Below are 55,308 nucleotides of genomic sequence, written 5' to 3' on the forward strand. Positions count from 1 at the left end.
AATGCCTAGAGAATATAATATTTAACAATATATATACTTAATCAGCGCTAAATATGTGGCTTCACTTGGGGCGAATTATCAAGTTGTCTAATCGCTGGAGTGAAACTGGCTGCAACCGTTGCTATAACGACAGCAATAGCTGACACAAACAAAACAGTAGAAGTACCATAATGCATCGCCAGGGGACCTGCGGCAATTTCCCCAAGAGGAATAGCGACGAATGACCCCATAGCATCATAAGCATAAACTCGCGCCAATCTCTCTGGCGGAATATGAGTTTGTAGAGAATGGGCCCAAACCACGCCAAACTGCCCAAAACCAACCCCAGCAATGAAAAATGCCCCCATCAGAATGGGAGTTGAAGAAATCATGCTGAGAAGCGCAATCGGGATAGCACAAAGGGCAATCAGCATGACACCAATAAATAGGTCACGTCGCGGACGCCATCGAAGCGCAATAAAAGAACCGGCAATCAAACCAAGACTTTGCGTAGCAACAATCATCCCCCACCCCGTTCGCCCAAATGAAGCATCAGCAACGATAGGTCCAAGCACCATCACCACCCCGCTAAAAGCGGCATTCACAATGGTGAACTGAGCGACAATAGCCCACACCCAAGCACGAGAAATGAACTCCTGCCAGCCATCTCGTAAGTCTTGCAAGATATTCGTGTGTGATTCACTCGGTTTCGTTGAGTCAATACGGATCAACATATAAAGTGGTGCAGCCGCAGCAAATCCCAGTGCGTCAATAGCCAATCCCCAGCCTGGCCCAACCGCACTTGTTAAAATGCCACCAAGAGAAGCACCAATTACCGTTCCCGCATAAATACCCAATTGGATAAAAGCGTTGGCTTGTCGAAGGTGACGTGTGGGCACGGTTTGTGGAACCATCGCAGAGGAGGCCGGTAGCGCAATACCCGCAGCCGCACCATTGACAGTCCCCAGCAGCGCCAACCACATCACCGTTGCAGCACCATCAAGCACAAGCCAAGCAACAACACCTTGGGATAATGCAGCAATGATGGAGGATGACAATAGAACAACACTTCGAGAATAGCGATCCGCAAGCACGCCGCCGATCAATAGAAAGGCAACGTTAAAAATAGACCGTGCGGCAACAACCAGCCCTAAATCGGTTGCACTTCCCCCGATATCCAGCACCGCAAAAGCTAGCGCAATAGGGGCGATGCCATTACCTAAAACGGTCAGTAAGCGGGCAAAAAATAAATTCCGAAAAGGGGCATAACTGAACGTATGTCGGGAAGATAAAACCGTAGAATTCACACTCACGTACTTTGCCCCAAACTAATTTCGAGAAGTGATTAAAACAATAACTTCAAACTGTTACTAAAAATATCTCGTCAGTATATCAGACTCCCCCACCCATCTGAGTGAGGAAATCATGAAATTATGTCACGACAGGCTGGAGCTTATTCGACTCAGTAAGATTTAAACAAACATTCGTATCGCACAATAAATTAATGCCGCGGCAAGGATCAGGTTGACTGTTTTACCGTGTTGCTGGAACAGTGTCTGAAAGAGATGCCCTGCTAAGGCCCAACATAAATTACCTATAATGCCGATAATGGCCAGCAGGAGACTAACAATGAGAACCCAAATAACATTGTGCGTATGGGGCAATACGAAAGTAGATAACGCTGTAATGCCGTACAAAATAATTTTTACATTGGCAAATTGAAACCAGAAGCTCACCCAAAAACTCAAAGGCTTTGCTTCCGTATTTGATGACGAGGGTTCACTAATAACAATATGCCAGGCCAACCAAAGCACATATGCCGCCCCGGCCCAACTGAGCCACAGACTGATTGAGGGCAGAATGCTAATCAGTGTGAAAGTAAAAGCAGCACACAACAGCATGATAATTAAAAAACCGGCACTCATTCCTGCCAAAACCCGAGTGCTTTTTCTCAACCCATACTGATTAACCGAACTCAGTGCGAGAATATTATTAGGTCCAGGAGTCATGGCTGTAATAAGCGTATAAGTCAAAAACGCACTAACAATGGCTGATGTCACTTGTCTTCTCCAAAATTTTTTTTAGACTTTATCTCATTCGAAAGAATCAAAAAAACGAATGTTTTGATATCATCAATTCGATAATTTCGATTGATTAAGGTGACAGCCCATGGATTTACGCCGTTTCATTACGCTAAAAACAGTCGTGGAAGAAGGTTCTTTTATGCGTGCTTCAAGGAAGCTGTGCTGTACACAATCAACGGTAACCTTTCATATTCAACAGCTAGAACAAGAGCTTTCAATGCAATTGTTTGAAAAAATTGGCCGCCGCATGCTGCTCACTGAGGCGGGAAAAAACCTGATGCCTCATGTATATGAACTCACCCGCGTTATGGCAGGTATACGTCAAGCCGCGCAGCAGGACGCAGAGCCAACAGGAGAACTGCGGGTTGCTACAGGGGAAACATTGCTGGCATATAAAATGCCGCAAGTATTACAGCGCTTTAAAATGAAAGCACCGAAAGTTCGTTTATCTCTGCAATCACTAAACTGCTATGTCATACGTGATGCATTACTGGAGGATGAGGCAGATTTAGGTGTTTTTTATCGTGTAGGTAATGACGACGCACTGCATATGACGAGTTTTGGAAAGCAAGATTTGGTTCTTGTCGCATCACCATTACTTAATGGTATGGATTTTACCCAGCCAAATCAGCATTTACCGGTGAGCTTCATTATTAATGAAACTCAGTGCATTTTTCGCCAAATTTTTGAAAGCACATTACGTCAGCGTGGTATTACACTCGAAAACACTATAGAGCTATGGAGTATCGAAAGTATTAAACGATGTGTCGCTAGCAACTTGGGCGTCACTTTCTTACCTCGTTTTACGGTTGAAAAAGAACTTCAGTCTGGCGAACTACAAGAACTTCATTTTTCAGAGAGTCCGCTAACCATCACCGCATTGTGCGCCCATCATGCGGGTAAATTTGTCAGCCCGGCAATGAGAGTCTTTATGGAATGCATACAAGAATGTTTATTGCCAGAAAGGGTTGCTGACACCACGGGTATATGACCTGCCAAGGTATCACCGACAAGACAAATGCAGATGGTCTTATATGCCAAAATGGAGAAGGAGGAAGAGTACTTTTCTTATTTGACAATAAAGGTGTACTTGAGAAACACAGAATTATTCACTCTTAGTCCCCTGTCATCTCAGGATTCTATCGCCTCACCACATATAGAATCCTATTAAGCTATTACTGCGGGCAACATCTTGTAATAGCGATTAAATATCCTAATGACACCTTTAGACACATTGAAGTCAGGCCCAAATTACAGCGCCAAAGGCCTATTATGGATAATATCTCTCATCACAAGCGTCGATTTGAGTTTGAGAACGCTTGGCAATGCTGACAAGGTGCTGTCATACAGCTTTTGAAACGTCGTAATATCTTGTGTGACGATATGAAGCATGTAATCGGGTTCACCGAAAAGACGCTGCGCCTGAACTATCTCTGGAATATCCACTAAAGCATCTTCGAAAGCCCGCACGTTGTCACGGCTACTTTCCCGAAGAGAGGCAAATACAATAGCAGAGAAGTTCAACCCCACAGCCTCTGGTGCAATACTTGCCCGATATCCAGTAATAACACCCGCATCCTCAAGCGCCCTGACTCGGCGGTGGCAGGGTGATAAGCTCAAACCAACACGTTTGCCTAGATCGGTGACAGAAAGTCGCCCATCTTTTTGTAGTTCAGCAAGAATTTTTCGATCTAGTTTATCCATGAGGTATATTCTCCCTTGATTTGGCTATTTTAGGCAAGATATTAAAAGCACCTTTCAGTAACCCACTGATATTATTCATCTCATTATTCTTATGAGTTTTGGTGGTGATTAATTGGAAACTAATATGTTAGTGGCATTCTGGATTGTGTCGTTTTCTCTGGTCATTACGCCTGGCGCAGACTGGGCTTTTGCCATCTCTTCGGGGCTGAGAAACAGAGCACTGTTTCCTGCTGTGACTGGCATGCTAATCGGTTATCTTGCAATTACTGTCGTCGTAGCTGCAGGTGTCGGTGTACTTGTTACCAGTGCTCCCGTCGTCCTTGTCGTGCTGACATATCTCGGTGCCGCCTATCTTTTGTGGCTTGGTATTCATGTTCTACGGGATCCTCCCGTTCCAGCCACTGACAATGAACGGTCATCGGGAAGTTACTCGACTACACTGCTTCGGGGCTTCGGTATCAGTGGAATGAACCCAAAGGCACTGCTCCTTTTTCTGGCACTTGTTCCGCAATTCACAAATCAAAGTGCGACATGGCCAATCGCTATCCAGATAGGAGTGATGGGAATTGCGCATATTATCAATTGTGGTGTGGTTTATTCTCTCGTAGGGATCGGTTCAAAAATAGTTCTGCGAACACGCCCAAGCGCTGCCCGGCGAGTGAGCCAATTTTCAGGGATTATTATGATTGTCATCGCCCTCTTACTCATCGGCGAACAGAGTTTTGCCCACTTTCAGTAGTTAGTCAGAGTAAAGTTATGTACTAATGTTAACTATATTATCCGGCAGATAAATTTAAAAAGGCCGCCTCAGCGGCCCCCACTATTTCTATCGTTTATTTATTCTTCAAGATAATGACTGCCCATCTCATCCAGAGCATTTGATATCATCATGATGGTGATACATTGCTTTTCTTTAGAGGGTTGATCATTAAATTTAGACTGACAGAAAACATTCATTTTCCCTGCCCAATACGCTTTAAGCAGAGATGAATCTACTAACTTTATGCACGCAATATACTCTTTGTTAACATAATTACGATTACATACCGCTTCAGAAACTCTTGTTATTGCAGGTACAGCAATAGGTTCATTTATCTGCATTGATAATGAAAACACGGGTGCTGAAATAATCAATATTGCTGTAATAAATTTCATATTAATAACCTAATTAACCATAAGGATAATAAAGTTCACATTGAGTAACTCAACGAATATTAAATGAATAGATATTATCGATGCGCCATATCTCAAAAAATAATGTAATAGGTGGAAATATAAAAAATATATTAAATTAATTTTAGTGCGTATTTTATTACGCTATCTCAAGGTTTGCCCCCCCTCTTTTTATCCTCCCATCTCTGTCAGAAACCACGGGAGCGCGCAAGCACGATAGCCATATGAAAACCAATTTTTCTGACTCACTTGCTCACTTTTTTATCGAAAGAGGGTAAATAGGTATGAACATAACCATTATTCGCATTTAACCCTTTACATAGGTTTTACGGCCCGCTTAAATAGCTGTAACATTTAGACTGTTTCACCCTTATACAGCCACATGATTTTGCTTACCTTGAGAAAATACAAATTCTTTGGAAGATGATAAACAAATAACGTGGACAAAAGGAAAATTGCCCCATGAGTACCGGAGTCGTCCTTCTTTACATTTACGCGATTGGAGCTATTGCCGCAACTTGCATCATCTTCCCTCTCACCCGTGATCAGAGTTTGGCTATCAGGCTGATATCATCACTTCTTATCGGTATAACTTGGCCTTTGAGCTTGCCGGTTGCCTTACTACTCTCTCTGTTCTGATTAAAACCATATTAAAAACACTACAATGACGTTGAGATTAATGGTTATAATTACAGCGGGACATAAAACAAATAGGAGGATGTATGTATCACTCTATTTTGGTACCTGTGGACATCTCAGATCCTGAGTTCACTTCACAAGTTATTGCACATGTTGAAGCACAAGCAAATATTACTGATGTCGCTCATGTTCATTTCCTGACAGTCATTCCAACGTTTCCCTATTATGCCTCTTTGGGTCTCGCCTATTCAGGAGAAGCCCCAGATCAAGAGCAGATCAAAAATGAGGCATTATTAAAACTTTCCGAACTCATTGCTAAGTTTGATATCCCTGAAGATCGAGTCAAAAAACACATTACCTCAGGTTCCCCCAAAGACGAAATACTGAGAGTTGCCGATGTCGTCAAAGCTGACTTAATTGTTATTGCTTCCCACCGCCCCGGCATCATGACTTATTTACTGGGCTCAAATGCAGCAGCGGTAGTTCGTCATGCCAAATGCTCCGTTCTGGTTGTGCGTTAATAGCGCCTATAACCCAAAGTGAGCGATTCACCTTAACAAAGAAATCTCGTCGAAATGGCAAGGTTTCTTTGCAATGGTGCATCCTGCATGGAATATTCTTCTTATTTGATCATATTTATATATCAGCACTATGACTCGATATAAAATTCGTTAATCGCCACCAACAGCCCCATTAAGCCAATAGCTAAATTCGCCAGTCGGCTTAAAATTCGTTATCATCCGCTCCCGCTCTCCATCTGGGTCGCCTGATGTCTAAGATTATCGATACCTTTATTGCTCCACCGTGTCATGACAAGATCGAGACTCTCTATCAGGACGATCACCTCGTGCTTATCAATAAACCCACAGGGCTGCTCAGTCTCTCGGGGAAAAACCCGCAAAATCTCGACTCGGTGCATCATCGGCTGGTAAAGGTTTTTCCCGATTGTACCCTAGTCCACCGCCTTGATTTCGGTACTTCGGGGCTAATGGTGATTGCCCGCAATAAGACTATAAATGCCGCCCTCTGCCAGCAGTTCAGCCAACGCACAGTGACTAAAGTGTACAGGGCACTGCTCTGCGGGCATCTGGCTAACAACGAAGGGATGATAGATGCAGCGATTAGCAAAGATCCGGCGCTGTTTCCGCTGATGTCGATTTGTGCAACCCATGGGAAACCGGCGCGCTCCAGCTACCGAGTCATTGAGCGCTTTTATCATGAATTAGACGAAGGGACGTTACTACCATTGACGCGGGTAGAACTCACTCCAGAGACCGGGCGTACGCACCAACTTCGTATCCACTGCCAGCAGTTGGGCCATCCTATTTTGGGCTGCGACCTGTATGGTGGTCTCCTACTGCCAGGCACCGAACAAGCTCCGCGCCTGATGTTGCACGCCAGTGAGCTACATTTTGTTCATCCCGTGAGTAAAGAGTGGATCAGAACCCATAATGCCAGTCCGTTCTGAATACCAAAGTATCTACTCAGAATAACCCTGTGTTATCCACAAACTGGCTGAACATAAAATCTGAATGAAAAACCCCGAGGGGCCTTTCATTTATCAATATTGGCAAAACGTTAATTACCACATCAGATCATCGGGTACTTTAAAATCAGCATACGGATCTTCTTCATCTTGCTCTTCCTGACTCAGCGCACTATTTAATACAATACTGTTCGCATCTCGCTGCGCAATTTTATCGGCTACGCTTGCGGGAATAATAGCGTATTCACTCTCACCGCTGTTACCAACCACCAAACGAGCAATAGCAAGACGACCGCTAATTAACTGATCTTGAGTCACCTTATCCACAACTATTTTTTTAATTAAATTATTATCAGTGAAGTTAAAACCTATATCGCCTTTTGAAATGTCGATTTTGTTCATTTCAATGAGTTGCTTCACCTGCGCTTTATATTCTTTAGATAAAGCAGCTTGTTTTTGTTGTTCGCTTAGCTGTCTATCACGCTCAAGTTGTGCCTTTTTATTTTCTTCCACTGCTTCTCTCGCCTCACGAGCCTGAACTCGTGATTTTTTAGCCGTTCGTTGGACTTTGGCCATTTTTTTGCTGGTCACTAATCCAGCTTTGAGCATCTGCTCTTGTAGCGTGAGTTTTGTCATCTTCGTTTCTAAACCAGTTGAATAATTTGTGGGATTATACCTGTAATCTTTAAGGCTGTACCAGATTGCAGGATCTGAACGCTGTGTGGCTTAAGTGTGAAAACACCGCTCAGCTAATAATGCCCGCGTCGAGTGCTGCGCTATTTTCTTTCGCCGGTTCCCACACACATGGAACACCACACACCTTTTCAATGAACGCACAAAGCGCTACCGCGCCATCTTCAATCGTATTGTAAGGTTCCGAACCGTAAATTTCGTTTTTCCCTTTGAACCAACCACGATGTTCTGGACGCACATCCACGGAAGTGAAGCGTTTTAAACTATCTGGACTAGTACGGATCCGGAAACCTCCATTCTTGTCGCGCTGAAGCATATGCACACCAGTAGTGTTGTTACCTTTCGTGTTAGCAAGATTGACCATTTTTGATTCCTATTTGTATTAGTCACAATAACGACCTTCGGTATATCTATCAAAGTGTGGCACGCCAAACAACACAACCATCACATCTTCACATGATCAATAAACGCTCTGAGTTTTGGTGCCAGATTTTTCCGACTGGAGAAATAGAGATAAAAACCGGGGAATGTCGGTAACCACTCATCTAATAACGTCATCAGTTCACCGCGCTCAATGTAAGGTTGAAAAGTCTCTGCCATACCAAAGCTAATCCCCCCTCCAGCGCACACGGTACGGATCATCACGCCCATATCGTTAGTGGTGAGCTGGGGATTGACGTTCACATTAAAATCACGGCCCTTATCGTCAAACTCCCAGCGATAGGGCGAAACTCCTGGGCATTTTCGCCAACCAATACAGCGATGATGGATAAGCTCGTTTGGGTGCTGCGGAATGCCATGTTGCGCAATATAGGCTGGGGATGCCACGGCAACCTGCCGCTGCATGGTTGAAACAGGCACCGCAATCATGTCCTGTCCGATGACCTCCCCAAGCCGCACACCAGCATCATAACCCTGCTCAACGATATCGAACTCTTCATCAGTGATAGTAATGTCCAGTTCGACATGCGGATAAGCGGAGATAAAGTCCGCCAGTAGCTTTCCGCCAATTATTCTCTCCGCAATCGAGGAGATTGCCAGCCGTAACTGACCACGCGGCTCCGCCATCTGGTCCGCGATATCTGTCGCTGCACAATTCAATTGTTCAATGGCGGGAGCGGCGTTAGCATAGAGTCGTTTCCCTGCTTCGGTCAGGTTGATACTGCGTGTTGTTCGCTGCATCAGTGAAATGTTCAGTCGATCTTCCAATCGACGTAACGTTTGGCTGATTGCTGAGCGAGTCACCCCTAACCGCTCTGCCGCTATCCGAAAATTACGTGTCTGCGCCACGATAACAAATACCTCAAGCGCGTTCTTATCAACTGTCATTGGTTAGCCACCGTTACCAGCCTATTAAGTAATGAGCGGATTATCTTTATAGTCCTGCCGGCGTAAGATCACCAGCACAATGTAAACAGGAGAGATGTATGACTCATAAAGTGATCTTAATTACCGGAGCATCTAGCGGCATTGGTGCCGGAATCGCGCGCGAGCTGGCAAAAACTAATGCTGTACTGCTATTGGGCGCCCGTCGCGAAGAACGTTTAGCCGCGCTGGCTGAGGAGCTACGTTTTAACGGAGCAATAGTCGAGATACATGCATTAGACGTGACTCGCCGTAGCTCAGTGGAGCAGTTTGCTACCTTCGCACTGGAAAAATGGGGCCGCATAGATGTCATAATCAATAATGCTGGCATCATGCCGCTATCGCTCATGGCCTCGCTTAAAGTGGATGAGTGGGATCAAATGGTCGATGTGAATATTAAAGGGGTGCTTTATGGTATTGCTGCAGTATTACCGTCGATGCTGGAGCGTTCCTCAGGGCATATCATTAATATTGCCTCAGTCGGGGCTTTGACGGTGTCACCAACTGCAGCGGTCTACTGTGCCACGAAGTTTGCGGTACGAGCAATTTCCGATGGCTTACGTCAGGAAAATAGCCAGCTACGGGTAACCTGTGTACATCCTGGGGTCGTCGAAAGTGAACTGGCCGACAGCATCACTGATCCGACAGCCGCTGAAGCGATGAAAAGCTACCGTGCCATTGCACTACAACCAGATGCTATTGGCCGCGCGGTACGCTATGTTATTGAGCAGCCGGATAATGTGGATGTAAACGAGATAGTCGTCAGACCGACGCAGACCATGCATTAATATTCCCCAACGGCTTACCGCTGTTACAAATAGGGCATTAGCTTAACTGTTGATGATGCAGCGATAACCTCGCTGCAGCTTTGCCATTGCCAGTATCCCGCAGAATCGAGCCATTCATATTTAGAGATCTTCCGGCATACTTATTCTGCCAACAAAGGGGAACGCTACGCATAAAGCCCGTTTGACAATTCAGCGCCTCGGTAAACACCTCTATAAAACTCCCGGTGAATCGCCCTTCTTAGCGCAAATGCAACGTGATGCCAACGATAAACAGCCCTAACATACGGTGCATAAGTCTGCTCTATCAAAACTTGTATCAAATTTTCGTCTTAAATTACTCAGCGCGGATAGTTACCCACTGAGCGGTTAACCGCAGCCCACGCCGTTTTTAAATCACGCTGGCTCATTGCCAGTGATTGTCGGGCCTGAATGTAGCTTCGCTGGCTGTCGAGTACATTGATAAAGCTTGTCAGCCCGCCGTCGTAACGCGCCTGAATCAGAGACATTGCCTCTCTGGCGCTTTTCTCACGTTGTTCCTGTTCAGTCAGCTTTTGCTGCGCGGCTGCGTATCGACTGAGCGCATCATCAATTTCTTGCCATGCTTTCAGTACAGTTTTATGAAAATCGACAGCAGCCTGCTGCTGATCAGTCTCACGCAAAACAACGGTAGCTTTGCGGCGACCTTGGTCAAACAACGGCAGATTTAGACTCGGGCCTACCGACCAGGAACGGCTCCCCCATTCGGCAAAGTTGTTTTCACTATAAGAATCAAAACCGAGATGGGCACCCAACGTAATGCTCGGGTACAACTCCGCCTCCGCGACCCCAATTCTGGCGGTAGCAGCATGTAGACGAGCTTCGGCAGCACGAATATCCGGGCGATTCAGGGCGACTTCGGATGGAATACCTAAATTTAGTGGCGGTAGAGTACGCGGGGTCAATAAATTGGGTTTGAATGCTAACTCCTGCTGCAATGCTCCGGGATGCTCCCCCAACAGCAGTAATAGCTGGTTCATCGCGACGCCCTCCTGCTGTTGGAGTTCAATCAAGTTGGCTCGGGTGGCTGCCAGTTCACTTTGTTGCCTTTCGAAATCGGTATAATCCAGCTCACCACCGTCTGTTCTGGCTCGGATAAGAGACAGACGTTCTTCCATCGCCTGCACATCCTCTTTAGCCAGCGCTATTTGCTGCTGGATACCCCTGAGGTTGTAGTAATTATTCACCACGTCGCCGATGATACTGAGCCGAGCAAGCTCCAACATCGCCTGTTGTGAGGACATGTCGGCATCGGAGGCTTCTATAGCTCTGCGAACATGACCCCAAAGATCGATTTCCCATGAGAAATCCAGACCCGCCTGATACCAAGTATAAGGCTCAGTCATTAAGTCAATCAGCTCATCGGGCTGTGGTAACACCTCCTTAAGTGCCCGTGTAGAAGGGCTATTTTCACTCAGTTGCTCGCGGCTGACTTTGCCAGTGGCGTTAATATCAGGTGTCTGAGATGACGCAGTGATGCGGTACTGAGCGCGAGCGCTGGAGAAGCGCAGCGCTGCAGTTTTGATATCAGGGCTGGCCGACAGTGCCCGATTGACCAGACTGTCGAGTACCGGATCGTTGTAACGCTTCCACCACTGGTGGTCGACCATCACTTCCACCCCGTTCACCGCATGAAGTGAAGCATCGCCACTGCGCCAAGTTGTCCAGTCAGCAGGCGCATCTGTTTTTGGCTTTTGATAGTCAGGCCCCACGGTGCATCCATTCAGCACAGCGATAGCCATTAATGTCACTAGGACTGGTAATTTATTACCAAAAACACAAGAAAAACGGCGTTTCATCAGGATACCTGTATCAGTAAAGTCGGTTACGAAAAAGCCATGCGGCCAATGGCAGTGTGATGGCAGACATCACCAGCATCGGAATAAAATTAAACGCGATATCCATAAATCCGGCACCTTCCAGATAGACTCTTCTAACCAGATCGATGGCGAATCGCAGCGGATTGGCGTAGGTCAGGGTGTCGAGAATAGCGGGCATAGTCTGCACTGGTGTCAGCATGCCGGATAACAACATTAGCGGCATCATCAGCAGGAAGGTGTAAAGCATCGCTTGCTGCATATTGATTGAAACAGCAGATATCGACAGGCCGATCCCAACGGCAGCAATGTTGAAACTGACCAAGCCGAGATACAGCAGTGTTATCGAACCATTCATGGGAATACGGAACCAGAACAGAATAATCAGCAAAATAATGGTCGACTGGACCAGCCCCACCATAATCGAAGGCAATGCCTTACCAATCAGTAACTGCATCGGCGTGAAAGGCGTGACCAGCAACTGATCAAATGTTCCCTGCTCACGCTCGCGGGCAACGGACAGAGCGGAAAGCAATAAAGTTTGCATCATACTTAATGCCGCAATTAACGTCGGCATCAGCCCCCAGCGCGATTCCAGATTGGGGTTATACCACGCGCGGGTTTCCACCGAGATTGCGGGTTTGTTGCCCGTTTTACGTTGATTAAAATCGGCGACTACCGCACTGACATAACTGGCTGCAGCACCTGCGGTTGAGGAATTGCGCCCATCCAGAATCATCTGTAATGGAGAGGACTCTCCTCGGTTGAGTTTATCCTCAAAATCAGCCGGGAAGGTCAGGACTAACAAAGCATCACCTGCCAGCACAACATCCTGTATCTGTGAAGCCGACGTCAGAGTTGCCGTACGGTTAAAAACTCCGGTGCCATCTAGATGAGCCAGCAGCTCCGTGGATGCCTGCCCCCGGCTTTGGTCAAGCACGGCATAATCCACGTGGTTGACATCATAAGTCGCAGCATAGCCAAACAACAGCGCCTGCAAGAATGCGGGCGCAAAAAGAATCACCCGATTTGCCGGCTCTTTCAGGATCGCCAAAATCTCCTTATGAATAAGAAAACTGATATGGCGTAGCCAGAGGGTCATGGTATTCATCAGCGGTTATCTCAGTCGTTTGCGCAGAGAAATACGCGAGGCGTTTATCAGCACCAGAGCGTAAAACAATAAAATCCCGCACTCTTTAAAAAACATCGTCCAGTTATCGCCCCCGAGAAACAGTGTTTTGATAAGCGACATAAAATGCGTGGCGGGTAGGATTTGGCTTATCACCTGAATAACAACCGGTAAGTTGCGGATATCGAAAACAAATCCGGAAAGCATCATGGCAGGCATAAAACTGGCGATAAGTGCAACTTGGCTGGCCAAAAACTGCCCGGGGGCAAAACCAGAGATAGTCAGCCCCAACCCCAGAGAAACCAGAAGATAAAGCAGAGAAGAAACTGCAATGGCCCAAAGGGAGCCGCGGACCGGAACCTCAAACAAATAATGTGCAGCCAGTAGGCAAATAACCAAGTCTATTGCACCGAGGACCATATAGGGCGCGAGTTTCGCCAACACCATTTCAAGCGGGCGTACGGGTGTCACAAAGAGCGCTTCGAGCGTGCCGCGTTCGCGTTCGCGTGCGATCAGCAACCCGGTCAGAAATGCACCAATCAGCGTCAGAATCAGCACCACCAAGCCCGGAACGATAAACCAGGTACTATTACCGGATTCGTTAAACCACATACGTTGCTCAACAATGACGCTGCCGGTGTTGAGGGCGTTCCCGCCACGGTCAGCAACAATGGCCGCCTGAGTTGCCAGCGCCCCGGTAACATAAGCCTGCGCCGCACTGGCGACGCTGGTCGATGCGCCATTCAATAAAAGCTGGATCTGCGCATTTCCTGCTGTCATGCGCTGAGCAAAATCTGAGGGAATACGCACAATTGCATCAGTTTCTCCTTTGCGCAGCGCATTCTGAGCAGCATTTAAGCTGGCATATTCTTCAACAGTAAGATAACGGCTGCCTTGTAATGCGGTGACAATCTGCCAAGACTGTGGCGTACGCTGTTCCTGTACCACTGCAATTCTGGCGTTCGACAAATCAAACGACAGCCCGTAGCCAAATAACAGAATCAAAACAACAGGCAGAAGAAGCCCCACAGCAAGGTTACTTTTATCCCGTAGCAACTGGCGTGTTTCTTTACGGGTCAACGAGACCAATCGGCTCATGAAGGTGGAGCGTTTCATCGTTGTGCCTCCGCTTTATGATTCTGGGCGCGGGCATTCTCGACAATCGCAATAAAGGCCGTATTCATATCTGCCGCATGTTCCAGTCCAGCCTGCTGACGTACTTCACGAGGGGTGCCGAGCGCCAACATCTTTCCCGCATCCTGAATCGCGATGCGGTCACAGTATTCAGCCTCTTCCATAAAATGTGTGGTCACGATAACCGTGATGCCCTTGTTGGCCAGCTCACCAATCGTGTACCAGAAAGCGCGCCTTGCTAGTGGGTCAATCCCACTGGTGGGTTCATCCAGAAAGACGATTTCGGGTTCATGTAGTAAAGCCGCCGCCATCGATAAACGCTGCTTAAACCCACCGGGGAGTTCGCCGCTAATAGCATTAGGATCAAGGTCAAACTGGTCAAGAGATGTCTCTATTTGCTGCGTCAAATGTTTACCAGACAGACCGTAGGCCCCGCCGAAAAACGTTAAATTCTCGCGCACAGACAGGTTGCCGTATAAGGCGAACTTTTGCGAAACGTAGCCGATACGCGCTCGCGCTTTGGCCCTTGCCGTTCGCAGATTCATTCCAGCAACTTCAAGATGACCACTGGTTGCAGGCAATAGCCCACAAAGCATTCTGAAGGTAGTGGTTTTTCCTGCCCCATTTGGCCCGAGCAGACCAAAGATCTCCCCCCGATTGACATCAAAAGAAGTGCTGGCTACAGCAGTAAAATCGCCAAACTGACGGACCAGATCACGGACAACAATGACCGGTTTTCCCTCGTCACCAGAGTTATCCTGGCGGGAAACCATATCGGCTTTGACGGGCTGAGAAACTGTCTTTTTATCCTGATGTTGAGCTTGATGAAGCAAAACCATGAAGCCATCTTCTAGCTCGGCCTCACGGCGCGTGGCATGTATCTTGCGGGCAAGAGTATCATCGCTGCCCGATTGGCAGATAAAACGAACTGCATCCCCTTTAGGCACGGCATCAATGATTTGCTGTCGATTTTCCAGCAGACTTGCCTGCAAACTCCGGGCTCTCATCCCTATTGTTGGTATCGCTTGCCATGTCAGACCTTCAGCTTTGCTACGCAATGCGTCAGGAGTGCCCTGAGCGAGAATTTTGCCCTGATACATGACATACACTTGAGCGCAGCGCTCCGCTTCATCCATGTATGCTGTGCTTATAATCACGCTCAGTTTTTCATCTTGGACCAGTTGCTCAATGATTTTCCACAGATCCCTGCGTGACAAAGGATCAACCCCCACACTGGGCTCATCAAGCAGCAGCAAGTCTGGCGAGCGCACCAGCGTGCAGGCCAAGCCCAACTTCTGCTTCATACCTCCAGAGAGTTTGCCTGCTGGCCGGGCGGTAAAACGGATAAGGTCAGTGATAGACAAAAGTTTATCGAATCGTTCTTTGCGAGTTTGCTGGTCGACACCATGTAGATCGGCGTACAGATCGAGATTCTCTTGAACACTCAAATCTTCATATAACCCGAAACGTTGAGGCATGTAACTGATGCGGTTTTGTACTGCCTGCGGATCGATGCTGACATCGGTACCCAATACAGTAAGACTGCCGGAAGAAGGCGCATACAGCCCGGCAATGAGCCGCTGAAAGGTGGTTTTTCCTGCGCCATCTGGACCGACGAGCGCCGTCAGTTCTCCAGCGCGAATATTCATCGTCAGATTATCGACTGCCCGGACTTCTGCCGCGGTTTTTGTTGCCCCGGGGAAGAGCCGCACAAGATCCTGAGCGATAACGACATAATGATTACTCACCCTGTTAGTTTCCACTGTTGACGGAAGCCGTATTGATGTTGACAGTGGCGGGTTGCCCCATCCTCAAGACGTTATCAGGGTCACTGACAACAATACGCACCTCATAGACCAGATTAGTTCTGAGTTCTTCAGTTTGAACAGATTTCGGCGTAAATTCAGCAACCGATGAGATATAACCTACTTTGCCGGATACCGGTTTGTCAGGGAAAGAGTCAGTGACAACCTGCGCTGCCATACCAGATTTAACTCGGCCTAAGTCGCTTTCGCTAACCCAGACTCGTACCCATTTCGGCTCTGTCAGCGCCAAGGTATAAACCGCCTTTTGGGGGCTAGTCATATCTCCGGGTTCCTGAAGTCTAGCCCTGACAATGGCATCTACCGGAGAACGTAACTCAGCCTGTGAAATCCGGTAGCGAAGTAACTCAAGGTCGGCCTCCAACGCTTTTACCTGTGCAATGGCCGCTTCTCGTTGCTCAGTACGGACACCTTTTACCATCAGTTCAAGGCTAGCCTGACGTTCTTTAACGTTAGCTTGGGCAACACTTTGGTTATTTTTGGCAGTATCCAGCTCTTGTTTACTGATGCCCCTTCCCCCTGTACTGGAGGCGATGCGCTGGATGCGTGAGAGATCTTCATTGGCCTTGATCAGTTGAGCCTGAGCTGAAGCCAGTTGCGCCTTTACCTGAGCGATTTCCTCTGGCCGTGCGCCAGATTGCTGTTCCCGTACAGTTTGCTTTTCTGCATCCAACCGCGCCTGAGCCTGCTTCTCCTGAATCTTCAGGGCATGAGTATCGAGCATAGCCACCACTTGGCCCGCCGACACCCTATCCCCTTCGTCAACCATTAACGCGCTGATCCTGCCACTTTCTTCGAAAGCCAGAGAGACCTGCCGAATATCCACATTTCCATGCAAAGTCAGTTGATTTTTATCATCATTGTTACGTCCATTCAGCCAGACCGCTATGCCCACAACCACCAAGGCGGCCACCACCACGCCGGCTATTATCTTCTTGTTCATCACGACGAATTCCTTCCATTGCAGCTCACGACACACCCTTAGTTTAAATTTAATTTAAACTTAATTTATGAGAGTATAAAGTCAATCGCAAAAAAATTCTCAACGCTGGATTGATTTATGAACCGAGCACGTCGTAGTGATGGTGAACTCACCCGGGAAAGAATTCTGGAAGCCGCGGGCGAACTCATCGCCGAACAAGGGCTTGCCAAAACCACGAATAAGGCGATTGCCAGCTCAGCACAGGTTGATTTAGCGACTATCAACTATCACTTTGGTGGTCGGGATGGTATGTATCTGGCCGTTCTATCGCGGGCGCACAGACACTATCTGGACGGTGAAAAGCTTGCGACGCTGGCTGCGAGCAATCTGCAGGCAGAAGAAAAGCTGGGAATGTTCCTAGAAATGTTTATCTCAAAGTTAAATGAAGGAAATAGCTGGCATGGGCGGGTATTTGCACGGGAATTACTCGCCCCCTCAGTACAGCTGTCAGACTTTGTGAACAACGAAGGTATGGGAAAAATTCAGTCGGTGAAAAAAATTGTCAGTGAAGCTGCGGGTATAAGTGAAAATGACCCAGCGTTGTTACCCTGCATGATAAGTGTTGTCGCCCCCTGCATGATGCTAATAGTGGCAGGTAATAGAATCCCCGGTCCGGTCCGAGAAATTGCCGCTATGCAAACCACGGTACTGACCGAGCATTTTAAGCGTTTTTCACTGGCGGGATTGCACGCGGTACGAGAGTTTCAGAAGAAATAAAGTGTATGACCTCTGACAGGCCTGACGGCGTTTTTATTAAGGCATTAGAAATATGGCCGTCAGCTAATAGTGCAAAATCGACTATTAGGTGATTACGTTCACCCTTTCGCTACGGGTTTGCCATCAACTCGCGTGGCACCACCGCAAATAGTCCAAATATTCTTCCCATCGGGATAAGCCACCAGCCTGTTACCCTCTTTTTTATCAAGAAACTGACTGATGCTGGCGCGCGAGCTATAACTAAACCCAAAACTGCGCCGTTGAGTTTGGTTTTTATCGGCGCCATCACTCACCATCCGGTTTATAGCCATGGCGCCTATCTTAAATTTTCACACCAGCATTGAGTAAAAAAGTGAAAGCCATAAAAAACAGCGAACCAAGTACACCAAAGCAGCCACTCATAAGCATGAGTGTGTAGTCATTAATTGGTGGGATAAAACACAAAACCCTGCGAATACAGGGCTTAAAATACGACAATGATGTGAGATTACTTATTACTGAATATATTTTTCTGCCCAAGACTTATGCACTGGAGTCATACCTGAAAAATTCTGAACTTGCTTGGTTCTGGAAGACGTAACGTGAAAAAAACGCCAACATGCGGAGATCATTTCTCCCCACGATAAATTTGTATAAGGATAACGTGAATCACCAACATCAGCTTCCAAGCACCAAACATGGAAACCGTCGGATGGGGCACAATCTGTAATGTTTATTATTAATGCATTAAGAAGTGGATAATTATTATCCATGCAGAACTTCCCAACAGCCCCGGCATACTCTCCGACCATGTTATGGCTTAGTCCAAAAGCATTTTCCAACTCATTGTATGGAACAACTTTTTTATCTTGTGCAACTTGTGATAGATGGCGTAAAAAATAGTCGAACGTAGTAGGGTTTATGACCGACATAATCAATCTCCGAAAGAAGGTATGTATTTGAATGAAGGCATTTAGCAACTTCAATAAACAACATAACACTTCATTCAGGGAACCGAATGATTAGGATCATGTAAGCACTGTAAACAGTACATTTTTAATCTAATACTCTGGCTAGGAAGTATAACTATCCAAATCTATGATTTGAATTCAGTTTTTTACTCCTGCCACATCATATTAAAACTAACGTTTTTGATTGTGTAAGCTACGTGACTAAGTCACCATCCTTATCAAGCAATCATTTATGCTTACGCGTTAATAGTTTATTCACTATTAAACCAATAAAATTGACTTATCTTTTACTAAAGAGCAATACAATCATCTAAATGTTTCACATCACACCAGCCTGAACAAAAAACAACCATCTATCCTTGTGATTTTATTATGAAAAATATCCTTGAATTCGGATATTTCACCTCCATATAAGTAAAGCTGACCTACCCGCAGCAACAGACGGTTAATGTGGCTTCCTTCATATCCCATTCAGGAAAAAGGATAAAGGATATGAAAAAGCCGCTAAAAAATTCTGGCTCACTCAAAGGAAAACGTGCAAGACGGCCAAGTAATGACAAGAAAATAACTAAAGAGACAGTTGATAAACAAGAGTCGCACTTCTTCAAGAAAGCTGGCGATTTTTTTAGATTTACATACTGGCTTCTGCGTTTGTATCGACTCGTTACTGGACATAGTTGGTGGTGACACGGCACCCATCATCAGCCTGCATGTATGGAGGTATTTGACGGAAAAATAAAAACAACATACTGATATTATTATTTATTTTTTTATAGTTAGGAGTAAAAAATGAATTCAACTACTAAGAAAAGACACGACTTAATCTCTCATTAATCGCTGTGAAATTGGAGGAAGCGCCACATCCTCCCAATTAGACTCATTTCGCTGAAGCAGCCGCTAAATGAGTTAGGGTAGTATTTTAGGCTAGGAACCTATGAACAATTCACTACTGGTAACCAAAAGAGACGGAACAAGGGAGCGCATCAATCTCGATAAAATTCATCGAGTTATTGAATGGGCTGCCGAAGGTTTACACAACGTCTCTGTATCCAAAAAGGAATTGCACTCCCATAGTCAGTTTTATGACGACATCGCAATTTCAGGTGAGTCTTTTAGTGAGGCCATAATTTCCTCAGTATTTAGACTCATTGGCAGCCAGCAGCGAATCAAAACAACGCCTTTTATTGGCAATGTTCGTAAATTAGTGGATTCAAAATCACTAAATTTAGGCAAACAATCCACAACTGTTCAGCCTGAAGGTCTTGTCCTATTCACACAACTGCTAAGAGTGTTGTGTAAGCTGGCTCGATCTCCTCCATGTGGAGTTAAACCAATAACCCCAGCAATAAGGGCCATTAGTTGCCAAAAATGAAATTCCAGTGATGATATTTCGACCATGCCATAGCCCCTCTCAGCCAACTGCTTCAGAAAAAAATAATTCTTAATTACTCCTTACACTGAGTAGCAGAATACTAATACATCGCTGAAATTATTAATTATATAAAACTTACTTATAACTAATTGAACATCATAGTTTCAGATTTTTATTCGTTACAAATACCTTGATTCACGTAAAAATGAGTGGGTAGAAATTTAGGCCGGATATCAAGATTTCGGACAAATTTCGGACATTTTCGGACGAAGAGAGAAAAAACCATATAAATCAACACATTAAAAAAAGACCGAATACGATTCCTATATTCGGTCTAGGGAAATGGCTCTTGGGAGAGAGCCGTGCGCTAAAAGTTGGCATTAACGTAGGCTTATTCAGCCGTACTCCTTAAGCGTAGTCGAGTACATGTGTTTCGCCAACTTAGCAGCAGAAGTAATTAATAACGGTTGCAAACTAATTGAGATGATAGAAAATCAATCTTCACATTAGGCGTATTTAATTATCTGTTAAATATAAGCTAATGTTCACAGCACCCATGTTCTCAGCCTATTTTTGGCATAACGTCATGGCGCGTTGCTGGAAGGGTTCTAGGCTCATCTTTTGGCCTGGCTTCTCACTGTCATCCAATAATAAAACATCGAGTGGCTTCGCCAAAACATGACCGGACTTCATCTGCTCTGTTGCAATATCATTTAGCGGGTATTGCGCCAATGTACTGGGGTTTATCACAAATAAGGCACCACCGGCGCGGCATTCCAACATCACTTCTTCCCGAGTAAATGCCCATTGTTTGCCAAATTCAAACTTACTGACCGTAATAATCTTCCCGGCAGCCATAGCGTTAACCGATAACATGAGTAGCGATAGTGTCAGCACAAAACTCTTCATCATAAATACCCTTAATTAACTGATTGTTCTGATTTTCTCTCATACTAAGGAGTCGATGCAAGCTCAGTGGATGCACTGCTGAATCTATAGCTGCACTATACCGGTGCCATTGTTGCGAAAATACTCACCAGCAGCAACACTCCTGCTCCAAGGATGATTTCAGCACAACTGTTAACAACCAGCCAGCTATGAGCTTTCACCGGCAATTGTCGCAGCATAGGAACAATGAGATAGCGGTTAATCAGTGCAACAACAATCATCAATAAGACTAATAACACTTTGCTTAGTAAGAGCATCTGATAAACAGACGTCAGCGCTAATGCCGTCTCTCGCAGCATAATAATGCTGTTAATTATCCCCGTTGCTAAGACCAAAATCACCGCTAAATGTCCCCAGCTTGAAAAACGAATCAACGTAGTGATAGCTTCACGTTTAACATCACTATGCTGTGTATAAGCAAGACAAATTAAAAGTGGCGGTAGACACCCCAGCCAGTAACCCGCACTCAACAAATGTATGATTTGATTGATTTGATGAATCCCCCCCAAAGCACCATCATGCATTGCCGCGTGTCCGGTGAACGCCAAACTGGCCAGTAATACCGTTGAACAACCGACCATTAGCCGAGAGTAAATACGAGTAGAACCAAGTAATACGAGCCACATGCTCAAGATAGATAAACCGAGGTGCCACTGCCATATCTGGCCAAAGCGGGTATTAAATACCGCCCACCAGACACTCAACTTGTAGGTATCAGACCAGCCATCACCCATCATCCCCGCCTGAATAGCAAGAAGCCCAATAGCAGAAATTAGCCCCAAAAAGGTGCTGAAGATAAGCAAGGGGGATAAACGATTTTTTAGTGTCGAAGAGAAACTATCTGGCGCTAATAAGGCGGTGAAGATGCTGATGCCAAACATCAACATCACCGCCAAAAAATGCAGGAAGCGACACAGAACGAATAGAGTCGCCAGAGACATGTTATTTCACTGTGAAGCTGTATGTGCCTTTGGTTTTATGACCATCAACAGACACGACATGCCATGAAACATTATATTTTCCTGCTTTTAATGCATGATCAATAGGCAGAATCAATTGCGTATTATTGACAGGATCCAATTTTAGCTCACCGGTTTTTACCACATTATTATCTGGGCCGGTCACTTTCACACCACTGAAATTCAATTCAATACCTTCCGAGAACCCGAGTGTCAGGGATTCCGGCGCTGAACCAATTGTGGTATCGGCAGCTGGTGACTCGATTTTCAGATGCGCATGGGCTAGCGCTTGCTGGCTTGATAACCCCACAAACAACACAATAAGTGCCGAAAGCATACGGCAAGAAGAACGTACTTTGCGAATAAACATAATGTCCCTTAATCGATGGGGAGAAGAATCAGTCTGCTACCAACCATATCCTATATTGGCAGCACGAACCCCTATCACTTCCAGTCAATTGCACTACCTGTGAGGTAGGGCACAAAATAAAACGCCAAATTCTGAACGGTGATTGAAATATCACCAATAGTTGAGCGGTGATTAAGCTCACGTACTTTTATTATGAATGCAAATGATAACGATTTGAGTATGGCAAGTCGAGAAACCATAACTAAACAAGAGAGTATTAGCGCGAAACAATAAGATAAAAAGGCGTGAACACCGGATTAAAATGAAAAACCGCAGCGTCGGGTTCCACTGGTAAGGAATCAGAAACTGCGGCAAATATTCGGCCTGTGTCTATTAAATCAAGAATTAAGCCTGAACGTGGCTCTGAGCAGCCATTGTCTTCAAATCTTTATCGACGAAGAACAGTGAATTGCCGCTATTACCCACCAACGCTAATTTATCCAGAATAGATTTGAACAGTTTTTCTTCTTCATGCTGTTCAGCAACATACCATTGTAGGAAATTGAATGTGGAGTAATCGTGAGTTGTCATCGCAACATGAGCAAGCTCATTAATTTGAGTGGTAATCAGTTGCTCATGTTCATATGTCAGTTTGAATACATCGGCCAGTGACGCAAAATCAATAGGTGGTGCGCTGATGGTTCCCAAAACCGGCATAGAGCCAGTTCCACTGAGGTATTCAAAAAGGCGCTGCATATGCTGCATCTCTTCTTGAGAATGCTCTTTTAAAAAGGCGGCTGCACCTTCAAACCCTTTATCGCTGCACCAAGCACTCATCTGCAGATAAAGATTAGCTGAGTAAAATTCTAGATTCAGCTGCTCATTGAGCTTTTGCGCCATTTCTTTTTTCAACATAATAATTTCCTAATTTTTATAATGCAGGTAAGTCACTATTCACTCGGCGCATTATGCCAAGATAAAAACAAAATAAGAACACCCTATTCACATTAATAAATGATAAATATTTAACCCATTGTTTTTAAATTGAAATTATTGAAAATTAAATATTTGGTAATTCTTATGATAGTCATTAAAATTACAGACTGTAATACTAAAAAGAATGATTCTTATTTGAAATAAAGTTCAAATAAACACTAACCTCTTTATCTGAAAATTAATATTATCTCTATAAAATGGCCATCAGCAAAAATTGTTTAGTCATGCCTGACACTTGCCAATCGATGCGCTCTGCATTACCTTTTGCGCCATAGGCATCCCACAGCCCGATATGGAGAAAACAATGGGGTATAATCTGGCAGAGCTTTCTGATGAAGAAACGGCGAAAATGAATGTTGATCTGGCGGCTTCAGGCGTCGCATTTAAAGAGCGCTACAACATGCCAGTGATTCCGGAAATGGTTGCAAGGGAACAGCCAGATGAGCTGCGCGACTATTTTTTACAGCGGTTAACGCATTATCGCAGTGAATCAATTAAATTCTCACGTTTGCCGTATGAACCCAAAATGAAGTCATGAGCAAAAGACTCCCGCAAACTGTATGCGGGAGTTAATCAGAGAAAACATTAAGACTTACGGGCAAATTTATCTGTTGCTAAAATCAACTGATGCAAGATCCCCGGTTCATCAAATGAGTGCCCAGCACCTTCAACGATATGCAATTCAGCTTCCGGCCAAGCTTGCGCTAAATCCCACGCATTTTGTGGCTGGCATGCCATATCATATCGGCCATGGATAATAACCGCGGGAATATGGCGAATGCGTGTCACATTATCCAAGAGCTGATTATCACTGTCCAAAAAGCCCAAATGAGTGAAATAGTGATTTTCAATGCGGGCAAAAGCTAAGGCAAAATCATCTTCACCAAACGAAGCTGAACTTCTGGTTGGTAATAACGTGACGGTCTCACCCTCCCACAGACTCCAAATCTTAGCCGCTTCCAGTTGCACCGCTTTATCAGGAGAGGTCAATCGCTTACGATAAGCAGCCGTTACATCCCCCTGCTCTTCTGGCGATAGAATAGAAAGCACACGTTGCCATTTGTCTGGGAAGAAACGTGAAGCACCGTCCTGATAATACCAATACAGCTCTTTTTTACGCAGAGTGAATATTCCGCGCAATACCATCTCACTGACCCGGTTCGGATGTGTTTCGCCATAAGCTAATGCTAAGGTCGATCCCCAAGACCCTCCAAAGATTAGCCATTTATCTACACCAGCCATTTTACGCAGCCGTTCAATATCATCGACCAAATGCCAGGTCGTATTATTATCTAGGCTGGCATGGGGTTTTGAACGCCCGCATCCGCGTTGATCAAACAGCAATACTTTGTACTTTTTGGGGTCGAAAAGTTGCCGATGGTAAGGTGCTATTCCTCCACCAGGCCCACCATGAATAAATACCGCAGGTTTACCCTCAGGGTTGCCACAGAGTTCCCAGTAAATCTGATGACCATCACCCGTGTCTAGTAACCCACTGTCGTAAGGTTCATACGCTGGATAAAGCCCACGTAACTGTTCCATTATGTTTCCATGTTTGTTAAGACATTAAAGTTATCAAAGCCTATACAGCACGCAGGGTCAACGATAAAACATGACATTTACGCCAATCAGTCCATTAATTCCACCAACTGGTGATAATTACGCCATATCTCAATGCCTTTTCAGGATCCACGTCGCAAAAATAATGAAGAGTAAACAGTAACAAGGAATATTAAGACTTAATAATACTCTTGCTAAACAATACATTAAGCATATTGATGTTTTCTTCCCTTGCAACTCCCCCTCAGAAGGTGGTTAATAGATGGGCGTACCAACCTAACCTAAGGTAAAGAGAGGCAAGCCATGAGTAAGGGAATGGACAGCAAAAAGAACGCGAAGAAAAAACCACTAAAAACACCGGCTGAGAAAAAAGCTGAGAAACGCGCTAAGAAGTCATCTTCCACCAGCGCAGAATAACGGACTTTTCATCTCGTCAGTCAACCCGCCACGAACGGCGGGTTTTTTATTGCTAATCTTTAAGAATTACGGGGGAAATATGTATTTTCGTGTTATCGATACTGAAACTTGCGGCTTAGAGGGCGGTATTGTCGAAATCGCCTCTATTGATGTGGTTGATGGTGTATTGCGCAATCCGATGAGTGATTTGGTTAGCCCAGATAGACCAATCAGTATTGATGCCATGGTCATTCACCATATCACTGAAGATATGGTCGAAGGCAAACCTCGAATTGCCGTGGCTGTGAGAAAATATCAAGACAGCCCCTATTATGTTGCTCACAATGCCCCTTTCGACCGAGGTGTGTTACCTGAGATGGGGGGACAATGGATTTGTACGCTTAAGCTAGCTCGTATGCTTTACCCTGATATAAAGCACAGTAATCAATATCTGCGTTATGCTTTGCGCCTGAATGTTTCTGTGCCCGATAATTTGTATCCGCACCGGGCTCTATATGACTGTTATGTCACTGCCGCGTTATTGCAACGGATTATGCAAGACTCTAGTTGGAGTGCCGAGCAGATGGTGGAACTAACACAGCAACCATTATTGTTGCAGACATTTAAGTTCGGAAAATATCGGGGGAAAAGTATTGAGCAGATAGCCCGGCAAGACCCGGACTATCTACGCTGGATACTAGCATCAATCTCTGACCTTACTCCTGATATGCGCCACACACTGACGCATTATCTGGCGTAATATCCTGTATGCAATTATGCCAAGGAAAGAATGAATGCATATTCCAAAGCGATATCTTCATAGGCTTTAAAGCGCCCAGATTTACCACCATGCCCTGAATCCATATCGGTGTGAAGCAACAACAAATGGTCATCAGTCTTCATTTCACGGAGCTTGGCAACCCATTTGGCAGGCTCCCAATATTGAACTTGGGAATCATGCAAACCTGTGGTGACCAGCATGTGCGGATAGTCTTGGGCCTTAACCTGATCGTATGGGCTATATTGCTTAATGTAATCATAATAAGCCTGATCATTCGGGTTGCCCCATTCATCATATTCCCCCGTCGTCAAAGGGATAGATTCATCCAGCATAGTCGTGACCACATCAACAAATGGCACCTGCGCGACAATACCTTTATATAATTCTGGGGCCTGATTAATAATCGCCCCCATCAATAGGCCCCCCGCGCTCCCCCCCATCGCGAAGACACGCTTAGCATCACCATAACCTTTCGCGACCAAGGTTTTAGTCACATCAATAAAATCATTAAATGTATTCAACTTATTGAGCAGTTTTCCATCTTCATACCATTGTTGCCCCAGTTCACCGCCCCCTCGAATGTGGGCCAGTGCAAAGACAAAACCACGATCCAATAGGCTCAAACGACTGCCACTGAATGCGGGATCCATACTGCTACCATATGAACCATAGCCGTAGACCAACAGCGGATTACGCCCAGAAATAAAGTGATCGCGGTGATAAACTAAAGAGACTGGGACTTTTACACCATCCGATGCGGTGACCCAAATTCGCTCACTGCGATATTTTTCCGGTGTGAAATTCTTCACTTCTTGCTGCTTAAGTAACTGACGGGCACCCGTGTCCATATTCAGCTCATACATTGAGCTTGGTGTGGTCATGGATGAATAGCCATAGCGTAGCAATTCCGTTTCGGGTTCCGGGTTATACGCCAGCCAAGTCACATAAGTTGGATCATCAAAAGTAATGGACTTCTCTTCATTCGTGACCCAATGAATTTGTCGCAAATGCGTTAGCCCTTCGCTACGTTCTTCCACCACCAACCAGTCGCGGAATAAGCTAAACCCCTCCAACATAACATCCGTTCTTGGTGCAATAAGGGATTCCCACCGTGATTCATCAGCAAAATCAGATTGTACCGGCCCCTCTTCGGCCATTTTGTATAACCCAAAATTCTTGCCATCTTTATTTGAGCGGATGTAAAAATGCTGCTTATAGTGGTCTAAACCGTATTCATGATCTTTACGCCGAGGCGCGAACATTTGAGGTAGCGCTTCAGGCTGATCAGCATCCAGCAATAAGATTTCAGATGTGGTGGTGCTGCTCAGATGAATAACGATAAAGCGCTCAGAGGTGGTTTTTTCTAAACCAACATAGAATGTGTCATCAGCTTCCTGATAAACCAATTGATCCGACTTAGGATCCGTTCCCACCACATGGCGATAAACCTGGTAGGGCAATAATGTTTTTTCATGTTTACGCACGTAGTACAGCGTTTTTGAGTCATTCGCCCACTCAAAACTGCCTGACGTATTGCTGATCACCTCTTCGTGCCAAGTATCACTTTGTAGCTGCTTGACTCGAATGTCATATTGGCGTCGTGATAAGAAATCCTCAGCAACAGCCAGTAATTGATTATCCGGGCTAACATCCAAGCCACCCAAAGTGTAAAACTCACTGTCTGCGGCACGCTGGTTTCCGTCTAGCAATGTTTCCCAACTGCTGTCAGCCCAAACGGGTTGGCGTACATAGATAGCGTATTCATTACCCGGCTCGAAACGAGTTTGGTAACGGTAGCCATTGCGAATATAGGGAACGGACTCTTCCTGTGGCGGAATACGAGAAACCATCTCCTGATACAAGGTTTCACGTAATGGCTGCTGTGGTTGTAAAACCGTCTCAGTAAAATCGTTTTCCGCTTGTAAATAGCTCAGAACATCAGCATCGGTACGCTCATCATCACGTAGCCAATAATAGTTATCTGTACGGGTGTCACCGTGTATTGTCATTGGATAAGGACGTTTTTCTGCCTTTGGGGGTTTGGTCATTTTCGTTGAGTTGTCCATCTGTGTTCGTTATCGCGAGAGTGACATGATTACTTGCTAATGCCAAGCATTCGCCTATGCCGATAAATTAGTTAAATTAAATCAAATAAATGATAAATAAGATATTTAAAAGGTGTGAAAGCATTTTTAATGAAGGGGATATCAACAGGCGCAGGAAAATTACCACCCGCGCCTGTTGCAAAGCGTCATTTTATTTAATAACAGTTATTGAGGCCCATTGTAGGTAATAGAGCCGGCCTTGCAATCGAGCACCACTTGATACGTTTTATCGCCTTTATTGCCACGGGCGGTCAATGGAACCTGCCAGACATCATCTTTACCTGTAATGTCGACTGCACTAATCCAAACCACCGGGCTATCAGTGCCCAATTGCTTTTTATCGGCTTCCCAACGCGTTATCCGGTTTTGCAAAAAGTCCCGTTTAACCTGTGTTGCGACCTGAGATTGGTTTAAACCCGGACAAGCAGGTACTTTTGCTACCCGTGGCTCTTGGGCTTGTACACTGTGGGTAATCCCTGCCAATGCCGTGGCCAATATCAAAGCGAGTCCTGTCTTTCTCATCATTCCTCCACATATTATTATCTCCATCCTATGGCAGGAACGATGACTGAAAGGTAGGTTACAGAGTTAATATTACTGAATTAACACCGTGTAAATTCAATCACGTAAAACTGTTCCAAACCGGGATAGATATCCTTAATCACTTTTTTCAGTTCATCCAACGACATATTTTCTTGTTCAGCATGGCGTTCAGACAGTGCATCCAATGTGATTGGCGTGACGGACTTGACCACGATATGACAGAAAAATACGCCATCTTCATTACGACATACACGCAGGATTTCACCTGGGCGGAAATCGGACTCACTGCTATCCCGGATAGTGATCGTTTTACGATCAGCCAGAATATCCGCCTCAAACCGGCGAAAGAAGGTGATTTCACGATTCATTTTAGATCCCTTTTCCACTTTCTGCTGAAAGTTGGCAGATTAAGCAGCTTGATTTTCTTCAGGTTTGGATTTTTTATCAGCGGCATTCTTTTCAGCTTTGATTTTCGCTTGCCCGTCTGTAGACACGACCGGATTGGCACCGCGTAAAATTTGCCCCAATGCGTCTTTGTTTTCTGCAAGGAAGAAACCTAATGCTTCACGTTGCTCTTCTTCGAGCGTTAAAGGAGCCTGCGACAACCATTCAGACAAATTATCAGCCAAATCCAGCATTTTATCGTAGGCATCGGCTTCTTTTTTGGTTGTGAAAGTCATTTTTTCCTCACCCTGTCTTACCACGACGAATTTTATTTCAACGGCCATTGATACGGGTCCTTTTTTCTTACAGATGACTGTATATAAACACAGTATAATGTAATTATTTGGAGCGATGCAACCACCATCGCCCCACTGTGATTATTTTAATAACCGGGCTTTGCAGTTTTTGCCTTTGATTTTACCTTGCTGTAACTGCGCCAATGCGCGTTTGGCGCATGCTTTACGAATGGCCACATAAGCATGAACAGGGAACATGTCGATTTTACCGACATCCGCCGCAGTCAGACCGGCATCTCCGGTTAATGCCCCGAGAATATCTCCTGGGCGAATTTTAGCTTTACGCCCGCCATCGATGCACAGCGTGACCATTTCAGGTTCAAGCAAAGTATTGGCACTGCGACTCACCTGCTCCGCTGGCGTCCATTTCAGTTTGATTTGCAGATAATCTTCAATCGCATGGGCTCGAGCCATTTCTTGTGGTGTGCACAGGCTCACTGCCAGACCGCTCATTCCTGCTCGCCCGGTACGACCAATGCGATGTACGTGAACTTCGGGATCAAATGCCAACTCGAAGTTAACCACCAGAGCCAAATCTTTAATGTCCAAGCCGCGGGCCGCAACATCCGTAGCGACTAAAACCCGGCAACTACGATTAGAGAAGCGCACCAATACTTGATCACGGTCACGTTGCTCTAAATCGCCATGCAAGGCCAACACACTGATACCACGTGATTCCAAAGCCTCATACACACTTTGGCAATCTTTCTTCGTGTTACAAAACACCACGCAAGACTCGGGTTGGTAGTGACTAAGGACTGAAATCAACAGTGGTAAGCGTTTTTCGCGGGTGGTTTCGAAAAAGACCTGCTCAATGGCTGGTGCTTCATCGCCATCATCAACTTCAACATTCAATGGCTGGCGCTGAACCCGTGCGCTGATTTGTTCAATACCGGCCGGATAAGTGGCAGAGAACAATAAAGTTTGGCGCTGTGGCGGGGTGTAGGCAATGACATCGTCAATGGCATCGGTAAAGCCCATATCCAGCATGCGGTCGGCTTCATCCAAGACCAAAATCTTAAGCTCATCAAGTACCAGTGTTTTCTTTCGTAAATGTTCCTGAATACGCCCCGGTGTTCCTACCACAATATGCGGAGCATGAACCAGAGAATCGAGTTGATGACCCATAGGCTGGCCACCACACAACGTCAGGATTTTAATATTCTGGGTAAAACGAGCTAAACGGCGTAATTCTTTGCTGACTTGGTCGGCTAATTCGCGGGTAGGACACAAAACTAGCGCCTGAGTCACGAACTCACCCACCGCAATTTTGTCGAGTAAACCAATGCCGAATGCCGCAGTTTTACCACTGCCGGTTTTGGCTTTTGCCCGAACATCCTGCCCACTGAGGATTGCCGGTAGTGCTGCGGCTTGTACCGGTGTCATCTCGGTATAGCCAAGTTCATTAAGATTGGACAACTGCTCAGTTGGCAGCGTCAAGGAAGAAAAGGAAGTTGTGCTCACGGCAGTAACTCTTATAACTGGATGGAATGGCAGCGATGGCCTGAAGGCAAGCGCAAGATTTTGGCGCGATAATACCAGAGATGGAGCCATTGCCGGAACTATACTGTGACACACTGAATACGCAATCGTTTTCGTCGCGGTTTTACCCTATACTACGCCGGTAAAATTTTCCCACTGATGTAGGTATCTAACTATGCTGACTATTGGAACCGCTCTGCGTCCAAACGCCACCCGTGTCATGTTGCTAGGCTCTGGTGAGCTGGGTAAAGAAGTGGCGATTGAATGCCAGAGATTGGGGCTGGAAGTAATTGCCGTTGATCGCTATGCCGATGCGCCCGCGATGCATGTCGCCCATCGCAGCCATGTGATTAATATGTTGGATGGTACAGCGCTAAAACAGTTGGTCGAACAGGAAAAACCACACTATATCGTGCCCGAAATTGAAGCTATCGCCACCGATATGCTGGTTGAATTAGAGAGTTTGGGGCAGCACGTCGTGCCTTGTGCGCAAGCCACTCGCCTGACCATGAACCGCGAAGGTATTCGCCGCCTGGCGGCAGAAACGCTGCAATTACCCACCTCAAGTTACCAATTTGCCGATACTGAAAGTGCATTCCGCCAAGCAGTTAATGACATTGGCTACCCGTGCATTGTTAAGCCAGTCATGAGTTCTTCAGGCAAAGGCCAGAGTCTGATCCGCCGTGAGGAGCAACTTCAATCTGCGTGGGATTATGCGCAACAAGGTGGCCGGGCCGGTGGAGGCAGAGTCATTGTTGAAGGTTTGGTCCGCTTTGATTTCGAAATTACCCTGCTGACCATCAGTGCCGTTGATGGTATTCATTTCTGTGCGCCAATTGGCCACCGCCAAGAAGATGGCGATTATCGTGAATCCTGGCAACCACAGATGATGAGCGAAACCGCGCTGGCGCAAGCAAAAGATATCGCTTCACGCGTGGTGAAGGCACTGGGCGGTTACGGACTATTTGGCGTAGAACTGTTTGTGTGTGGCGATGAGGTGATTTTCAGCGAAGTTTCACCGCGACCACATGATACCGGAATGGTGACATTAATTTCGCAAAACATGTCTGAATTTGCTTTGCATGTCCGCGCATTTCTCGGTCTGCCGATCGGCACTATCCGCCAGTATGGCGCGGCGGCATCAGCCGTCATTTTACCTGAACTAACCAGCCAGAATATTGCTTACCATGGGCTGGAAACTGCCTTGGTAGGTGATACGCAAATTCGCCTATTTGGTAAACCAGAGATTGCGGGTAAGCGGCGTTTAGGTGTGGCATTGGCGGTAGCTGATGACATTGATACCGCGATTGAAGTGGCGAAGCAGAGTGCAGCCGCTGTCATTGTGAGTGGGAAATAATTATTAACTCCATAAATAAACCCGCCAGTACGGCGGGTTTAAAGGCATCCTGCAAGGGGCTACCCCTCGTAGTGGTCTTCTATTTCGTCAGCATCCGGTTCATCATCACGGCGATAATCTGACTCACCATGGTCATCAAAGTCAGTGTCTTCAAAGATAGGCATGGCTTGTGGATCGTTCTGATGCCGTTCACGGATTTCGGCGGCCACCAAGGCAATCGCCTCACCACTGCTCATCCCTTCCGACATGAATTGGTGAATACGTTCGACAGCTTCTTGCTGTTCCTCATGAGAAAGTGAAGGCATACCCGCTAACATTGATTTATCTCCTACATATAATTGATTAAGTATACCTGTTTATTCTTAGTTCAGGTGAATTGCCTGCCCCAAGTAAACTGACACCAAATATTGTGATAATTTATGTTAATCTTCCGCACCGCGTGTTGCGAACATGCAATTTCGCCACCGTCTAACCGCGACCCGAAAGAAAAGAATAGTGACTCATGAGTGTGAAATCCCTGACCTGCAAAATCTTACCCTATCAGCCTGATGCCCTACTCCAGCAATTTGCGCCGCTCGCCCATCAAGCTTGGGCCATGCTATTGCATTCTGGATTTGCTGAACACACCCATAATCGTTTTGATATTTTGGTTGCCGACCCACGGGTAACCCTGACGACTCGCGGCCAGCAAACAGAAATTGTTAGTGCGCAAGGGTCGGAATTCTCTCTTGACGATCCATTTTCTTTACTACAGCAACAACTGGATAAATTCTCTCCCTCAATACCTCCTCACCCTGACTTGCCTTTTTTGGGGGGGGCATTGGGGCTATTTGGTTACGACCTCGGGCGCCGGGTCGAGAAATTACCTCAATTGGCAGAGCAAGATATCGCGTTGCCCGATATGGCTGTCGGCTTGTATGACTGGGCAATAATTGCCGACCATCATTTGCAGAAACTGACTTTGGTCTGCCACGGTGATGCTGAACAGCGCCTTCAGTGGTTACAGCAGCAGAAAGCTCCTATCGCCTCCACGCCTTTCAAATTGACCAGTCAGTGGCAAGCCAACATGTCGCGCGAGCAATATGGTGATAGATTCCGTCAAATTCAAGAATACCTGCACAGTGGCGACTGCTATCAAATCAATTTGGCTCAAAGATTCAGTGCAAAATATCGGGGTGATGAATGGCAAGCTTTCCTATCATTAAGTCGCAGTAATAGAGCCCCTTTTTCGGCTTTTCTTCGCCTGCCACACAACGCTATATTGAGTGTCTCGCCAGAGCGCTTTTTATGGCTGGAGAACCGTCAGATTCAGACCCGCCCGATTAAAGGTACGCTGCCACGCTTGAATGACCCTGAGCAGGACCGTTTACAAGCGGAGCGATTAGCAAATTCGACAAAAGATCGCGCGGAAAATCTGATGATAGTTGACCTCTTGCGCAATGATATTGGCCGCGTCGCCCAACCCGGCACGGTGCGTGTTCCAGAGCTATTCGTGGTCGAGCCTTTCCCGGCGGTGCATCACTTGGTCAGCACTATTACCGCGACACTGCCCGCCGCATCGACAGCAACAGATTTGCTTCGGGCCTGTTTCCCGGGCGGGTCGATAACCGGAGCGCCTAAAATCCGCGCGATGGAGATCATCGAACAATTAGAACCGCAGCGTCGTAATGCCTATTGCGGTAACATTGGCTATATTAGTTGCTGCGGCACAATGGATACCAATATTACTATCCGCACCCTGCTAACAGAAAACGGCAAAATATATTGCTCTGCTGGCGGGGGCATTGTGGCTGATAGTCAGGAACAGGCTGAATATCAGGAAACATTTGATAAAATCGCTCGCATATTACCTCAACTGGAAAATATATAATTAATGAGTGAGCTATTCCGTGAGTGACTTGTTTGTGAATCAATCTGCTATGAATAAATTACTTATAAATAAATCAATTGTTGGTAAACCACTGGCTGAGTTTATTAGTCGATTCCAACTGCAACAGCCGCAACCGGGTATCTTTTCCGCCCATAGCCGCCATGCGGCAGTATTAATTCCGATTATTTGCCGACCTGAACCCACCTTATTGCTGACAAAACGTTCAGACCACTTGCGCAAGCATGCGGGGCAAGTCGCTTTCCCCGGTGGTAAAGCAGACCCACAAGATAGCTCGTTAATTGCCACTGCGCTGCGTGAAGCACAAGAGGAAGTTGCCATTCCCTCTGCGGCTGTACATGTGTTGGGTCAATTGGCACCACTGGATAGCTCCAGTGGCTATCAGGTCACACCTATCGTCGGTTTAGTTCCTGATAATATTGCCTTTCATGGCAATGAAGATGAAGTCGCCGGGCTGTTTGAGATTCCCTTGCATGAGGCCCTAAGTTTATCTCGCTACTATTCGCTGGATATCCATAGAGGAGGAATCAATCATCGGATCTACCTTTCATGGTATGAAAGCCAATTCATCTGGGGTTTGACTGCCGCGATTATTCGTCGCTTGGCACAGCAGGTCAGTATTTGACATTAAAGCCAGATACTTAGTATGGGTAATGAGTGACAAACTTCACAGCCTCTGCGCTAAAAAGTCTGAATTGCAGCATAAAGCGATCCCTATCACCCCATCATATCGATTTTTACTCTACTTTCTCTGCACAACCATTTTAAAAAAACTGTAAACTGGCCTGTCAGCGTTATGAAATATCTGTAAAATATCTTTCATCACTATAAACCACTAAAAATGTAAGGTTAAAGCCTGATAGTGATAACAATAAATTGGTAGCGATATATCACTGTTGCGGCATCAATTAGGTGCGGCTAACACCAGTAGGACCCAAATTAACAGGGCCTGTGGTAGCAATACTTAACCGAAGTAACCTGCTGCTTTCCACAGAGCTCTTATACTTAATACAAATATTCTCAGCCATAAACATGTGTACTGGGAATAACAAAAAGCTTTGTTAAGGAGTTTTAGCGTGATTAGCGTTTTTGACATGTTCAAGATTGGTATTGGCCCGTCCAGCTCACACACTGTGGGTCCAATGAAAGCCGGTAAAGAGTTTGCCGATTTGCTGGTGACTCAAGGGTTGATGCCATCGGTCACGCGTGTCGCCGTCGATGTTTACGGCTCACTGTCACTGACCGGGAAAGGTCACCACACTGATATCGCCATTATTATGGGTCTGGCTGGCAACATGCCAGACACCGTTGATATCGACAGCATTCCTGCTTTTATTCGTGATGTAGAGTTACGCCAGAAACTGATGCTAGCCAATGGCTTGCATGAAGTTGATTTCCCTCGTGAGGGCGGGATGGTCTTTCGCAGTGATAATCTGCCGCTGCATGAGAATGGCATGCAAATCCACGCCTTTGCTGGGGATGAGAAAGTCCTGAGCAAAACCTATTACTCAATCGGCGGTGGTTTTATTGTCGATGAAGAGCATTTTGGTAAAGCGGCAGTCAATGCCGTTAGCGTCCCCTATCCATTTAATTCTGCGGCAGAAATTCTGGCAAACTGCGAGCAAACCGGTATGTCTATCTCCGGTATGGTGATGCAGAATGAGCTGGCAATGCACAGCAAAGAAGAGATTGAATCCTACTTCACTGCGATTTGGCAGACTATGCGTGCTTGTATTGATCGCGGCCTGAATACCGAAGGCGTGTTACCTGGACCGCTGCGGGTTCCCCGCCGTGCTTCCGCATTGCGACGTCTATTGGTCTCTTCGGATAAACTGTCCAGCGATCCAATGAATGTTATTGATTGGGTCAATATGTTCGCGCTGGCGGTCAACGAAGAAAATGCAGCCGGGGGGCGTGTGGTAACCGCACCTACGAACGGAGCCTGCGGTATCGTCCCTGCGGTATTAGCCTATTATGATCATTTTATTGAACCAGTGACCCCGGAAATCTTTATTCGTTACTTCCTGTCATCAGGGGCGATTGGCATTTTGTATAAGATGAATGCGTCAATTTCCGGTGCAGAAGTGGGTTGTCAGGGGGAAGTCGGTGTGGCTTGTTCTATGGCGGCGGCGGGTTTGGCCGAGTTACTGGGTGCAAGTCCGGTGCAGGTATGTATCGCTGCTGAAATTGGCATGGAGCACAATTTGGGACTGACGTGCGACCCAGTAGCGGGTCAGGTGCAAGTTCCTTGTATTGAACGCAATGCCATTGCCTCGGTTAAAGCGATTAACTCTGCACGTATGGCGATGCGCCGCACCAGCGAGCCGCGGGTTTCGCTGGACAAAGTTATCGAAACGATGTTTGAGACAGGTAAAGATATGAATGCCAAATATCGCGAGACTTCTCGCGGCGGTTTGGCTATTAAAGTGCAATGTAATTAATTTCTTTTAGTGGCAAAATTCGCCATCAAAAAAGGGGAGCCGAAGCTCCCCTTTTCATTTGACGCTGTTAGCGGTTTACTCTTCCAGCTCATTATGCAGTTTGGTGATACGTACCAGCTCAATGCGGTAGTCTGACACTTCCATAATCTCGAAGCGCAAGTTATGCAATTCAATCACATCGCCTACCGTCGGCATATGACCTGAATGAGACAGCAGCATCCCAGCAAGTGAAGCATAGTCAGCCGTTGGGCTTACCAACTCCTGACAATCCAGCGCTTGTTCCAGCGAGTGCAAATCTGCCCCCCCTTTCACCAACCAACCATCACCATCAACAATAATGTCCGGTGTTTCATCTTCGTCAGGGAATTCACCGGCGATCGCTTCTAGTACGTCCAACGGTGTCACCAGCCCCTGTACCACACCGAATTCGTCATTAACCACCACTAAGCGGCCTTTTGCTTTTCGCAATACATCCAGTAGATTAATTACGTCCATGGTATCTGGCACCACTATTGGCGGTGTCGCCGCGGCGAACTCACAAATAGACTCACCACGTTCAATTGCCACCAACAGATCTTTGGCACGAACCACACCGATGATTTGATCCAGTGAGTCACGGCATACCGGGAACAAACTGTGTGGTGTATCCAATAACTGTTCGCGGATCTCTTCTTGTGAACGATGGCAGTCTACCCACGAAATTTCAGTACGTGGCGTCATTACACTGCGCAGTGAACGTGATGCTAACGTCAGCACACCACTGATCATATAGCGTTCTTCTTCAGCAAAAGCCTCTGTCGGTAATGCCAACTGCGGGTCACCATTTTGTGGTTCCTGCTGTGCACGCCCCCCCATAAGACGAATAATCGCCTCTGCCGTACGCTGACGTCTTGGCAAACGAGATTCATGCTTAATAAAGTTGCGCCGTGCGATTTGGTTAAACAGCTCAATCAGAATAGAGAATCCGATTGCAGCGTACAGATAGCCTTTTGGAATGTGGAAACCAAAACCTTCGGCAATCAGGCTCAAGCCAATCATTAGCAAGAAGCTCAGGCACAGCACGACAACGGTCGGATGCGCATTCACAAAGTTAGTCAGTGATTTGGATGCCAATAGCATCACGCCCATGGCAATCACAACCGCAGTCATCATGATGGCTAAGTCATTGACCATCCCCACCGCAGTAATCACCGCATCGAGGGAGAAGACGGCATCAAGTACGACTATCTGCGCAACGACAGCCCAGAAACTGGCATAGCCGCGATTCGTACTGTCATCGTGCTGGTTACCCTCCAGCCGTTCATGTAGCTCTGTGGTGGCTTTGAATAGCAAAAATAGCCCCCCCACCAGCAAAATCAGATCACGCCCGGAGAAACTGAAACTGCCGAGGCTAAAGAGCGGCGTCGTCAGTGTGACCATCCAGGAAATGACCGACAGCAAGCCTAAACGCATGATCAGTGCCAGAGACAGGCCGATAATTCGAGCTTTATCTCTTTGTTTAGGCGGCAGTTTATCGGCTAGTATCGCAATGAACACCAGGTTATCGATACCCAGAACAATTTCCAGTACCACCAACGTAAGTAACCCTGCCCAGATTGAGGGGTCCATTAGAAATTCCATGTCAGACTCCGATAATAAGAACACGATTCAGATGATGTGCGACCTGCAACAGACGCAGCAAAACGCCGCTGCACGGTTGTCAGTATAGATACGCAGAAAGATCGGGTGAGATTAAACGCAGCAACAGTGCGTGATTGGATAACCAGATTTAAACCCACTGGCTGGGTATTAACACTAGAGAAACAGTAACTTCGGTGACAGTCCATAGGGAGAGCTGAGGCCCTTAACTCCTGACAATTAATCGAGCCGCTAACTTTATCAGGAATTTTTTTGTCAGCATAGTCTGATTTGTTATCTGGTCGACGATAACCTTCTATGGCATGAAATGACGATTCACTATCAACTATGCTGCTATTTTTTTATCACTAAAAATTTTCCTCACCCCAAATAGCCCACCTGTCAAAATTTATGCAAATTGCACAAATTTCAAGCACAACAATCATACTGTGATGAGTGAGTTAGAGGCAAACACATCAATCTTGTTCATCTATGTGTCTAAATATTATCCAAATGAGCAAAATGATTCATAACATGTCCCAATAAATGAGCATCGTCACATAATTTATTTTTTCACTGACTAAAATAAATCACATCCAACACATTGCGGTATGTACCTGAATCGATTCATTGCTGTTGTGAATAAAACGTCAGCAGTACGCTGACATTGTGACTATCATAATAGATTCAATGTGTACTGAAATTACGTACTGAAATGTTGTTGGGGAAAACTGGTTTTACTGTTACGTGCGAGAACTCAATTCTGAGTTAACAGAGGGGGTAGCGAGTGAGTATAGCTATTATCATCGGCACACATGGGGCTGCGGCAGAACAACTGCTGAAAACAGCTGAAATGATTTTAGGCGAACAAGATAACGTCGCTTATATCGATTTCGTCCCAGGTGAGAATGCCGAAACGTTGATTGAGAAATACAACGGTAAATTGACCGGACTAGATACCAGTAAAGGTGTGCTATTCCTGGTTGATACCTGGGGTGGTAGTCCGTTTAACGCTGCCAGTCGAATTGCTATCGATAAAGAGAACTATGAGGTCGTCACCGGGGTTAACATTCCGATGCTGGCTGAAACCTTTATGGCCCGTGATGATAACCCATCATTTGCCGAATTGGTTGCAGTCGCAGTAGAAACCGGTCGTGAAGGCGTGAAAGCACTGAAAGCGCCTGAAGTGAAGAGTGATAAGCCCGAGACGCAACAAACTGCTCCTGCGCCAAAAGCCAAGGCTCCTGCCGTTGCTTTAGGCCCGAATGATCATATGAAGATCGGGCTGGCGCGTATTGATGATCGCTTAATCCATGGTCAGGTCGCTACTCGTTGGACCAAAGAAACTAACGTAAAACGCATTATTGTCGTCAGTGATGAAGTTGCCGCCGATAAAATGCGTAAAACACTGCTGACACAAGTTGCTCCTCCGGGCGTGACTGCGCACGTAGTTGATGTTGAAAAAGCTATCCGCGTTTATAACAACCCGAAATATGCCAATGATCGGGTGATGTTGCTCTTTACCAACCCAACAGACGTTGTGCGTTTGGTTGAGGGTGGCGTGGATATTAAGTCAGTCAATATCGGTGGTATGGCATTCCGTCAGGGTAAAACCCAGGTGAACAATGCGGTCTCCGTTGATGAAAAAGATATTGAAGCTTTTAATAAATTAAATGCTCGTGGTATTGAGCTGGAAGTTCGAAAAGTGTCTTCGGACAGCCGGCTCAAAATGATGGACTTAATTAGCAAACTTAATAAATAGCTTTAGTAAAACTACGTAGCAAAGTTATGCCCTGTTCTGTTTTGGAACACGGTTATTTTTACTCAGCTTTTTTGGTCATAGGAGAAGTACAATGGAGATCACAACTCTTCAGATTGTGCTGATATTTATTGTTGCCTGTATCGCCGGGATGGGATCCATCCTGGATGAGTTCCAATTTCACCGCCCTCTCGTCGCCTGTACCTTAATCGGTCTGGTTCTGGGTGATATGAAAACCGGTATCATCATCGGTGGTACTTTGGAAATGATCGCACTTGGTTGGATGAACATCGGGGCCGCAGTGGCACCAGATGCGGCTCTGGCATCGATTATTTCTACCATTCTGGTCATTGCTGGCGGTCAAGACATTGGTGCGGGTATCGCACTGGCGATTCCATTGGCAGCCGCTGGTCAGGTATTAACCATTATCGTACGTACCATTACCGTTGCTTTCCAGCATGCCGCTGATGGCGCAGCCGAACGAGGCAGCCTACGCGCAATCACCTGGATTCACATCTCTGCGCTGTTCTTGCAAGCAATGCGTATTGCGATTCCTGCATTGATCGTTGCTCTGTCTGTAGGCACATCTGAAGTTCAGATGATGCTCAGCTCGATTCCTGAAGTGGTTACCAGTGGCCTGAATATCGCCGGTGGTATGATCGTCGTAGTAGGTTACGCCATGGTTATCAACATGATGCGTGCTGGCTACCTGATGCCATTCTTCTATTTAGGTTTCGTTACTGCCGCATTTACTAACTTCAACCTGGTGGCACTGGGTGTTATTGGTGTGGTTATGGCCGTTCTTTATATCCAGCTCAGCCCGAAATACAACAAGTCTCAGGTTGTCGTGCAGTCTGGCCCGGCCAATAACGATCTTGATAACGAATTAGACTAGGAAAAGGTGAGAGAAATGGTTGATACAACAACTGTTACTACGGCAACAACAGGTGAAAAGAAACTCACGCCCGCAGATATTCGCGGTGTGTTTCTCCGCTCTAACCTCTTCCAAGGGTCGTGGAACTTCGAACGTATGCAGGCGCTAGGTTTCTGTTTCTCTATGGTGCCAGCGATCCGTCGTTTGTACCCAGAGAACTCGGAAGAGCGTAAGCAGGCAATTAAACGCCATTTGGAATTCTTCAATACCCAACCTTTCGTTGCAGCCCCGATTTTGGGTGTAACACTGGCGATGGAAGAGCAGAAAGCCAATGGTGCAGAAATTGATGATGCGGCAATTAACGGTATCAAAGTTGGTCTGATGGGGCCTTTGGCCGGCGTTGGTGACCCTATTTTCTGGGGGACTGTACGTCCGGTATTTGCCGCCCTCGGTGCGGGTATCGCAATGAGCGGTAGCTTACTGGGTCCATTGCTGTTCTTTGTACTGTTTAACGTTGTACGCTTGCTGACCCGTTACTACGGTGTGGCCTACGGCTATTCAAAAGGTGTCAATATCGTTAGCGATATGGACGGTGGTCTCCTGCAAAAACTGACGGAAGGGGCGTCTATCCTCGGCCTGTTTGTCATGGGGGCCTTGGTTAACAAGTGGACACACGTCAACATACCGGTCGTGGTGTCCAGGATAACCAACCAAAATGGCGAAACGACCGTCACAACGGTACAAACCATCTTGGATCAGTTGATGCCTGGCTTGGTACCATTGCTGTTAACCTTCGGCTGTATGTGGCTACTACGTCGTAAAGTTAACGCACTGTGGATCATTATGGGCTTCTTCGCCATCGGTATCTTCGGCTACTGGATTGGCTTCCTGGGGCTGTAAACCGGGATTGGTCGTAGATTCAACTCAAACCGGGAGCTTGCTCCCGGTTATTTATTTTTGATAAAACCTCATCCTATACTCTATAAATTTCAACGTGCAGGAAGACGGTAAAATCGTTCAACCCGATAACCGATACTCTGGACGAACGAGCACGGCCAACACACCTGAAATGTGAACGATGACGGGTATACAGGAGTTATTGCATGTCGGTTACTGATCTTGTCTTAATTGTTTTTATTGCCCTGCTGCTGGCTTATGCCATCTACGATGAATTCATCATGAATATGATGAAAGGCAAAACCCGGCTACAAATTCATCTGAAACGTAAAAACAAAATCGACTGCGCAATTTTTGTCGGGTTAATTGCAATCCTTATTTACAATAATGTCATGGCGAATGGCGCACCTTTAACCACCTATTTATTAGTGGGTTTAGCGTTAGTGGCGGTTTATATCTCTTATATCCGTTGGCCTAAATTGTTGTTTAAAAATACAGGGTTCTTCTACGCTAATGCTTTTATTGAATATAATCGAATAAAAAGCATGAATTTATCTGAAGATGGAATTTTAGTGATTGAGTTAGAGCAGCGCAGATTACTTATTCAGGTCAAGCAATTAGATGATTTAGAAAAGATTTATAATTTTTTCATTGAAAATCAAGCATAAACCCAGTTCCGCGGGAAGTTAATCTTTTAATTAATTGATTAATTTCCCGACATCATCCCCTTCCCCTTTACCGCTTATTTCCACACCATTCTTGATGCTTATATGTGCTATTTTCCACTATAATCTCGATAATGAAAATCATTATCAATATGACTAAGTTGGCATATTATCTTTGGGGTTGTCCATACTGGAATTTATATGTTAAGGTTGCGCCGTTCATGGGGAGTAGCCGGTTTCTATACGATATATTTAATTAATATATTCATATTATAGAAACGCCCGTATCAACATACTCGTTCTGTTTCTGGAACGTGGTGCGGGCAGCCAGGTAAGGTTGGCGAGACCATAGACACGTAGCTCCGTCGTTAGGTTGGGGGTGGGTTACGTGTATATGGAGCCGCCCGGCCGAGACTATTTCTATGAATCTATCTGCAACTCTTGTTCTTGCTTTTGCGATGTCTATGGATGCTTTTGCGGCATCTATTGGTAAAGGCGCCAGTCTACATAAACCCCGTTTTAGAGAAGCACTACGCACCGGTCTTATCTTTGGTGTGATAGAAGCGATTACCCCACTTATTGGTTGGGGTATAGGTCTATTTGCCAGTCAATACATTTTGGAATGGGATCACTGGATCGCTTTTAGCCTGCTGTTCATTCTTGGGTGCCGCATGATTTTTGAAGGCGCAAAACAGCAAGTCGAAGAAACCGAAAAAATGCGTAGCCACAGTTTCTGGGTCTTAGTGATGACGGCCATTGCCACCAGCCTTGATGCTATGGCCATTGGTGTTGGTCTGGCGTTCTTGCAAGTGAACATCGTTCATACCGCGATGGCTATTGGTTTAGCCACAATGATTATGGCGACACTCGGTATGCTAATTGGTCGTTATATTGGCCCACTACTGGGTAAACGCGCTGAAATTGCTGGTGGCATCGTACTCATCGCCATCGGCTTTAATATTCTTTACGAACATATTTACCGCATCGCAGCCTGATAGTGGCTATTTTATTCTCATCATAAAATAAAGCGAACGGCAGCGGTCAGTCGCAAAAGCTAAAAATAAACCCCGCACTCATCAAGAATGGCGGGGTTTTTTATTGTTGAAATACCCATCAGCTGGGTGGTTATCTGTTGCTGATTAGAAGTCCATCGAGACTGACAACTTCAGCGCGCGTGGATCGCCCTGATAGATATATGTCCCAGTATCTTCCACAGATTCCCAATAGCGCTCATTGGTGACGTTCTCAACATTCGCACGCCATGTCAGAGTGGTGTCTTTCATCGGCATGGTGTAACGCACGCCCAGATCCAAACGGGTCCACGGCTTCAATTTCAGCGTATTGGCTTCGTTAGCATACTGAGAACCTGAACGCACCACAGTGCCGGCCGCGGTTAAGCCTTCAACAGCAGGGATATCATATTCGCCGCCAAACACTAACTGATAACGGGCCACACCCACTGCATCATTACCGTTGTTGGCACCACTTTGGGTTTTGGTCAGTTTAGGATCCAACCACGTTGCACTCCCTAGCAGACGAGTACCAAAGACCGGTTCACCAAACACATTCAGTTCAATACCCCGGTTGCGTTGTTCGCCGTAGAAGCCATAGATGCTAGTCTCTGGATCAACTGTCCCCGTTGGGCGAGTGATTTCGAACAGCGCCAATGTACCGCCGTAACGCTGGTTATCAAACTTCACACCAATCTCATTTTGTTTTGAATGAACAATCCCTGGGATTTGACCGGCGTTAGCTACGGTTGTCGTTACACCACTCGCATTGCTATAAGTAAAGGGGGCTGACTTACCCGGACCGAGGGCTTCAATATGGTTAGCGTACAGAGACACTTTCTCCCACGGCTTCACCATAATGCCGTAGATAGGCGTGACCTTCATTGCATCCAATGACCCAGCGCTGTTTGGCACTCCACTGTCAAAGTTACGAATAGTGACTTCCTGACGACGAACCCCCAACATCACGATCAACTTATCATCCATCATGGATAAGGTATCAGACAATGAAAAACCTGAAGCTCGCACCTGACTATTCAGTTGTGGGTCTTGGCTGGTGCTGCTATACGCAGTCGGTGGGAAATCAATGACGCCCGGATTATAAATATTGGTATTAACAGGGTTCGACATATTCCAAGCTGACTTGGCTGTACGATAGTTAGCAGCATAGCCCAAGTTCACTTTATGAGTAATAAAGCCGGTATCAAAGTGACCACGAATCCCACCCAGACCTGCAATAGAATCGGATGCATAAGGAACATACAGTCGAGAAATAGTGGCATCGCCGTTATTGGCACTTGTCAGTGTCGGTGAACCATATTGGCCAGTTTCTTCATTGTGGCTGGCCCCAATGGAACCATATACCGTCCAATCTTGGCTGACATCATATTCACTACGCAACATACCGAAGGTGGTCTCCAGATCGGTATACACCCACGACTGACCATAGTTCAAGGTCGAGGATGGCGGTTCAGGAATAACGGTTGCGCCACCAATAGCAACATCGGTACGCATATGATGGATTGTTTGCTTCTGATAACCGACATCCAGTGACGTACGAGCCCGATCACCACGATAATCCAAGCCAGTCGATACAGCCGTAGTACGCTCTTTCTGGTCGTGAATGGCGCTCTCACCTTCACGATGTAATACGTTCACCCGCACACCGAATTGATCGTCATCACCATAGCGACGCCCAACATCCAGCGCACCGCCCACTTGTGAAGATGAACCATAATCCACGCTAACACGAGTCAGCGGCGTATCACCCGCACGTTTAGGTTCTAGGTTAATCATCCCGCCTACACCACTACCACTTGGCGAGATGCCGTTAATAAAGGCGTTAGCACCTTTAAACACTTCTACCCGCTCAACCATGCTAGTTGAAACGATCTGACGAGGTAAAACACCGAACAAACCACCAAATGAGATATCATCGCCATCGAGGTTATAGCCACGAATACGGTAGTTTTGTGATGGGTTGCCATAGCCACGAACGTTCTGGACTGAAGCATCATTTTTGACAACATCAGCAATGGAATTTGCTTGCTGATCTTCGATCATTTTGGAGGTATAGCTGATAACGTTAAATGGTACGTTACGGGCATCTTGCTGCCCGAGGAAGCCAATACGGCCACCATTCGCTACCTGACCATCCAGATAAGTTGGAATTAAGTCATTACCACCCGCGCGGAAAGTATCTTGCGTCCCGACAACTGTGATGGTGTCGGTTTTTTGGCTTTCATCAACCTTCGCCGTGTCTGCCACTGTGCTGGTTTTTTTTACGTTTTCAGCTGCATCAGCTGTTGTCGTTGCAGCCCATGAAGATGCAGATAAAGTGCCGAGTGCAGCACCAATCATAACGCACAACAGACGCGGTGCATGCCGTTTCTGATTCACGCGGATAGAAATTGTATTATTCATCGTATTGATGCCCCTGAATTTTGCAAAACAGCCACTAATGAGAATGCTTATTATAAAGATTCGGAATTATCCTGATAACATCAGTTGATGCAAGCATTTCTGCATTTCAAGGGGATTATTTTTTGATGAGTAAAAAAATAGGATCAGTTGTGTAATAAACCTGATCTCAGCAAAGCCTATGATTCTTTATCGTAACCAAGAAATTTCTCACCGCCGAGTTGTATTAGTTACGCAATAAAACATTTGGGCCTCACCGTATGCCCACTAACTTATCAAGGTGATTCTCACCTCATTTCTCGCAATTAGACACCGGTCAAAATATCGTGAACAGCGATATGATATATAAATATCATCACATGACTGATTGGAAAAATAGATATGCCGTACTTTACGGTCAGTGTCGTTTTGCATAATGCAGTGGAAGGCGATTACGAGACTCTGAATAAAAAAATGATTGATGCAGGATTTACCCGTCTTATCGGCAGAGAAAAAGTTTATAAATTACCGGAGGGAGAGTTCAATTACGGCAGTGGCATACTTAACAAACAGGAAGTCGCTGATTTAGCGCTAAAAGTTGCAGAACAGATACGCTTTATCCCCTCGATTCTAGTGACTGAATCCGGCGGAAGAACTTGGCGAAATCTGGACCTAAAATAAATTAATATCGCTATAAAAATAACACACTACAAATTTGACTTAAGTTAATAAGTAATCCTACACCAGGGAATAATCACATACTATTATCACCATAATAATATTTCCCTTAGGGGCGTTTCATTGTGGTATTCCAAAATAATTAAATAGCGAATATCAATTGATATATACCTGTGGCCCAAAATCTATCGGGCCAAGCAGGCACAGATAAGTCTAACTTTCCGCTACCGAATTGCTCTCGATAGCAGGTTCTTCTTTACGACGATGCAGAGCGATAACAAAGTCTGTTTCACAGATAAAAGATTGTCGCGCCGCCAGATCTTGCCCCGTTTCAATGGAGGCACGCCAGGCAAAAGGCGTCATCTGTAATAAATTAAAACCCTGTTTACCCGTTAACTTCATCTCATAGCCCAATTCTTCACGGCTGACTAACTCAAATCCATCTAGATACTCTTGGTTATCGTCATGGAGTTGTACTTGGGCATAGATCAGTGCTTTTAACTGGTACAGATGGCGTGGGCCAGGGGCTACTGTCACCACAATACCACCGGGCTTGACAGTACGTGCCAGCTCGGCGGCCTTGCAAGGTGCATAAATACGTAATACGGCGTCAAGCGCCTGATTAGCAAAGGGCAACCGGTGACTAGAGGCCACACAAAAATTCACCTGTGGATAACGTTTTGCTCCATATCTTACGGCCACTTTAGCGACATCTAATCCAAATACGGATACTTGGCGCTGCCGATTGAGTCGGTTTGCAACCTCAGCAGTGTAATACCCCTCGCCACAACCGATATCAAGTAACATGGCAGCATCCAGAGGGAGTGCCGTATCTAGAATCTCACAGATACGCTGCTGCAAAGGCTGATAATAACCTGCATCAAGAAATGCCCGACGCGCTTGCATCATCTCTGGGCTGTCCCCGGGCTGTTTTGATCCCTTATGCTGTACCGGCATTAAATTGACGTAGCCCTCTTTGGCACAATCAAACTGATGATTATTGCTGCAACGCCACTGTTGCGGACTTTGCTGCATGGCCTGATGACAAAGGGGACACAGATAAGACATGGTTGAGTTCCAGATAACAGATAAATAACCGCCAGAGTCACCGGCAGACGCGGAGTTAGTCTAAAGAAGCCCCGGTACTGATGCAAGCCGCGGTTTAACATGGTGAATTCACGGAAGATTAGCTGTGTCGAACTCCCCCAACAGGAATGGCATCAGGCTCAACATTCATGGTTCGTAAAATTTGCCCCATAATGTCACTAAATACCGGAGCTGAAACCGCACCACCGTAGTATTTTCCACCTTGGGGATTATTAATCATCACCACCAATGCGAAGCGAGGCTGACTGGCTGGAGCCACCCCCACAGTGTACGCCACATATTTATCGATATATTGGCCATTGGGCCCAATCTTCTTGGCAGTCCCGGTTTTGACCGCCACTCGATATCCACGCACCGCCGCTTTCACCCCCCCACCACCGGGCAATGCCACACTCTCCATCATATGTTCAACCTGTTGCACCAACACCTCGGGGAATACCCGCTGCCCCAACACTGGCGGGTCAACTTTAGTAATCGACAAGGGCCGATAAATACCGAAGCTGCCAATAGTGGCGTAGACTCGCGCCAATTGCAGTGGTGTCACCATCAAACCATAGCCAAAAGAGAACGTTGCACGGTCTAAATCACTCCAGCGCTGGCGATGCGGCATCAATCCACGGCTCTCTCCCGTCAGCCCCAACTGAGTGGGTTCCCCCAAGCCAAATGAGGTATAAGTTTCCATAAGTGCCGAAGCCGGCATAGCCAGCGCCAGACGAGAGACACCCACATCACTCGATTTTTGTAAAACGCCCGTGAGCGACAGCGCAGGGTAAAAACCCACATCTTTAATTTGATGTCCGCTTAATATATAAGGGTGGGTATCTAGCACAGAGTCAGGTTTCACCAAGTGGCGCTGTAATGCCGTCATAACCACCATAGGTTTAACTGTCGAGCCCGGTTCAAAAATATCGCTGATGGCCCGGTTACGAAAATTTTCCTCCGGTGTTGATGCGCGATTGTTCGGGTTGAAAGTCGGATAATTTGCCATCGCCAACACTTCGCCTGTATTGATATCAATCACCACGGCAGAGCCGGAGTCTGCTTTATTGAACATCACGGCATTGGTCAGCGCATGTGATGTTTCCGCCTGTAGCCGTTCATCAATACTGAGTTCAACATTTTGTCCGGGGTGACTATCTGTAGACGAAATATCTTCCACTACCCGACCAAATCTGTCTTTGCGTACCACTCGACTGCCTGCTGTGCCACTAAGCAGTGAGTTAAAACTCTTTTCGACCCCCTCAATACCTTGATCATCAATATTGGTAAAACCCACAAGATTGGCCGCAACATCGCCAGAAGGATAAAAACGCCTTGATTCCTCTTTGATGGCAATACCGGGTAATTTCAGCCGTTGGATATATTCAGCAACATCAGGCTCCACCTGTCTGGCAAGATAGACGAAACGTGCATTGGGATTCTGCCTGATACGGCCATTCAACTGATCCAGTGGCATATTGAGTTCCTGAGCCAATGCCTGCCAACGCACAGAAACGCCCACTCCCCCCTTCTCTAATACCGATTTCGGATCAGCCCAGATAGCCTCAACCGGTACACTGACAGCTAACGGATGCCCATTGCGGTCAGTAATCATTCCACGCGTATTGGGTGTGGCCACCACCCGCACTGAGCGCATATCTTCTTCTTTTACCAGTGGGTCCGGTTCGATAACTTGCAACCAGGCAACTCGAACAATTAGCCCTAAAAATGACAGTAAAATACAACTACACAGCAAGCCAAAGCGCCATTGAATAAAGTTGTGAGCGTCATTTTTGGGTTTAGATATCACAGAGTTCAATCCTAAAGAAGTGCATGAGTTATAGCTGCCATTAAACCCTATACCCCACGTCAATAGGTGCCAAAACAGTGATACAAGATGCGTTATTTTGCAACAATTCGCTAACGACAATTTAAAAGAAAAGGTGGCTGGTCAATAAGTTAAAAAACGGCTTACACTAAATGGCGTACTTTATTTTTCATTAGGTAAGTCCAATGACTGATTTTTCCCCCCAATTCAGCCGTATCACCACAATCTGTCATGGTTTTGGCAAAAAATCCGCCCTATTACCGGACTGTCTGCAACCCTATCAGATGACCCAAGCGAATAAAAAACAGGTTCATGGCACAACGATTATCGATGTGACAGAGCCGGGGCAAGAGTGCGGCGAAGCCGATGGCCTCTATACCACTCAGGCTGGTATTTTATTAACCGTGCTGACCGCAGACTGTCTGCCGGTTATCTTCAGTCAACGGCAAGGAAAAGGTATTGCTGTGGTTCATGCCGGTTGGCGTGGATTGCTAGATGGCATCATCTTAAACATGGTTGAGCGCATTGCCTGTGATGATGACCCTGCGAATTGGGTCGCCGCGATAGGGCCAGCCGCCCACGCTTGTTGTTATGAAGTGAATGAAGAATTGGCCGAACGGTTTATTCGCGAACTACCGTTGGCAAAAAATGTCATCTCACCTTACTTTCGCCACCTCAACCTCACGGCGATTGCTGAGTACCAATTGCGTGGTGCGGGTATTAGTCATGTTGATCGTGTCGGGAGTTGCACCATATGCACGACCACACCCCATGGCGAGGATGATAACCAGCCCCATTTCAAATACACCAGCTTTCGGCGCACCACTCAACGACAGGCCATTGACCCTGCCCATCCGGGAATTAAGGGCCGCAATCAGTATTCCGGCTTAATTATTTTGCCTTAGTGCGCCGATTTCTCAGACCACAGAAACGAAAAAACCCGCACAAAGGCGGGTTTTTAACAGCAAAAGAGCTGATTAGATTGCAGTAACGTTTACTGCAGACGGACCTTTCTGACCGTCTTGGATTTCGAACTCTACGTTCTGGCCTTCAGCCAGGGTTTTGAAGCCATTACCCTGGATTGCAGAGAAGTGTACGAACACATCTTTGCTGCCGTCAGCTGGAGTGATGAAACCGAAACCTTTAGACTCGTTGAACCACTTAACTTGACCTTTGATCTTTGCCATCTTGAGTATTTCCTTTGGATTGTTTAACTCGCCCGTGGGCGTTTACATAGACAAACTAGAGTCGTTACTGCTTGAGGCACTAAGATAAGGATCGGCAGAGAAGCGGTATTCAACGCTAACGTCTTTACTCAGAACTTCTTTACTGAAAATGCCACACATATACAGAACTGTACCTCGTTTTACCCATATGCGTTATCACATACTCTGTATTCGATGGCAAGCCATTTTTAATCAAGGGTGAACCTGTCGCACATATTTGAAACGGTTGCGCATAAAGAATGCGTAAATATGCCAAAATTTGTTGAAGGTCATCGTATTTTCTGCTCTATTTTTTTATACTATCCCGCCCCGCTTTCTTACTGGTTTTTAACATTTAAGCTAACACTTTTTATAATGCTGCTTACGTGAAACTCTTTTGGTTTCCAGCTCAAACTGATGACAAAAAAGTGCATTGGTATAAAATTTATTAGCATTAAATATATAATAATTGAATATATAGCAGCTTCTGTTTTGGTGCCGAGGCCAGCTAACACCGCTGCTCTCACACGTGAAACCCACCAAACTAACTCCTTACTTAACCTCAGGTTATGTTCATTGCGTTATTCGCATAAGAAATACATAAATATCTTATTTTTCCATTCGCATCAGAGATGAAAAAATAACCACTCAGTTCGCCATAGCTGGCCTAGTTTCTAATGAGAAAAATAGATTTAAATAAAAAGCCAGCGAGAGAAAACCACATAAATCCAATCACACTTTATTGTGTCATATAGGTGCATTAATTTAGTCATTTTGGAAAAAACGCACCAGGAAAGTGCATTTTTGTTTTATTTAATCTGTATAAATATACTGAAAATTACACTTTTTTAGTCAGTTTACGGCGATAAAATCTAACGAAAAACGTCAACAATTTGTGCTATAGAAAACAGATTGAGACATTTCTTGATGCTCAGGAATTAAAATTTAATTATTCTGGCGCGCAGTTGAAAACACTATTTTAGTTGCTCGTTATAGAATCGTTTAGGTTTAGGGTTATACCCTCTGCTTTATTATAAATAATGTTTTATTCGTCATTAGTTTTGATAGGTACAAAGATTATCTGATGCCAAGAAATCTTATTTCACCTTATCAGCATCAGAGAGTTATTCCATGAATTACAAACATATTATCAAGGCCGTGTTGTGTAGTGGTCTGTGGTTGAGTCAGGCTTCAACAGCACTTGCCGATGACAAAAGTCCATCCACCAAATCCTCAATAGAAAACAAAACTGCACTGTCTGCCCGCAATGACAGCCTATGGCAACGTTTGGTGAATAACATATCCCTCACTTGGGACTCTCCTAATCAAGAGCTGTACATCCCGCTGAATACTTGGCATAACCGCTGGACCTATGATGATGACAAGATAGAGTCCTACAATGAGCGGCCTTGGGGTCTCGGCTATGGCAAGTATCGCTATGATGAAGATAACAACTGGCATGCAGTGTATGCGATGGCGTTCATGGACTCACATAATGAAATTGAGCCGATTATAGGTTACGGCTATCAAAAAATGTGGATACCTGGAGAAATGGACGGTTGGCGTTTTGGTATCGGCTTTACCGCCAGTATTACCGCACGTCATGAATATCATTACATTCCAATTCCATTACCCCTGCCACTGCTCTCTATTGAATATAATAGGTTTGCTCTGCAAACCACCTATATTCCCGGCACTTATAATAATGGTAATGTCTTGTTTACTTGGATGCGGTGGCAATTCTAATTCAGACTATTCCAACATTTTTTAACCATATTGCTAAAGTGGTTATATTTGTTATTAGGAATTAGTCTCAATTAACTTTGATTGGCGCCAAATGAGATGATAGCTATAACCTATTATAGGTATTCGATCTCAACTTTATTTATTGTTGGGAATTTAAACAATAGATAACATTTAGAAAGTCATTCCAAACAACTAAATAGCCGGGCAGTATTAATGTCCGGCTATTTAGCATCACACAGTAACCAAATCAGGCCGCGTTTGAATCATTGGCTTGTGTTTGATTACTCTTATCTCTACGGCGAGTCAGCATAAAACCGCACCATAATAGTGCTATCCAGACAGGCATCATTAGCACGGAGATCTGAATGCCGTCAGTGAGGTACATGATAACCAAGATCAATGCCAGAAACACCAGACACAGATAGTTGCCATAGGGATACCATAACGCTTTGAAGCGGGGTTCGATGCCTTCTTGTACCTTTGCAGCCCTAAACTTCAAATGAGCTAAACAAATCATAACCCAGTTGATGACTAACGTTGATACCACCAACGCCATCAGCAACTCAAAAGCTTTTCCTGGCATCACATAGTTAATCACCACCCCTGCCGAAGTCGCTAGCGCCGAAAGAGCAATCGACAAAATTGGCACACCACGCTTGTTCACCTTGGTTAGCACCTTGGGCGCGTTCCCTTGCGATGCCAAACCAAAGAGCATACGGCTATTACAATAAACACCACTGTTGTACACCGATAGCGCTGCGGTCAAAACCACCACGTTCAGAATTGTCGCCACCAGATTACTGTCCAATGCATGAAAAATCATGACAAAAGGACTGCCACCTTCGACAACCTTGCCCCATGGGTAAAGGGAAAGCAGCACGGCTAATGAGCCGATATAAAAAATAAGGATACGATAGACAACCTGATTGGTCGCTTTAGGAATGCTGTGATGAGGATCCTCGGCTTCTGCTGCGGTGATACCCACCATTTCCAGCCCGCCGAAAGAAAACATAATTACGGCCATTGCCATGACTAACCCAGTCAAGCCATGAGGCATAAAGCCCCCTTGCGCCCAGAGGTTAGTAACAGAAGCATTTGGTCCACCGGACCCAGATGCCAGCAAATAGGCCCCGAACACAATCATACCAATGATGGCAACCACTTTAATGATAGCGAACCAGAATTCGGTTTCACCATACATACGTACGTTAACTAGATTGATCGCATTTATCAGAACAAAAAATACTGCAGCTGATACCCAAGTGGGTATTTCTGGCCACCAATATTGAATATAGATACCGACTGCAGTCAATTCCGCCATACCGACTAGGATAAACATGGCCCAGTAGTTCCAGCCAGATAGGAAGCCCGCAAAATCGCCCCAATATTTATAAGCAAAATGGCTGAATGACCCCGCAACTGGCTCCTCAACTACCATTTCGCCCAACTGGCGCATAATAAGAAATGCGATAAAACCGCCGATGGCATAACCCAGAATAACTGAGGGGCCAGCCATCTTAATGGTTTGTGCTATCCCTAGAAATAGCCCTGTACCAATCGCTCCACCCAGAGCAATAAGTTGAATATGACGATTTTTTAAACCACGTTTTAGTGTTGAGTCCTGCAACTGCTGTTCCATCCTATCCTCTGCCGCACCTGTTACACACTGGCGTGGTAAACAGCGCCTTTCGTAAATGAATCTGCGGCGGTTTTTTAACACTTAAACCAGATTGCATCAAGGATAAAGGTGGTTAGCTGACAATTGGACAAAAATCCATCAGTTTGCGTTATATAAGGTTGCCAGTTTATTGATGAACTCTTACCCCATCTCAGGGGTGTAGCGCAGAAATACCACAGAGTTTACTCAAATTACGCGCACCAATCATGAGTGTCGCCACGTATGACTGGCGCCGTGTGACAACTTCCACTGCAACACGATTATTTTTATAACGGATAAGGTAAGTTGAAGGCCAGCCCTGCCGCCGCTCGCCATAGGATTTTTGGTGGCAGTCAATGGCGGCATGCGCAATGACCAGATGCGATAAGTTTGAATCGCCTTTAATGATACGTTTCATCATCAGCTCCGCGAAAGTAGTTAAAAAACGCTTACCGTTTGTGATTCCTGTCACTGAGCGCTTGCGGCATATTTTGCTGAAAATTATCAACGCCGCTGATTACGCTTCTTGACTGAGCAAATAACAGATCATTGCCGCACGTAATGGACTTTGGCTGTAGGCTTGCCATTCGCCTTGTGGATTGGTGATCTTGGCATTCCACTGATTATTATCATTAATTTCTGGGGAGTAGATACCAATTTTATTGGCGCAAATGATAGGCCATGCATCGGAAGGGTTTTTGCAGTAATCCTTACCTTTAATACCACCATAGGGATACCACTTATCTGGGTCTTCACCGGTAAGTAACGCAATGCTTCTGTTCACCTCGCTGTCACTTTCTTCATACCATTTAATCATCCGAATCACCGTTCTCCTGAAAAGTTCTGGCTACATTACGGCGAAATTAAGACAAATTCATGACAGTCAACAAAGTTTGTTGTTGCTTACCGAGAGGAGAAAATCTAAGGGGACAGAGAGCAAAGAGAGAAAGGTGTGGGCGAGAAAAGCAACATATCGCCCACAGGCAGTAGCAATCATCTGCCCCCCCTGCTGGGGGTGCCAGAATTAAGAGAAGTTTACCTCTCTGGTATAAAGCCCTTAAAATCAAGCGGAGACACAATATCGCTATCACTTTGCCCATCACTCACGCCTGTGGCGTTTTCCAACAACGCTTTGAGCAATTCTGTTTGTTGCCTTTGCTGTTCGACAATGTCTTGTAACAAGCGGACCTGTTCATTGGCTCGCACACTGGCACGGCTCAAAAAGAACCAAACTATCAAGAAAAAAATGACAGTAAACAGTGATAAAGCGATTGGAATGGCACCCAGTGCGCCCATATTTGTATCTAACATTGACTACCCTATACATGTTGCATGTGTGGCGAAGAGAGTATCTTATCACTCCGCCCACAACATAGGTAAATCCATGTAGGCTATTAACGATTAATGACGATAACTTATAGTAATAGTTATTAAATGTTATTATATATAAAAGTAATAGGTTATCCTAGT

56 protein-coding genes, 2 pseudogenes and 1 riboswitch are annotated in these 55,308 nt (G+C 45.8%); of the genes and pseudogenes, 23 read left to right on the plus strand and 35 right to left on the minus strand.

Features of this window, described 5'->3' with window-relative positions; translation table 11 throughout:
- Nucleotides 1-47 precede the first annotated feature (47 nt).
- Together HUZ92_RS19320 and eamB are read right to left on the minus strand one after the other, a co-directional pair.
- The gene (locus HUZ92_RS19320) at nucleotides 48-1,292 is read right to left on the minus strand and encodes an MFS transporter (protein WP_050097436.1); all 1,245 of its coding nucleotides are present in this window, start codon (nucleotides 1,290-1,292) and stop codon (nucleotides 48-50) included.
- A 159-nt stretch (nucleotides 1,293-1,451) separates the two neighbouring features.
- Nucleotides 1,452-2,039: a cysteine/O-acetylserine transporter gene (eamB, locus tag HUZ92_RS19325; protein ID WP_145579929.1), complete on the minus strand. Its 588-nt coding sequence runs from the start codon at nucleotides 2,037-2,039 to the stop codon at nucleotides 1,452-1,454.
- A gap of 109 nt (nucleotides 2,040-2,148) precedes the next feature.
- Here eamB and HUZ92_RS19330 point away from each other — a divergent pair, with 109 nt between their 5' ends.
- Entirely contained in the window at nucleotides 2,149-3,054 is a 906-nt protein-coding gene (locus HUZ92_RS19330; RefSeq protein WP_145579928.1) for a LysR family transcriptional regulator, read from the plus strand.
- Nucleotides 3,055-3,314: 260 nt separating this feature from the next.
- Here the strand turns inward: HUZ92_RS19330 and HUZ92_RS19335 are convergent, their stop codons facing one another.
- A complete protein-coding gene (locus tag HUZ92_RS19335; RefSeq protein WP_050097431.1) occupies nucleotides 3,315-3,767 on the minus strand; it encodes an Lrp/AsnC family transcriptional regulator in 453 nt (150 codons plus the stop codon).
- 124 nt (nucleotides 3,768-3,891) lie between these two features.
- Here HUZ92_RS19335 and HUZ92_RS19340 point away from each other — a divergent pair, with 124 nt between their 5' ends.
- Entirely contained in the window at nucleotides 3,892-4,506 is a 615-nt protein-coding gene (locus tag HUZ92_RS19340; RefSeq protein WP_050097428.1) for a LysE family translocator, read from the plus strand.
- 98 nt (nucleotides 4,507-4,604) lie between these two features.
- On the opposite strand, the gene HUZ92_RS19345 is transcribed toward HUZ92_RS19340, so the two are convergent.
- Nucleotides 4,605-4,922 (minus strand): hypothetical protein, encoded by a 318-nt coding sequence (locus tag HUZ92_RS19345; protein WP_050097421.1) that lies wholly within the window; start codon nucleotides 4,920-4,922, stop codon nucleotides 4,605-4,607.
- A gap of 480 nt (nucleotides 4,923-5,402) precedes the next feature.
- Between HUZ92_RS19345 and HUZ92_RS19350 the strand changes: the two genes are divergently transcribed.
- The 3 genes from HUZ92_RS19350 to HUZ92_RS19360 all read left to right on the plus strand — a co-directional run bounded on the left by HUZ92_RS19350 (nucleotide 5,403) and on the right by HUZ92_RS19360 (nucleotide 7,047).
- The gene (locus tag HUZ92_RS19350) at nucleotides 5,403-5,579 is read left to right on the plus strand and encodes a GhoT/OrtT family toxin (protein WP_050097412.1); all 177 of its coding nucleotides are present in this window, start codon (nucleotides 5,403-5,405) and stop codon (nucleotides 5,577-5,579) included.
- Nucleotides 5,580-5,662: 83 nt separating this feature from the next.
- Nucleotides 5,663-6,100, plus strand: a complete 438-nt coding sequence (gene uspF / locus HUZ92_RS19355; RefSeq protein WP_050097410.1) for a universal stress protein UspF — start codon at nucleotides 5,663-5,665, stop codon at nucleotides 6,098-6,100.
- Between the two features lie 248 nt (nucleotides 6,101-6,348).
- Nucleotides 6,349-7,047: an RluA family pseudouridine synthase gene (locus HUZ92_RS19360; protein WP_128450823.1), complete on the plus strand. Its 699-nt coding sequence runs from the start codon at nucleotides 6,349-6,351 to the stop codon at nucleotides 7,045-7,047.
- 114 nt (nucleotides 7,048-7,161) lie between these two features.
- On the opposite strand, the gene HUZ92_RS19365 is transcribed toward HUZ92_RS19360, so the two are convergent.
- From HUZ92_RS19365 to HUZ92_RS19375, 3 genes are all read right to left on the minus strand, one after another.
- Entirely contained in the window at nucleotides 7,162-7,701 is a 540-nt protein-coding gene (locus HUZ92_RS19365) for a DUF2058 domain-containing protein (protein ID WP_050097408.1), read from the minus strand.
- A 109-nt stretch (nucleotides 7,702-7,810) separates the two neighbouring features.
- Nucleotides 7,811-8,122, minus strand: coding sequence for a hypothetical protein (locus HUZ92_RS19370; RefSeq protein WP_050097407.1), 312 nt, complete (start codon nucleotides 8,120-8,122; stop codon nucleotides 7,811-7,813).
- Nucleotides 8,123-8,202: 80 nt separating this feature from the next.
- The gene (locus HUZ92_RS19375; protein WP_145579927.1) at nucleotides 8,203-9,087 is read right to left on the minus strand and encodes a LysR family transcriptional regulator; all 885 of its coding nucleotides are present in this window, start codon (nucleotides 9,085-9,087) and stop codon (nucleotides 8,203-8,205) included.
- Between the two features lie 98 nt (nucleotides 9,088-9,185).
- Here HUZ92_RS19375 and HUZ92_RS19380 point away from each other — a divergent pair, with 98 nt between their 5' ends.
- Nucleotides 9,186-9,911 carry an SDR family oxidoreductase gene (locus HUZ92_RS19380; RefSeq protein WP_050097405.1) on the plus strand — a complete coding sequence of 242 codons (726 nt, stop codon included), beginning with the start codon at nucleotides 9,186-9,188 and terminating at the stop codon, nucleotides 9,909-9,911.
- A gap of 338 nt (nucleotides 9,912-10,249) precedes the next feature.
- Here the strand turns inward: HUZ92_RS19380 and HUZ92_RS19385 are convergent, their stop codons facing one another.
- From HUZ92_RS19385 to HUZ92_RS19405, 5 genes are read right to left on the minus strand one after another with little or no spacing between them, the layout of a single operon-like run.
- Nucleotides 10,250-11,746, minus strand: a complete 1,497-nt coding sequence (locus HUZ92_RS19385; RefSeq protein WP_050097404.1) for an efflux transporter outer membrane subunit — start codon at nucleotides 11,744-11,746, stop codon at nucleotides 10,250-10,252.
- Between the two features lie 13 nt (nucleotides 11,747-11,759).
- On the minus strand, nucleotides 11,760-12,875 hold the full coding sequence (locus HUZ92_RS19390) for an ABC transporter permease (protein ID WP_235897002.1): 1,116 nt from the start codon (nucleotides 12,873-12,875) through the stop codon (nucleotides 11,760-11,762).
- Nucleotides 12,876-12,881: 6 nt separating this feature from the next.
- On the minus strand, nucleotides 12,882-14,009 hold the full coding sequence (locus HUZ92_RS19395; protein WP_145579925.1) for an ABC transporter permease: 1,128 nt from the start codon (nucleotides 14,007-14,009) through the stop codon (nucleotides 12,882-12,884).
- Nucleotides 14,006-15,775, minus strand: a complete 1,770-nt coding sequence (locus HUZ92_RS19400) for an ATP-binding cassette domain-containing protein (protein ID WP_145579924.1) — start codon at nucleotides 15,773-15,775, stop codon at nucleotides 14,006-14,008. The genes HUZ92_RS19395 and HUZ92_RS19400 overlap by 4 nt, the downstream gene beginning before the upstream one ends.
- Before the next feature lie 4 nt (nucleotides 15,776-15,779).
- Nucleotides 15,780-16,793: an HlyD family efflux transporter periplasmic adaptor subunit gene (locus HUZ92_RS19405; RefSeq protein ID WP_050139629.1), complete on the minus strand. Its 1,014-nt coding sequence runs from the start codon at nucleotides 16,791-16,793 to the stop codon at nucleotides 15,780-15,782.
- A 117-nt stretch (nucleotides 16,794-16,910) separates the two neighbouring features.
- Here HUZ92_RS19405 and HUZ92_RS19410 point away from each other — a divergent pair, with 117 nt between their 5' ends.
- On the plus strand, nucleotides 16,911-17,549 hold the full coding sequence (locus HUZ92_RS19410; RefSeq protein WP_050097399.1) for a TetR/AcrR family transcriptional regulator: 639 nt from the start codon (nucleotides 16,911-16,913) through the stop codon (nucleotides 17,547-17,549).
- Between the two features lie 101 nt (nucleotides 17,550-17,650).
- Here the strand turns inward: HUZ92_RS19410 and HUZ92_RS19415 are convergent.
- Nucleotides 17,651-17,835 (minus strand): annotated as a pseudogene (locus HUZ92_RS19415) (lysozyme); the annotation flags it as partial.
- A gap of 208 nt (nucleotides 17,836-18,043) precedes the next feature.
- Nucleotides 18,044-18,460, minus strand: a complete 417-nt coding sequence (locus HUZ92_RS19420) for a hypothetical protein (protein ID WP_050097398.1) — start codon at nucleotides 18,458-18,460, stop codon at nucleotides 18,044-18,046.
- Between the two features lie 531 nt (nucleotides 18,461-18,991).
- Here HUZ92_RS19420 and HUZ92_RS19425 point away from each other — a divergent pair.
- The gene (locus HUZ92_RS19425) at nucleotides 18,992-19,186 is read left to right on the plus strand and encodes a hypothetical protein (RefSeq protein ID WP_050097397.1); all 195 of its coding nucleotides are present in this window, start codon (nucleotides 18,992-18,994) and stop codon (nucleotides 19,184-19,186) included.
- Nucleotides 19,187-19,433: 247 nt separating this feature from the next.
- A pseudogene (locus tag HUZ92_RS19430) lies at nucleotides 19,434-19,649 on the plus strand (ATP cone domain-containing protein); the annotation flags it as partial.
- 789 nt (nucleotides 19,650-20,438) lie between these two features.
- On the opposite strand, the gene HUZ92_RS19435 reads toward HUZ92_RS19430, so the two are convergent.
- The 4 genes from HUZ92_RS19435 to ftnA form a co-directional block, all read right to left on the minus strand.
- Nucleotides 20,439-20,780: a YebY family protein gene (locus tag HUZ92_RS19435; RefSeq protein ID WP_050139634.1), complete on the minus strand. Its 342-nt coding sequence runs from the start codon at nucleotides 20,778-20,780 to the stop codon at nucleotides 20,439-20,441.
- A gap of 95 nt (nucleotides 20,781-20,875) precedes the next feature.
- The gene (copD, locus tag HUZ92_RS19440; protein ID WP_145579923.1) at nucleotides 20,876-21,760 is read right to left on the minus strand and encodes a copper homeostasis membrane protein CopD; all 885 of its coding nucleotides are present in this window, start codon (nucleotides 21,758-21,760) and stop codon (nucleotides 20,876-20,878) included.
- A gap of 1 nt (nucleotide 21,761) precedes the next feature.
- Entirely contained in the window at nucleotides 21,762-22,148 is a 387-nt protein-coding gene (gene yobA / locus HUZ92_RS19445; protein ID WP_050097393.1) for a CopC domain-containing protein YobA, read from the minus strand.
- 384 nt (nucleotides 22,149-22,532) lie between these two features.
- Complete coding sequence (gene ftnA / locus HUZ92_RS19450; protein WP_050097392.1) at nucleotides 22,533-23,042, minus strand: non-heme ferritin; 510 nt, start codon at nucleotides 23,040-23,042, stop codon at nucleotides 22,533-22,535.
- A gap of 385 nt (nucleotides 23,043-23,427) precedes the next feature.
- On the opposite strand from ftnA, the gene HUZ92_RS19455 reads away from it, so the two are divergent.
- On the plus strand, nucleotides 23,428-23,661 hold the full coding sequence (locus tag HUZ92_RS19455; RefSeq protein ID WP_050097391.1) for a DNA polymerase III subunit theta: 234 nt from the start codon (nucleotides 23,428-23,430) through the stop codon (nucleotides 23,659-23,661).
- 47 nt (nucleotides 23,662-23,708) lie between these two features.
- Here the strand turns inward: HUZ92_RS19455 and pip are convergent, their stop codons facing one another.
- Nucleotides 23,709-24,665 carry a prolyl aminopeptidase gene (gene pip / locus HUZ92_RS19460; protein ID WP_145579922.1) on the minus strand — a complete coding sequence of 319 codons (957 nt, stop codon included), beginning with the start codon at nucleotides 24,663-24,665 and terminating at the stop codon, nucleotides 23,709-23,711.
- Between the two features lie 514 nt (nucleotides 24,666-25,179).
- Between pip and exoX the strand changes: the two genes are divergently transcribed.
- Nucleotides 25,180-25,839 (plus strand): exodeoxyribonuclease X, encoded by a 660-nt coding sequence (gene exoX, locus HUZ92_RS19465; RefSeq protein WP_145579921.1) that lies wholly within the window; start codon nucleotides 25,180-25,182, stop codon nucleotides 25,837-25,839.
- A 14-nt stretch (nucleotides 25,840-25,853) separates the two neighbouring features.
- On the opposite strand, the gene HUZ92_RS19470 is transcribed toward exoX, so the two are convergent.
- The 5 genes from HUZ92_RS19470 to dbpA form a co-directional block, all read right to left on the minus strand.
- Complete coding sequence (locus HUZ92_RS19470) at nucleotides 25,854-27,908, minus strand: S9 family peptidase (protein WP_050139636.1); 2,055 nt, start codon at nucleotides 27,906-27,908, stop codon at nucleotides 25,854-25,856.
- A 222-nt stretch (nucleotides 27,909-28,130) separates the two neighbouring features.
- On the minus strand, nucleotides 28,131-28,487 hold the full coding sequence (gene yebF / locus HUZ92_RS19475) for a protein YebF (protein ID WP_050097387.1): 357 nt from the start codon (nucleotides 28,485-28,487) through the stop codon (nucleotides 28,131-28,133).
- 80 nt (nucleotides 28,488-28,567) lie between these two features.
- Complete coding sequence (yqfB, locus tag HUZ92_RS19480; RefSeq protein ID WP_050097386.1) at nucleotides 28,568-28,876, minus strand: N(4)-acetylcytidine aminohydrolase; 309 nt, start codon at nucleotides 28,874-28,876, stop codon at nucleotides 28,568-28,570.
- A 39-nt stretch (nucleotides 28,877-28,915) separates the two neighbouring features.
- Complete coding sequence (locus tag HUZ92_RS19485) at nucleotides 28,916-29,236, minus strand: YebG family protein (protein ID WP_050097385.1); 321 nt, start codon at nucleotides 29,234-29,236, stop codon at nucleotides 28,916-28,918.
- 93 nt (nucleotides 29,237-29,329) lie between these two features.
- Nucleotides 29,330-30,712 carry an ATP-dependent RNA helicase DbpA gene (gene dbpA, locus HUZ92_RS19490; RefSeq protein ID WP_050097384.1) on the minus strand — a complete coding sequence of 461 codons (1,383 nt, stop codon included), beginning with the start codon at nucleotides 30,710-30,712 and terminating at the stop codon, nucleotides 29,330-29,332.
- A gap of 193 nt (nucleotides 30,713-30,905) precedes the next feature.
- Between dbpA and purT the strand changes: the two genes are divergently transcribed.
- Nucleotides 30,906-32,087, plus strand: a complete 1,182-nt coding sequence (purT, locus tag HUZ92_RS19495; RefSeq protein WP_050295365.1) for a formate-dependent phosphoribosylglycinamide formyltransferase — start codon at nucleotides 30,906-30,908, stop codon at nucleotides 32,085-32,087.
- 59 nt (nucleotides 32,088-32,146) lie between these two features.
- Here purT and HUZ92_RS19500 read toward each other — a convergent pair whose 3' ends face one another.
- Nucleotides 32,147-32,404: a YoaH family protein gene (locus HUZ92_RS19500; protein WP_050097382.1), complete on the minus strand. Its 258-nt coding sequence runs from the start codon at nucleotides 32,402-32,404 to the stop codon at nucleotides 32,147-32,149.
- A gap of 185 nt (nucleotides 32,405-32,589) precedes the next feature.
- Between HUZ92_RS19500 and pabB the strand changes: the two genes are divergently transcribed.
- The 3 genes from pabB (at nucleotide 32,590) to HUZ92_RS19515 (ending at nucleotide 36,416) form a co-directional block, all read left to right on the plus strand.
- Nucleotides 32,590-33,957, plus strand: coding sequence for an aminodeoxychorismate synthase component 1 (gene pabB, locus HUZ92_RS19505; RefSeq protein ID WP_145579920.1), 1,368 nt, complete (start codon nucleotides 32,590-32,592; stop codon nucleotides 33,955-33,957).
- 49 nt (nucleotides 33,958-34,006) lie between these two features.
- Entirely contained in the window at nucleotides 34,007-34,600 is a 594-nt protein-coding gene (locus HUZ92_RS19510) for a CoA pyrophosphatase (protein WP_050097751.1), read from the plus strand.
- Between the two features lie 451 nt (nucleotides 34,601-35,051).
- Complete coding sequence (locus HUZ92_RS19515) at nucleotides 35,052-36,416, plus strand: L-serine ammonia-lyase (RefSeq protein ID WP_050097380.1); 1,365 nt, start codon at nucleotides 35,052-35,054, stop codon at nucleotides 36,414-36,416.
- 75 nt (nucleotides 36,417-36,491) lie between these two features.
- On the opposite strand, the gene HUZ92_RS19520 is transcribed toward HUZ92_RS19515, so the two are convergent.
- On the minus strand, nucleotides 36,492-38,036 hold the full coding sequence (locus HUZ92_RS19520) for a TerC family protein (protein ID WP_145579919.1): 1,545 nt from the start codon (nucleotides 38,034-38,036) through the stop codon (nucleotides 36,492-36,494).
- Between the two features lie 784 nt (nucleotides 38,037-38,820).
- On the opposite strand from HUZ92_RS19520, the gene manX reads away from it, so the two are divergent.
- The 5 genes from manX (at nucleotide 38,821) to mntP (ending at nucleotide 43,223) form a co-directional block, all read left to right on the plus strand.
- Nucleotides 38,821-39,795, plus strand: coding sequence for a PTS mannose transporter subunit IIAB (manX, locus tag HUZ92_RS19525; protein WP_050097378.1), 975 nt, complete (start codon nucleotides 38,821-38,823; stop codon nucleotides 39,793-39,795).
- A gap of 91 nt (nucleotides 39,796-39,886) precedes the next feature.
- Nucleotides 39,887-40,687 carry a PTS mannose/fructose/sorbose transporter subunit IIC gene (locus HUZ92_RS19530; protein ID WP_050097377.1) on the plus strand — a complete coding sequence of 267 codons (801 nt, stop codon included), beginning with the start codon at nucleotides 39,887-39,889 and terminating at the stop codon, nucleotides 40,685-40,687.
- A gap of 15 nt (nucleotides 40,688-40,702) precedes the next feature.
- Nucleotides 40,703-41,566, plus strand: a complete 864-nt coding sequence (locus HUZ92_RS19535) for a PTS mannose transporter subunit IID (protein WP_050097375.1) — start codon at nucleotides 40,703-40,705, stop codon at nucleotides 41,564-41,566.
- A 203-nt stretch (nucleotides 41,567-41,769) separates the two neighbouring features.
- The gene (locus tag HUZ92_RS19540; protein ID WP_050097374.1) at nucleotides 41,770-42,231 is read left to right on the plus strand and encodes a DUF986 family protein; all 462 of its coding nucleotides are present in this window, start codon (nucleotides 41,770-41,772) and stop codon (nucleotides 42,229-42,231) included.
- 208 nt (nucleotides 42,232-42,439) lie between these two features.
- A riboswitch (yybP-ykoY riboswitch) is annotated at nucleotides 42,440-42,640 on the plus strand.
- Nucleotides 42,641-42,650: 10 nt separating this feature from the next.
- Nucleotides 42,651-43,223, plus strand: a complete 573-nt coding sequence (gene mntP / locus HUZ92_RS19545) for a manganese efflux pump MntP (protein ID WP_050097373.1) — start codon at nucleotides 42,651-42,653, stop codon at nucleotides 43,221-43,223.
- A gap of 144 nt (nucleotides 43,224-43,367) precedes the next feature.
- On the opposite strand, the gene HUZ92_RS19550 is transcribed toward mntP, so the two are convergent.
- Nucleotides 43,368-45,662 carry a TonB-dependent receptor gene (locus tag HUZ92_RS19550; protein ID WP_050097372.1) on the minus strand — a complete coding sequence of 765 codons (2,295 nt, stop codon included), beginning with the start codon at nucleotides 45,660-45,662 and terminating at the stop codon, nucleotides 43,368-43,370.
- Between the two features lie 378 nt (nucleotides 45,663-46,040).
- Here HUZ92_RS19550 and HUZ92_RS19555 point away from each other — a divergent pair, with 378 nt between their 5' ends.
- Nucleotides 46,041-46,319 carry a hypothetical protein gene (locus HUZ92_RS19555; RefSeq protein WP_050097370.1) on the plus strand — a complete coding sequence of 93 codons (279 nt, stop codon included), beginning with the start codon at nucleotides 46,041-46,043 and terminating at the stop codon, nucleotides 46,317-46,319.
- Between the two features lie 210 nt (nucleotides 46,320-46,529).
- Here the strand turns inward: HUZ92_RS19555 and rlmA are convergent, their stop codons facing one another.
- A complete protein-coding gene (gene rlmA, locus HUZ92_RS19560) occupies nucleotides 46,530-47,384 on the minus strand; it encodes a 23S rRNA (guanine(745)-N(1))-methyltransferase (RefSeq protein ID WP_145579918.1) in 855 nt (284 codons plus the stop codon).
- Nucleotides 47,385-47,502: 118 nt separating this feature from the next.
- Nucleotides 47,503-49,212: a peptidoglycan glycosyltransferase FtsI gene (gene ftsI / locus HUZ92_RS19565; protein ID WP_145579917.1), complete on the minus strand. Its 1,710-nt coding sequence runs from the start codon at nucleotides 49,210-49,212 to the stop codon at nucleotides 47,503-47,505.
- Nucleotides 49,213-49,415: 203 nt separating this feature from the next.
- On the opposite strand from ftsI, the gene pgeF reads away from it, so the two are divergent.
- Nucleotides 49,416-50,135, plus strand: a complete 720-nt coding sequence (gene pgeF / locus HUZ92_RS19570; protein ID WP_050295362.1) for a peptidoglycan editing factor PgeF — start codon at nucleotides 49,416-49,418, stop codon at nucleotides 50,133-50,135.
- A gap of 72 nt (nucleotides 50,136-50,207) precedes the next feature.
- Here the strand turns inward: pgeF and cspE are convergent, their stop codons facing one another.
- Together cspE and HUZ92_RS19580 are read right to left on the minus strand one after the other, a co-directional pair.
- Entirely contained in the window at nucleotides 50,208-50,417 is a 210-nt protein-coding gene (gene cspE, locus HUZ92_RS19575; RefSeq protein ID WP_002221949.1) for a transcription antiterminator/RNA stability regulator CspE, read from the minus strand.
- A gap of 42 nt (nucleotides 50,418-50,459) precedes the next feature.
- Entirely contained in the window at nucleotides 50,460-50,576 is a 117-nt protein-coding gene (locus HUZ92_RS19580; protein ID WP_002211058.1) for a DUF2627 domain-containing protein, read from the minus strand.
- A 990-nt stretch (nucleotides 50,577-51,566) separates the two neighbouring features.
- Here HUZ92_RS19580 and pagP point away from each other — a divergent pair.
- A complete protein-coding gene (pagP, locus tag HUZ92_RS19585; protein ID WP_050097363.1) occupies nucleotides 51,567-52,181 on the plus strand; it encodes a lipid IV(A) palmitoyltransferase PagP in 615 nt (204 codons plus the stop codon).
- 247 nt (nucleotides 52,182-52,428) lie between these two features.
- Here pagP and HUZ92_RS19590 read toward each other — a convergent pair whose 3' ends face one another.
- The 4 genes from HUZ92_RS19590 to HUZ92_RS19605 form a co-directional block, all read right to left on the minus strand.
- The gene (locus HUZ92_RS19590; RefSeq protein WP_050097362.1) at nucleotides 52,429-53,820 is read right to left on the minus strand and encodes an amino acid permease; all 1,392 of its coding nucleotides are present in this window, start codon (nucleotides 53,818-53,820) and stop codon (nucleotides 52,429-52,431) included.
- A gap of 190 nt (nucleotides 53,821-54,010) precedes the next feature.
- Nucleotides 54,011-54,256, minus strand: coding sequence for a DUF4060 family protein (locus HUZ92_RS19595; protein WP_050097360.1), 246 nt, complete (start codon nucleotides 54,254-54,256; stop codon nucleotides 54,011-54,013).
- A gap of 99 nt (nucleotides 54,257-54,355) precedes the next feature.
- Complete coding sequence (locus HUZ92_RS19600; protein WP_050295360.1) at nucleotides 54,356-54,655, minus strand: phage protein NinX family protein; 300 nt, start codon at nucleotides 54,653-54,655, stop codon at nucleotides 54,356-54,358.
- 218 nt (nucleotides 54,656-54,873) lie between these two features.
- Nucleotides 54,874-55,149 carry a YebO family protein gene (locus tag HUZ92_RS19605; protein WP_050097357.1) on the minus strand — a complete coding sequence of 92 codons (276 nt, stop codon included), beginning with the start codon at nucleotides 55,147-55,149 and terminating at the stop codon, nucleotides 54,874-54,876.
- Nucleotides 55,150-55,308: the final 159 nt, after the last annotated feature.

Source organism: Yersinia vastinensis, assembly GCF_902726565.1.
Lineage (GTDB): Bacteria > Pseudomonadota > Gammaproteobacteria > Enterobacterales > Enterobacteriaceae > Yersinia > Yersinia vastinensis.

What these genes read in the sequence shown, in the direction of transcription:
- HUZ92_RS19330 (WP_145579928.1), top strand. Translation starts at nt 2,149, where the DNA reads ATGGATTTACGCCGTTTCATTACGCTAAAAACAGTCGTGGAAGAAGGT.
- HUZ92_RS19335 (WP_050097431.1), bottom strand. Translation starts at nt 3,767, where the DNA reads ATGGATAAACTAGATCGAAAAATTCTTGCTGAACTACAAAAAGATGGG.
- HUZ92_RS19340 (WP_050097428.1), top strand. Translation starts at nt 3,892, where the DNA reads ATGTTAGTGGCATTCTGGATTGTGTCGTTTTCTCTGGTCATTACGCCT.
- HUZ92_RS19345 (WP_050097421.1), bottom strand. Translation starts at nt 4,922, where the DNA reads ATGAAATTTATTACAGCAATATTGATTATTTCAGCACCCGTGTTTTCA.
- HUZ92_RS19350 (WP_050097412.1), top strand. Translation starts at nt 5,403, where the DNA reads ATGAGTACCGGAGTCGTCCTTCTTTACATTTACGCGATTGGAGCTATT.
- uspF (WP_050097410.1), top strand. Translation starts at nt 5,663, where the DNA reads ATGTATCACTCTATTTTGGTACCTGTGGACATCTCAGATCCTGAGTTC.
- HUZ92_RS19360 (WP_128450823.1), top strand. Translation starts at nt 6,349, where the DNA reads ATGTCTAAGATTATCGATACCTTTATTGCTCCACCGTGTCATGACAAG.
- HUZ92_RS19365 (WP_050097408.1), bottom strand. Translation starts at nt 7,701, where the DNA reads ATGACAAAACTCACGCTACAAGAGCAGATGCTCAAAGCTGGATTAGTG.
- HUZ92_RS19370 (WP_050097407.1), bottom strand. Translation starts at nt 8,122, where the DNA reads ATGGTCAATCTTGCTAACACGAAAGGTAACAACACTACTGGTGTGCAT.
- HUZ92_RS19375 (WP_145579927.1), bottom strand. Translation starts at nt 9,087, where the DNA reads ATGACAGTTGATAAGAACGCGCTTGAGGTATTTGTTATCGTGGCGCAG.
- HUZ92_RS19380 (WP_050097405.1), top strand. Translation starts at nt 9,186, where the DNA reads ATGACTCATAAAGTGATCTTAATTACCGGAGCATCTAGCGGCATTGGT.
- HUZ92_RS19385 (WP_050097404.1), bottom strand. Translation starts at nt 11,746, where the DNA reads ATGAAACGCCGTTTTTCTTGTGTTTTTGGTAATAAATTACCAGTCCTA.
- HUZ92_RS19390 (WP_235897002.1), bottom strand. Translation starts at nt 12,875, where the DNA reads ATGAATACCATGACCCTCTGGCTACGCCATATCAGTTTTCTTATTCAT.
- HUZ92_RS19395 (WP_145579925.1), bottom strand. Translation starts at nt 14,009, where the DNA reads ATGAAACGCTCCACCTTCATGAGCCGATTGGTCTCGTTGACCCGTAAA.
- HUZ92_RS19405 (WP_050139629.1), bottom strand. Translation starts at nt 16,793, where the DNA reads ATGAACAAGAAGATAATAGCCGGCGTGGTGGTGGCCGCCTTGGTGGTT.
- HUZ92_RS19410 (WP_050097399.1), top strand. Translation starts at nt 16,911, where the DNA reads ATGAACCGAGCACGTCGTAGTGATGGTGAACTCACCCGGGAAAGAATT.
- HUZ92_RS19420 (WP_050097398.1), bottom strand. Translation starts at nt 18,460, where the DNA reads ATGTCGGTCATAAACCCTACTACGTTCGACTATTTTTTACGCCATCTA.
- HUZ92_RS19425 (WP_050097397.1), top strand. Translation starts at nt 18,992, where the DNA reads ATGAAAAAGCCGCTAAAAAATTCTGGCTCACTCAAAGGAAAACGTGCA.
- HUZ92_RS19435 (WP_050139634.1), bottom strand. Translation starts at nt 20,780, where the DNA reads ATGAAGAGTTTTGTGCTGACACTATCGCTACTCATGTTATCGGTTAAC.
- copD (WP_145579923.1), bottom strand. Translation starts at nt 21,760, where the DNA reads ATGTCTCTGGCGACTCTATTCGTTCTGTGTCGCTTCCTGCATTTTTTG.
- yobA (WP_050097393.1), bottom strand. Translation starts at nt 22,148, where the DNA reads ATGTTTATTCGCAAAGTACGTTCTTCTTGCCGTATGCTTTCGGCACTT.
- ftnA (WP_050097392.1), bottom strand. Translation starts at nt 23,042, where the DNA reads ATGTTGAAAAAAGAAATGGCGCAAAAGCTCAATGAGCAGCTGAATCTA.
- HUZ92_RS19455 (WP_050097391.1), top strand. Translation starts at nt 23,428, where the DNA reads ATGGGGTATAATCTGGCAGAGCTTTCTGATGAAGAAACGGCGAAAATG.
- pip (WP_145579922.1), bottom strand. Translation starts at nt 24,665, where the DNA reads ATGGAACAGTTACGTGGGCTTTATCCAGCGTATGAACCTTACGACAGT.
- exoX (WP_145579921.1), top strand. Translation starts at nt 25,180, where the DNA reads ATGTATTTTCGTGTTATCGATACTGAAACTTGCGGCTTAGAGGGCGGT.
- HUZ92_RS19470 (WP_050139636.1), bottom strand. Translation starts at nt 27,908, where the DNA reads ATGACCAAACCCCCAAAGGCAGAAAAACGTCCTTATCCAATGACAATA.
- yebF (WP_050097387.1), bottom strand. Translation starts at nt 28,487, where the DNA reads ATGAGAAAGACAGGACTCGCTTTGATATTGGCCACGGCATTGGCAGGG.
- yqfB (WP_050097386.1), bottom strand. Translation starts at nt 28,876, where the DNA reads ATGAATCGTGAAATCACCTTCTTTCGCCGGTTTGAGGCGGATATTCTG.
- HUZ92_RS19485 (WP_050097385.1), bottom strand. Translation starts at nt 29,236, where the DNA reads ATGGCCGTTGAAATAAAATTCGTCGTGGTAAGACAGGGTGAGGAAAAA.
- purT (WP_050295365.1), top strand. Translation starts at nt 30,906, where the DNA reads ATGCTGACTATTGGAACCGCTCTGCGTCCAAACGCCACCCGTGTCATG.
- HUZ92_RS19500 (WP_050097382.1), bottom strand. Translation starts at nt 32,404, where the DNA reads ATGTTAGCGGGTATGCCTTCACTTTCTCATGAGGAACAGCAAGAAGCT.
- pabB (WP_145579920.1), top strand. Translation starts at nt 32,590, where the DNA reads ATGAGTGTGAAATCCCTGACCTGCAAAATCTTACCCTATCAGCCTGAT.
- HUZ92_RS19510 (WP_050097751.1), top strand. Translation starts at nt 34,007, where the DNA reads ATGAATAAATTACTTATAAATAAATCAATTGTTGGTAAACCACTGGCT.
- HUZ92_RS19520 (WP_145579919.1), bottom strand. Translation starts at nt 38,036, where the DNA reads ATGGAATTTCTAATGGACCCCTCAATCTGGGCAGGGTTACTTACGTTG.
- HUZ92_RS19530 (WP_050097377.1), top strand. Translation starts at nt 39,887, where the DNA reads ATGGAGATCACAACTCTTCAGATTGTGCTGATATTTATTGTTGCCTGT.
- HUZ92_RS19535 (WP_050097375.1), top strand. Translation starts at nt 40,703, where the DNA reads ATGGTTGATACAACAACTGTTACTACGGCAACAACAGGTGAAAAGAAA.
- HUZ92_RS19540 (WP_050097374.1), top strand. Translation starts at nt 41,770, where the DNA reads ATGTCGGTTACTGATCTTGTCTTAATTGTTTTTATTGCCCTGCTGCTG.
- mntP (WP_050097373.1), top strand. Translation starts at nt 42,651, where the DNA reads ATGAATCTATCTGCAACTCTTGTTCTTGCTTTTGCGATGTCTATGGAT.
- HUZ92_RS19550 (WP_050097372.1), bottom strand. Translation starts at nt 45,662, where the DNA reads ATGAATAATACAATTTCTATCCGCGTGAATCAGAAACGGCATGCACCG.
- HUZ92_RS19555 (WP_050097370.1), top strand. Translation starts at nt 46,041, where the DNA reads ATGCCGTACTTTACGGTCAGTGTCGTTTTGCATAATGCAGTGGAAGGC.
- rlmA (WP_145579918.1), bottom strand. Translation starts at nt 47,384, where the DNA reads ATGTCTTATCTGTGTCCCCTTTGTCATCAGGCCATGCAGCAAAGTCCG.
- pgeF (WP_050295362.1), top strand. Translation starts at nt 49,416, where the DNA reads ATGACTGATTTTTCCCCCCAATTCAGCCGTATCACCACAATCTGTCAT.
- cspE (WP_002221949.1), bottom strand. Translation starts at nt 50,417, where the DNA reads ATGGCAAAGATCAAAGGTCAAGTTAAGTGGTTCAACGAGTCTAAAGGT.
- HUZ92_RS19580 (WP_002211058.1), bottom strand. Translation starts at nt 50,576, where the DNA reads ATGTGTGGCATTTTCAGTAAAGAAGTTCTGAGTAAAGACGTTAGCGTT.
- pagP (WP_050097363.1), top strand. Translation starts at nt 51,567, where the DNA reads ATGAATTACAAACATATTATCAAGGCCGTGTTGTGTAGTGGTCTGTGG.
- HUZ92_RS19590 (WP_050097362.1), bottom strand. Translation starts at nt 53,820, where the DNA reads ATGGAACAGCAGTTGCAGGACTCAACACTAAAACGTGGTTTAAAAAAT.
- HUZ92_RS19595 (WP_050097360.1), bottom strand. Translation starts at nt 54,256, where the DNA reads ATGAAACGTATCATTAAAGGCGATTCAAACTTATCGCATCTGGTCATT.
- HUZ92_RS19600 (WP_050295360.1), bottom strand. Translation starts at nt 54,655, where the DNA reads ATGATTAAATGGTATGAAGAAAGTGACAGCGAGGTGAACAGAAGCATT.
- HUZ92_RS19605 (WP_050097357.1), bottom strand. Translation starts at nt 55,149, where the DNA reads ATGTTAGATACAAATATGGGCGCACTGGGTGCCATTCCAATCGCTTTA.